General features: G+C 45.5%; 46 protein-coding genes, 1 other RNA gene and 1 pseudogene (2 of these 48 only partly in view). 28 read left to right on the top strand and 20 right to left on the bottom strand.

From position 1 onward, the window contains the following. Positions 1 to 1,715 carry the 5' portion of a CotH kinase family protein gene (locus BLW60_RS06210; RefSeq protein ID WP_074715432.1) on the bottom strand. 352 nt of this gene lie to the left of the window's left edge, so only the first 1,715 of its 2,067 coding nucleotides appear in the window; its start codon is at positions 1,713 to 1,715; the stop codon falls past the left edge of the window. Between the two features lie 101 nt (positions 1,716 to 1,816). Continuing rightward, the gene (locus tag BLW60_RS06205) at positions 1,817 to 3,610 is read right to left on the bottom strand and encodes an ABC-F family ATP-binding cassette domain-containing protein (RefSeq protein WP_074715429.1); all 1,794 of its coding nucleotides are present in this window, start codon (positions 3,608 to 3,610) and stop codon (positions 1,817 to 1,819) included. 345 nt (positions 3,611 to 3,955) lie between these two features. On the opposite strand from BLW60_RS06205, the gene BLW60_RS06200 reads away from it, so the two are divergent. The 7 genes from BLW60_RS06200 to BLW60_RS06170 all read left to right on the top strand — a co-directional run bounded on the left by BLW60_RS06200 (position 3,956) and on the right by BLW60_RS06170 (position 12,493). Further along, on the top strand, positions 3,956 to 5,101 hold the full coding sequence (locus tag BLW60_RS06200) for a substrate-binding domain-containing protein (RefSeq protein ID WP_074715426.1): 1,146 nt from the start codon (positions 3,956 to 3,958) through the stop codon (positions 5,099 to 5,101). 286 nt (positions 5,102 to 5,387) lie between these two features. Then, positions 5,388 to 5,972, top strand: a complete 585-nt coding sequence (locus BLW60_RS06195) for an accessory gene regulator ArgB-like protein (RefSeq protein WP_074715424.1) — start codon at positions 5,388 to 5,390, stop codon at positions 5,970 to 5,972. Further along, the gene (locus BLW60_RS06190; protein WP_074715421.1) at positions 5,969 to 6,694 is read left to right on the top strand and encodes a LytR/AlgR family response regulator transcription factor; all 726 of its coding nucleotides are present in this window, start codon (positions 5,969 to 5,971) and stop codon (positions 6,692 to 6,694) included. Before BLW60_RS06195 ends, BLW60_RS06190 begins: the two co-directional genes overlap by 4 nt. A gap of 123 nt (positions 6,695 to 6,817) precedes the next feature. Then, a complete protein-coding gene (locus BLW60_RS06185; protein WP_207645914.1) occupies positions 6,818 to 8,029 on the top strand; it encodes a sensor histidine kinase in 1,212 nt (403 codons plus the stop codon). A gap of 155 nt (positions 8,030 to 8,184) precedes the next feature. Then, the gene (locus BLW60_RS06180) at positions 8,185 to 8,340 is read left to right on the top strand and encodes a cyclic lactone autoinducer peptide (protein WP_081348136.1); all 156 of its coding nucleotides are present in this window, start codon (positions 8,185 to 8,187) and stop codon (positions 8,338 to 8,340) included. An 846-nt stretch (positions 8,341 to 9,186) separates the two neighbouring features. After that, positions 9,187 to 11,826, top strand: coding sequence for a cation-translocating P-type ATPase (locus BLW60_RS06175; RefSeq protein WP_074715415.1), 2,640 nt, complete (start codon positions 9,187 to 9,189; stop codon positions 11,824 to 11,826). Between the two features lie 169 nt (positions 11,827 to 11,995). Further along, positions 11,996 to 12,493 (top strand): GNAT family N-acetyltransferase, encoded by a 498-nt coding sequence (locus BLW60_RS06170; protein ID WP_074715412.1) that lies wholly within the window; start codon positions 11,996 to 11,998, stop codon positions 12,491 to 12,493. Between the two features lie 395 nt (positions 12,494 to 12,888). Here the strand turns inward: BLW60_RS06170 and BLW60_RS06165 are convergent, their stop codons facing one another. Both BLW60_RS06165 and BLW60_RS06160 read right to left on the bottom strand, forming a co-directional pair. Beyond that, complete coding sequence (locus BLW60_RS06165) at positions 12,889 to 15,609, bottom strand: YhgE/Pip domain-containing protein (protein WP_074715409.1); 2,721 nt, start codon at positions 15,607 to 15,609, stop codon at positions 12,889 to 12,891. 35 nt (positions 15,610 to 15,644) lie between these two features. Continuing rightward, entirely contained in the window at positions 15,645 to 17,744 is a 2,100-nt protein-coding gene (locus tag BLW60_RS06160; protein WP_074715406.1) for an efflux RND transporter permease subunit, read from the bottom strand. A 370-nt stretch (positions 17,745 to 18,114) separates the two neighbouring features. Between BLW60_RS06160 and BLW60_RS06155 the strand changes: the two genes are divergently transcribed. Next, positions 18,115 to 18,723, top strand: coding sequence for a TetR/AcrR family transcriptional regulator (locus tag BLW60_RS06155; protein WP_074715403.1), 609 nt, complete (start codon positions 18,115 to 18,117; stop codon positions 18,721 to 18,723). A 57-nt stretch (positions 18,724 to 18,780) separates the two neighbouring features. Here BLW60_RS06155 and BLW60_RS06150 read toward each other — a convergent pair whose 3' ends face one another. The 4 genes from BLW60_RS06150 to BLW60_RS06135 form a co-directional block, all read right to left on the bottom strand. Next, positions 18,781 to 20,121: an MATE family efflux transporter gene (locus BLW60_RS06150; protein WP_074715400.1), complete on the bottom strand. Its 1,341-nt coding sequence runs from the start codon at positions 20,119 to 20,121 to the stop codon at positions 18,781 to 18,783. 207 nt (positions 20,122 to 20,328) lie between these two features. After that, positions 20,329 to 21,633 carry a UDP-N-acetylglucosamine 1-carboxyvinyltransferase gene (locus BLW60_RS06145; RefSeq protein WP_074715397.1) on the bottom strand — a complete coding sequence of 435 codons (1,305 nt, stop codon included), beginning with the start codon at positions 21,631 to 21,633 and terminating at the stop codon, positions 20,329 to 20,331. Between the two features lie 111 nt (positions 21,634 to 21,744). Beyond that, entirely contained in the window at positions 21,745 to 23,256 is a 1,512-nt protein-coding gene (locus BLW60_RS06140) for a peptidylprolyl isomerase (RefSeq protein ID WP_074715394.1), read from the bottom strand. A gap of 183 nt (positions 23,257 to 23,439) precedes the next feature. Next, complete coding sequence (locus BLW60_RS06135; RefSeq protein ID WP_242872837.1) at positions 23,440 to 24,303, bottom strand: peptidylprolyl isomerase; 864 nt, start codon at positions 24,301 to 24,303, stop codon at positions 23,440 to 23,442. Between the two features lie 541 nt (positions 24,304 to 24,844). On the opposite strand from BLW60_RS06135, the gene BLW60_RS06130 reads away from it, so the two are divergent. The 7 genes from BLW60_RS06130 to BLW60_RS06100 all read left to right on the top strand — a co-directional run bounded on the left by BLW60_RS06130 (position 24,845) and on the right by BLW60_RS06100 (position 30,400). Further along, positions 24,845 to 25,645 carry a hypothetical protein gene (locus tag BLW60_RS06130; protein WP_074715391.1) on the top strand — a complete coding sequence of 267 codons (801 nt, stop codon included), beginning with the start codon at positions 24,845 to 24,847 and terminating at the stop codon, positions 25,643 to 25,645. A gap of 193 nt (positions 25,646 to 25,838) precedes the next feature. Further along, positions 25,839 to 25,937, top strand: an RNA gene (ffs, locus tag BLW60_RS06125) — signal recognition particle sRNA small type. 37 nt (positions 25,938 to 25,974) lie between these two features. Further along, entirely contained in the window at positions 25,975 to 26,865 is an 891-nt protein-coding gene (locus BLW60_RS06120; RefSeq protein WP_074715388.1) for a tetratricopeptide repeat protein, read from the top strand. A gap of 17 nt (positions 26,866 to 26,882) precedes the next feature. Continuing rightward, positions 26,883 to 28,496, top strand: coding sequence for a DNA polymerase III subunit gamma/tau (dnaX, locus tag BLW60_RS06115; RefSeq protein ID WP_074715385.1), 1,614 nt, complete (start codon positions 26,883 to 26,885; stop codon positions 28,494 to 28,496). Between the two features lie 178 nt (positions 28,497 to 28,674). After that, positions 28,675 to 29,025 (top strand): YbaB/EbfC family nucleoid-associated protein, encoded by a 351-nt coding sequence (locus BLW60_RS06110; RefSeq protein ID WP_074715381.1) that lies wholly within the window; start codon positions 28,675 to 28,677, stop codon positions 29,023 to 29,025. Positions 29,026 to 29,031: 6 nt separating this feature from the next. Further along, positions 29,032 to 29,634 (top strand): recombination mediator RecR, encoded by a 603-nt coding sequence (recR, locus tag BLW60_RS06105; protein ID WP_074715378.1) that lies wholly within the window; start codon positions 29,032 to 29,034, stop codon positions 29,632 to 29,634. Positions 29,635 to 29,914: 280 nt separating this feature from the next. Further along, complete coding sequence (locus BLW60_RS06100; protein ID WP_074715375.1) at positions 29,915 to 30,400, top strand: hypothetical protein; 486 nt, start codon at positions 29,915 to 29,917, stop codon at positions 30,398 to 30,400. A gap of 173 nt (positions 30,401 to 30,573) precedes the next feature. Here BLW60_RS06100 and BLW60_RS17140 read toward each other — a convergent pair whose 3' ends face one another. The 3 genes and pseudogenes from BLW60_RS17140 to BLW60_RS06090 all read right to left on the bottom strand — a co-directional run bounded on the left by BLW60_RS17140 (position 30,574) and on the right by BLW60_RS06090 (position 31,680). Then, a complete protein-coding gene (locus BLW60_RS17140) occupies positions 30,574 to 30,699 on the bottom strand; it encodes a DUF2179 domain-containing protein (RefSeq protein WP_242872842.1) in 126 nt (41 codons plus the stop codon). A 96-nt stretch (positions 30,700 to 30,795) separates the two neighbouring features. Next, a pseudogene (locus BLW60_RS06095) lies at positions 30,796 to 31,370 on the bottom strand (YitT family protein); the annotation flags it as partial. 115 nt (positions 31,371 to 31,485) lie between these two features. Then, entirely contained in the window at positions 31,486 to 31,680 is a 195-nt protein-coding gene (locus BLW60_RS06090; RefSeq protein WP_074715372.1) for a hypothetical protein, read from the bottom strand. Positions 31,681 to 31,937: 257 nt separating this feature from the next. Here BLW60_RS06090 and BLW60_RS06085 point away from each other — a divergent pair, with 257 nt between their 5' ends. Continuing rightward, a complete protein-coding gene (locus BLW60_RS06085) occupies positions 31,938 to 32,933 on the top strand; it encodes a helix-turn-helix domain-containing protein (protein ID WP_081348135.1) in 996 nt (331 codons plus the stop codon). Between the two features lie 136 nt (positions 32,934 to 33,069). Then, positions 33,070 to 33,876: a DUF3592 domain-containing protein gene (locus tag BLW60_RS06080; RefSeq protein ID WP_074715369.1), complete on the top strand. Its 807-nt coding sequence runs from the start codon at positions 33,070 to 33,072 to the stop codon at positions 33,874 to 33,876. 60 nt (positions 33,877 to 33,936) lie between these two features. Here the strand turns inward: BLW60_RS06080 and BLW60_RS06075 are convergent, their stop codons facing one another. Next, positions 33,937 to 35,151, bottom strand: coding sequence for a hypothetical protein (locus tag BLW60_RS06075; protein WP_074715366.1), 1,215 nt, complete (start codon positions 35,149 to 35,151; stop codon positions 33,937 to 33,939). Positions 35,152 to 35,623: 472 nt separating this feature from the next. Between BLW60_RS06075 and BLW60_RS06070 the strand changes: the two genes are divergently transcribed. The 4 genes from BLW60_RS06070 (at position 35,624) to BLW60_RS06055 (ending at position 43,611) form a co-directional block, all read left to right on the top strand. Next, entirely contained in the window at positions 35,624 to 38,032 is a 2,409-nt protein-coding gene (locus tag BLW60_RS06070; protein WP_074715364.1) for a glycogen/starch/alpha-glucan phosphorylase, read from the top strand. A 95-nt stretch (positions 38,033 to 38,127) separates the two neighbouring features. Next, the gene (locus BLW60_RS06065; RefSeq protein WP_074715363.1) at positions 38,128 to 40,014 is read left to right on the top strand and encodes a glycoside hydrolase family 13 protein; all 1,887 of its coding nucleotides are present in this window, start codon (positions 38,128 to 38,130) and stop codon (positions 40,012 to 40,014) included. Positions 40,015 to 40,347: 333 nt separating this feature from the next. Continuing rightward, positions 40,348 to 41,625: an MFS transporter gene (locus BLW60_RS06060; RefSeq protein ID WP_074715360.1), complete on the top strand. Its 1,278-nt coding sequence runs from the start codon at positions 40,348 to 40,350 to the stop codon at positions 41,623 to 41,625. 648 nt (positions 41,626 to 42,273) lie between these two features. After that, on the top strand, positions 42,274 to 43,611 hold the full coding sequence (locus tag BLW60_RS06055) for an aspartate kinase (protein WP_074715357.1): 1,338 nt from the start codon (positions 42,274 to 42,276) through the stop codon (positions 43,609 to 43,611). Positions 43,612 to 43,928: 317 nt separating this feature from the next. Here BLW60_RS06055 and BLW60_RS06050 read toward each other — a convergent pair whose 3' ends face one another. From BLW60_RS06050 to BLW60_RS16985, 3 genes are all read right to left on the bottom strand, one after another. Then, on the bottom strand, positions 43,929 to 44,111 hold the full coding sequence (locus tag BLW60_RS06050; RefSeq protein ID WP_074715354.1) for a hypothetical protein: 183 nt from the start codon (positions 44,109 to 44,111) through the stop codon (positions 43,929 to 43,931). A 65-nt stretch (positions 44,112 to 44,176) separates the two neighbouring features. Next, positions 44,177 to 45,151: a glycosyltransferase family 2 protein gene (locus BLW60_RS06045; protein WP_074715351.1), complete on the bottom strand. Its 975-nt coding sequence runs from the start codon at positions 45,149 to 45,151 to the stop codon at positions 44,177 to 44,179. Positions 45,152 to 45,424: 273 nt separating this feature from the next. Next, positions 45,425 to 45,595, bottom strand: coding sequence for a hypothetical protein (locus BLW60_RS16985; RefSeq protein WP_207645913.1), 171 nt, complete (start codon positions 45,593 to 45,595; stop codon positions 45,425 to 45,427). A 313-nt stretch (positions 45,596 to 45,908) separates the two neighbouring features. Here BLW60_RS16985 and BLW60_RS06040 point away from each other — a divergent pair, with 313 nt between their 5' ends. Further along, complete coding sequence (locus BLW60_RS06040) at positions 45,909 to 47,315, top strand: glycine--tRNA ligase (protein WP_074715348.1); 1,407 nt, start codon at positions 45,909 to 45,911, stop codon at positions 47,313 to 47,315. 110 nt (positions 47,316 to 47,425) lie between these two features. On the opposite strand, the gene BLW60_RS06035 is transcribed toward BLW60_RS06040, so the two are convergent. The 5 genes from BLW60_RS06035 to BLW60_RS06015 all read right to left on the bottom strand — a co-directional run bounded on the left by BLW60_RS06035 (position 47,426) and on the right by BLW60_RS06015 (position 51,369). Continuing rightward, on the bottom strand, positions 47,426 to 47,950 hold the full coding sequence (locus tag BLW60_RS06035; protein WP_074715345.1) for a hypothetical protein: 525 nt from the start codon (positions 47,948 to 47,950) through the stop codon (positions 47,426 to 47,428). A 163-nt stretch (positions 47,951 to 48,113) separates the two neighbouring features. Further along, positions 48,114 to 50,054 (bottom strand): threonine--tRNA ligase, encoded by a 1,941-nt coding sequence (gene thrS, locus BLW60_RS06030; RefSeq protein WP_074715341.1) that lies wholly within the window; start codon positions 50,052 to 50,054, stop codon positions 48,114 to 48,116. Between the two features lie 73 nt (positions 50,055 to 50,127). Then, positions 50,128 to 50,640, bottom strand: coding sequence for a transposase (locus BLW60_RS06025; protein ID WP_074715338.1), 513 nt, complete (start codon positions 50,638 to 50,640; stop codon positions 50,128 to 50,130). Position 50,641: 1 nt separating this feature from the next. Continuing rightward, positions 50,642 to 51,022 (bottom strand): hypothetical protein, encoded by a 381-nt coding sequence (locus BLW60_RS06020; protein WP_074715334.1) that lies wholly within the window; start codon positions 51,020 to 51,022, stop codon positions 50,642 to 50,644. Between the two features lie 35 nt (positions 51,023 to 51,057). Continuing rightward, entirely contained in the window at positions 51,058 to 51,369 is a 312-nt protein-coding gene (locus tag BLW60_RS06015; RefSeq protein WP_074715331.1) for a hypothetical protein, read from the bottom strand. Between the two features lie 554 nt (positions 51,370 to 51,923). On the opposite strand from BLW60_RS06015, the gene BLW60_RS06010 reads away from it, so the two are divergent. The 6 genes from BLW60_RS06010 to BLW60_RS05985 form a co-directional block, all read left to right on the top strand. Next, positions 51,924 to 52,844 (top strand): uridine kinase family protein, encoded by a 921-nt coding sequence (locus BLW60_RS06010; RefSeq protein ID WP_074715329.1) that lies wholly within the window; start codon positions 51,924 to 51,926, stop codon positions 52,842 to 52,844. A 71-nt stretch (positions 52,845 to 52,915) separates the two neighbouring features. Beyond that, complete coding sequence (ppk1, locus tag BLW60_RS06005; protein WP_074715326.1) at positions 52,916 to 55,105, top strand: polyphosphate kinase 1; 2,190 nt, start codon at positions 52,916 to 52,918, stop codon at positions 55,103 to 55,105. Between the two features lie 279 nt (positions 55,106 to 55,384). Then, the gene (locus tag BLW60_RS06000; protein WP_074715323.1) at positions 55,385 to 56,029 is read left to right on the top strand and encodes a CDP-alcohol phosphatidyltransferase family protein; all 645 of its coding nucleotides are present in this window, start codon (positions 55,385 to 55,387) and stop codon (positions 56,027 to 56,029) included. A gap of 216 nt (positions 56,030 to 56,245) precedes the next feature. Next, positions 56,246 to 56,701: a hypothetical protein gene (locus BLW60_RS05995; protein WP_074715320.1), complete on the top strand. Its 456-nt coding sequence runs from the start codon at positions 56,246 to 56,248 to the stop codon at positions 56,699 to 56,701. Positions 56,702 to 56,714: 13 nt separating this feature from the next. Further along, a complete protein-coding gene (locus BLW60_RS05990) occupies positions 56,715 to 57,197 on the top strand; it encodes a hypothetical protein (RefSeq protein WP_074715317.1) in 483 nt (160 codons plus the stop codon). 12 nt (positions 57,198 to 57,209) lie between these two features. Continuing rightward, a protein-coding gene (locus tag BLW60_RS05985; protein WP_074715314.1) for a hypothetical protein crosses the window boundary here: on the top strand, positions 57,210 to 57,671 show its 5' portion. 450 nt of this gene lie beyond the right edge of the window; only the first 462 of its 912 coding nucleotides appear in the window; it begins with the start codon at positions 57,210 to 57,212; the stop codon falls past the right edge of the window.

The following is a 57,671-nucleotide window of genomic DNA, read 5'->3' as shown; positions in this document are numbered from 1 at the left end:
GACTTGCTCAGCTCCTCAGCCATTTCCGTAAGGTAGGGGGAGTTGCCGCCCGTAAGCTTTTTCAGGAACGGCTCGAAGTCCTTGAAATATATATCTGCAACTCTGTAATGGAAATCTTTGTTTTTGAAGAGCCTGCCCAACCAGCTCATGCCCTCGGCAGGCCTGCCGCTGTCGGGAGTTGTAAGCGGAGAGCCGTGTATAGGGAAGTAAGCGGCAAAGAGGTTATTGAATGACGAGGACCAGCCTGTATTTCCGTCGGAATTAGTTCTCGATGTGATGAAATTGCCATAGCTCAGGTCGAAATCCCATGCAGGCGAAAAATGGAGCTTTCCGTCACCTTTAAGGTCGGAGTCCTTCCAGAAGTAGAAGCTGTTGTAAGTAGCGTCGATATTCTCGGATATCTCCTGCACAAGATAAGCCCTTACAAGTGAGTCAAGGTCCACATAATCGGTGTAGTGCTTACCCTTGCTGTTGTAGCCCATATCGGAGTATATAGCGTCCTCCATGTCCTGAACGAAGCCGCGGATATACTCCACCTGTGCCTTTGAAGCGTACTCAGGGCCTTCCACGGACACAGCCTGTCCCCGTGAGGTAACGAAGCCGCTGTCCGCCTTGCCGCCGTATCTGTTCCACTGAATGAGCTGCAAAAGATAGCCGCCTGTGATATCCTCGGGCACATTGGGGATATCGTAGTATTTATAGCTGTTTTCCATGTATTCGAGAGTATCTGCCGCACCCACTGTCATACGCGGATACTCTTTCAGCTTTTTCTCGTTGAGTTTTTCCGTTTCTTCTTCAAGATCGGTGATATTCACGCGCTTTTTCTGTATCTGCACCTTTTCGCACAGCTGATATGTTCCTGCATACTGATTATCCGTATACAGGTCAACGAATACGGAATCCATAGTGTATTCCATGCCCACAGCTTTGCACATCTCCTCGGTGAGCTTGTTGCGCAGCATGGAGTGGTCAAGATAATTGGAAAGAAGCACCCATTTCTTAGCCTTGCCCATTCCGAAAAGGTCGGCTTTCTCGGGGAGCTTTATATTGTAGGGCTTTTTCTTGCTGTAATCCCATGAGGAATTGCCGTGAGCGGACACTTTTTCTATTTCGCCGTCATATACCACATTTCCCTCTGCGTCCAGCATAAGGCTGTGCGCCGTGAGGCTGAGCCAGCGGTTGTTGTAAAGGTCATTGAAGCTGTTTCCTTCACTCTGTATGAATATGCTTCCGTGGTCTGACTGCAATATTTTAAGTATTCCGCAGTCTGTGTCCTTTGCCGTTGTTACCTTGAATTCATCTTTTTTGGAAAGTATATCCGTATCTTCTCCCGACACTATTTTCTCGCCGTCAAGAAAAACTTCACCCTCATCGCAAACATAGTCTATATGCAGCTTTTTCCTGTCAGCAGTTGCAGGCAGGAATATATAATGACAGTCCTCCCACTGACTGAACGACCAGTTTACACGTTCGAGTTCGGAATCGGTCTGTGCAGCAAAATTTGAAAAAGCAAATGAGCTTACAGGTATATCCTTAAATTTAAACTCCTTTTCCTCTTCGTCAGCAGCTGTTACACCTTCGTTTATACCTATTGCATCAAGATCACGGGAAAAGGACAGGTCTCCCGCTGCAAAAGCGGACATAGCTCCCGTACCGAGACAAACTGCGGCTGTGATAACAGATGCGAAAGCTCTCGTTATAGTCTTGAAATACATAAAAACTTCACCCCCTGAATATTGTTTCTATATATTAGTCGTCTGAAAGCGGAAAAAATCTCACCCTTTTTTATAAATTTTCAGAAATACATGAACTTCGCTTATACCATTTCCCCTTTTTCTATTCTTTCTGCAAGGTCGTTAAGGTACACCCAGCGGTCCATTTTCTCGGAAAGCTCTGCTTCGAGCCTGTCCTTTTCGTCCGAAAGCTCCTGCAATCGGACATAATCCGAGGAATTTTTGGCTATCTCCTTTTCCGCATCTGCAATAGCCTGTTCCAGCTTTGCTATATCGTCGTCGATAGTCTCGTACTCACGCTGCTCCTTGAATGAAAAGCGGAGCTTTGTCTTGCCGATAAAGGTACGCTCTTTCTTCTCGCCCTTTTTCTTAGGCTTTGACTCGGCGACTGTATCGTTTTGCAGAGCCTTTTCGGCGTAATCGCTGTAATTGCCGTTATACCGCGTACACTGACCGTCCTTGAATTCAAGTATCTCGCTTGCCATTTTGTCGAGGAAGTACCTGTCATGGGATACCGCTATAACAGCACCGCTGAAGCTTTCAAGGTAATCCTCGAGTATGGTGAGGGTAGTTATGTCAAGGTCGTTGGTAGGCTCGTCGAGGAGCAGTATATTCGGCGCAGTCATAAGTATTTTCAGCAGATACAGCCTTTTTCTCTCGCCGCCCGAGAGCTTTTCTATCCTGTTCCATTGAAGCTCTGGCGTAAAGAGGAAGCGTTCCAGCATCTGCGCTGCGGTAACAGTACCGTCGGGAGTCTGCACTCTGTCGGCAGTCTCACGTATGTATTCGATAACACGCATATTCTCGTCCATAGGCTCACATTCCTGTGAGAAATAGCCGATATTTACGGTATCTCCGATGACTATGCTTCCCTTGTCGGGAACTGTCTCACCGATGAGCATTTTCAGAAATGTACTCTTTCCTGCTCCGTTGTGACCGACTATGCCTATTCTTGCGTCACGGGAGATGATATAGGAAAAGTCCGTGATAAGGGGCTTGCCGTCTATGGATTTGCTGATATTCTCTATTTCGATAGTCTTTTTGCCCAGTCGCGAGGACACGGACTGCAATTTCAGCTTTTCCGCCTCAACGGGTATCTCCCTGTTTTTCAGAGCCTCAAAGCGTTCGATACGGTCCTTTGACTTTGTACCTCTTGCCCTTGCACCGCGGCTTATCCATTCAAGCTCGCGCCTGTACAGGGACTTGTTCTTGCGCTCGGCAGCCTCCGCATCGGCTTCGCGCTGTGCCTTTACAAGAAGATACTCACTGTAGTTGCCGTTGCAGGTATAGAGCTTTCCGCGGTCTATTTCAGCTATACTGCGGCATATCTTGTTAAGGAAGTATCTGTCATGCGTTACCATTACGATAGCACCGCGGTATTTCATCAGCAGATCTTCGAGCATCTGTGCTGTCTCGTTGTCTATGTGGTTGGTAGGCTCGTCAAGGAGCAGCACATCGCTGGGCTGTATAAGTGCGGCAGCAATGCCTGCACGGCGTTTTTCGCCGCCCGAAAGAGTGCTTATATCCCTTTCGCAGTCCGAAAGCCCCAGCTTGTCCAGTATCGACTTTGCTTCGTATTCCTTTGAGGAGCGCAGATCATCGGGAAGATGCGAAAGCACCTGCTGCAATATGCTCCCGTGGTCATCGAACTGCGGTATCTGCGGAAGATATGAAAGTCTTATGCCGTTTGTCCTGATAACTTCACCGCTGTCAGCTTCCTCCGCACCTGCAAGTATCCTCAGCAAAGTGGATTTTCCCGTACCGTTTATGCCGATAATGCCAACTTTATCGCCTTCATTAAGGAAGAATGAGATGTCATCGAGGACTTTTCTTTCCATGTATGTTTTTGATATGTTCTGAGCTGTTAATAATATCACAGTTCTCGCTCCTTAGTTTTTCATTAGTATTTTTATAACGGAACTCCGCTGCCCTGAACTTCGGTCAGGGCAGCACATTAACTAAATTATAACATAACAAAACAGCGAAATCAACACACATTCTTTTACTCATAAAATATCAATAAACTGTTGATTTTTAAATAAACAAAGTTAGTATAACAAATTGCTATATTTTGCAAATTTATATTATATATTCCGACAAATAATCTGCAAAGATATTGACATTGGTGGATAATTTGAGTACAATAAAAGAACAAAGATATGAAAGGCTTCTTATATTAAAGAAGCATAAAAAGGATATTAAAATACCAAGGGGGTAATATTATGAAAAAAGCATTAGCAACTATGCTCTCTGCCGCAATGTTAGGTACTCTCGTTTCATGCGGAAATACAAAAGGAGAAAAAAAGGACACACCCCAAAGTTCCAATAACAGCGCAGGTAAAACAATAGGTATCGCTATGCCTGCTCAGGAACTTGAACGCTGGAACAGCGATGGTCAATACCTTAAAGAAAAGTTTGAATCAGCAGGCTATAAGGTAGAGCTCAAATTCTCAAACAATGATGCTACAAAGCAGAATAACGACATTATCGGCATGATAGATGACGGCGTTGATCTTCTTCTTGTTGCAGCTGTTGACGGAACAAGACTCGCAAAGACTCTTGAGTCAGCTCAGGAAAAGGATATCCCTGTTATCGCTTATGACCGTCTTATCGAAGGTTCAAGTGCTATCACCTATTACATAACATTCGATAACTATGAGGTTGGTAAGCTTCAGGCTGATTTCATCAAGGACGCACTCAAAGTAGGCAGTGGTGCAGGTCCGTTCAATATCGAACTGGTAGCAGGTGACGCAGCCGACAGTAATGCACGTTATTTCTTTGAAGGCGCTTACAAAGAGCTTGAAGACTATATCAATGACGGAACTCTTGTTGTCCCTTCGGGCAAGAAAACTTTTGAAAGAGTCGCAACGCTCGCCTGGTCAACAGAAAATGCCAAGAAGGATATGTTAGACAATCTCAAAAAGAATTATTCAGACGGCACAACTCTCGATGCTGTTCTCTGCGCTAATGACTCAACAGCAAACGGTGTAGTTCAGGCTATCGAATCAGATTACAGCGGCACAAATATCCCTGTTATAACAGGTCAGGACGGCGATATCCCCAACCTTAAAAATATTGTTGACGGAAAACAGGCAATGACTGTATACAAGAACGTAAGAGATGAAGCAAGCGTTGCTTTCGAGGTCTGCAAGACACTGCTCAACGGCGATATCCCTGCCGCAGCATTTGCAAAACAGCTCTCTGTAGATGTAAAGTATGATTCCGAGTCTTACAACAACGGCGTCAAGTATGTTCAGGCATACGTACTCGCTCCGTATGTTATCACAGCAGATAATCTCCAGCTTCTTGTAAATACAGGTATGTATAAATGGGACAGCAGCAATAAATACCTCGAAGCTGTAAAATAAAGCCGCATAGATCAGCAAACAATATCAGGCATCTCCGTGTAAAAGCTCGGAGATGCTTGATTTTTTCATTTTTCAGACAATGCATAAACAGAAGATATCTGACGGGCTATATACACCACACTTTCGCTTTTTCTTAATATCGACATTTTTCCTCCGCAAGCATCTTGACTTTTTATTGCATTTTGATATATAATTAATCTGATAACAGAAAGAACATAATTTAGTAATTTTATCGCAACAAGATACGCAAGCATCATAATGTAAAGGAGTATAAGGGATATTAAGAATGGATAAAATACTCGATGCGATAATGAAAAAGCTTATTAACAGTGGTTACGTAAAGGAAGATGATACTGAAATAGTTAGGTACGGTCTTGAAATTATCATAATGAAAACTATTATCACATCATTAGCACTGTTGATAGCCGCAATAATGAAAAGCTTCATTGCAATAATAATATTTCTGACGTTTTTTATATTATTGCGAAGCAATTGTGGAGGATATCACTCAAACTCAAGGATATGCTGCTTTATTCTATCTATTGCAATGCTAATTGCAGTTATTGTAATTTCAAAGCTGCTTCATTCCACTTCGAGGCTCTATGTCTCGGCACTATTTTCAGGCACAGGAGCAATTATAATCACTATTTTTGCTCCGACAGAGACACCAACCAAACCATTTGATGACATTGAACGCAAAGTGTTCAGACGCCGTTCGCTGATAGCCACAGCCTTTGCAATAGCTATCGCTGCGGTAACAGCCGTATTCAGGCTGTATACGCCTTTGCTCTCGGTATCATCAGCGATATTCATTACTGCCGTCCTGCTCATCGCAGGCCGTATCAGTAATAGGAAAGGAGCGAAAATATGATAAACATTGGTATCTGTGACGATGACAATGATATGATCCAGGCTTTGAAAAATGCCATTTCAAGCTACAGCAAATCTCACGCCATAGAATTCGATGTCCACAGCTTCCAGAGCGGCGAAAAGCTGCTCGACAGCAAGCTCGATTTTGATCTGTTATTCCTTGATATCGAAATGGGCGGCATGGACGGTCTGAAAACAGCCAAGCTGTACAGACAGATCGACAGACGCGCAAGGATAGTCTATGTCACCAATCACTCTGAACTGGCTCTCCAAAGCTATGCCGTACACCCATTCGACTTCGTTGTAAAGCCCTTTGAAAAAAGCCGTATCTTCAACGTTCTCGAAGAGCTTACAAAGTATCTCTCGGAAAATGCGGATAAGGATACCGTCATACAGCTGAAGGGCGAGGACGGTCCTCTGCTGCTCAATCTGAAGAATATATACGTATTCGAGTATACAGGCAACCGCAGGATAACCGTATATACAAAATCCGAACAATATCAGATAAAGGGCAGCCTTTCAGACGTTTTCAGCATAATCAACTCAGAAAGCTTTGTGTCGCCACACAAAAGCTTTATAGTGAATATGGAGCATATTGATAAGCTCAACAACTATACACTTTATACCACCAACGGCATAGAAGTTCCTATAGCACAGAAAAAGCTAAAGGAATTCCACAATGAATTCAGCCGTTTCATAAAAAACTATATAAGGCAAGGTTAATGTATTATGATGTTCTTACTTCAAGCAGCGACAATGCTCGCCTATTTCATTTATTCTTTTGTGTTGTATGATAAGATCTATGTATCAAAGAAAACGCCTTTTCTGCTAAAAATATTATGTGCTGTGGGGCTTTCGCTGATAGCTGCATACATAAAGAGATATGAATTGCCTATAGTAAATCTTGCAGTAACATTCTTATCAATGATACTGCTCACACTGCTATTCTATAAACCCGCCGGAAAAAGTTTCCTTATTTATGATACTTTTATCCTTGTGATAATGCTTATAGTCGAAATGATAACAGCTTTTATTATTTCCTTGATTACAGGCGTATCATTATCAGTACTTTCTCATCAGGTACCAGGTTACGCAGCAACCGCTATAATGGACTGGATAATCATGCTTGCATTAGCTAAAAGTTTCGTGTCCATCGACCCTGAAAAAGGCATAAATAATGTAAGAACACAAGAAGTTATCATGTTTTTCGGACTTATAATCGGCGAAATGTTGCTTCTGAATTTTCTTGTTGAAATCATCGACCTGACAAAAACAGGCTATGAGATAGTTATTATCCTTCTTCTGTTTCTGCTGTTAGACCTCTATCTTACATATCTCATCAACCGCATCTCAAAGGCATATAAGACAGAAAAGGAGCTTGAGCTTCTGACTCAGCAGTCAACGCTCCAGCTCAACGCTTATAACAAGCTCAACGAAAAGTATATCGCTTCAAGAAAAGTCATACACGATGTAAGAAAGCATATCGCCTCCCTCGAAGGTCTTATAAACACAAATAAGGCTGACGAAGCAGGTAAGTACAGAGATATGCTCAATATCGAGCTGAATAAGCTCATGCCGCGCTTTGAATGTGAAAACGCTATCCTTACCGTTGTTATAAACAATAAGCTTGAAACAGCAGACAATATGAAGGTGGATTTCAAGGTGAATGCAGAATACACTGAGGTCAATTTCATCTCAAACCTTGATATAACAGCTATCTTCTCAAACCTGCTGGATAACGCATTTGAAGCCTGTGCAGAGCTTCCCGAAGAAAAACGTCATGTGACACTTTCGATCGCAAGACGTAATTATTTCGTTTTCATTTACGTTGAGAATACTTTCGCAAAAGTAAATCAGGACGTAAAGAAAAGATACAGGAGCACCAAAAAGGGACATCAGGGAATTGGTATGTCAAATATCAAAAGTGCCTGTGAAAAGTATAACGGAAACTTCAATGCGCATACCGAAAACGATATGTTTATAACCGAAATACTTATCCCAATTCCCGAAACTAAGCCAAGTAACAATATGAAACAAAAAGAGCACATAAATATATAATTAATATATAAATTTTCTATAATTTCATACTAAAAATGCAAATAAACGGCGTTTAGTGCAAAAGCCTTGACTTTTTCGGTTTCATAAATATAATAATACTTAGGCGTCACCCCGAAGGTGCCCACACAACATTTTAACAGGAGGTATTTCTTAAAATGAAGTTTTCTTGTGACTCTGTCAAAGCAAAAATAATGAAAACTATCGTTGCAAAATCTGTAAAGGCTGCTGAACAGAATGTGAACTCAGCTTGTGTTTACATCTTCAACCAGCCTACTCCCCCAAAAGATCTCAAAAAGTTCAGAAAATTCTAACCGATAACAAAAAACATAACAGCTAATCGATTCTCTATTACATTATTCACTGCAACAATCTTACACGATCACACTAATCGAAGCGTATTTTATTCTCTGATGCGCTGAGCAGCATGAAACGAACCACAACTAATATATAGTAATTATCATCAAATGTTCCATTAAAGGTTTCAGTATTTACACAGCAATCAATCATAAACAATGATCAATCGACAGGGTCAGATGATTGTGTAGTCACTCTTCGGGAGGCGAACCTAAAATGGGCATACAATCAAATTACTCATCGTGGCTGCATCATTTTGATGCCTGCACCATTGATCACGCCAACAGCTTTTATAATACATCATATCCCCTAACGGAATAGAGATCTGCCGAGCAATCGGCAGATACACTCTTCCGCCCTCGCAGGTTGATGATCATTCGTATGTCATCTCACTCGGAACAAACAGTGAACCCCCCATTACGCTTTCAGATCTCTCTAAAAAACCATCTCTATAAATAAAAAACCGTTGAAAGTACAATAGCAAATCAGAATTTCCATTCATTTGCTTGTTTCGAAGTAAATCATACAGTGATTTTTCATACAGGAAGCTCCGCTTCAGCTTCCAAAAAAGAGTCTGTTTCTGCTCTGAGGAACGGACTCTTTTCCTGTTTTAAGCACATTTATATACTATTCACGTTTCTATCACCATATTTTCACTTATTGAACACCTTTATATCTTGACAATTTTATCCGTAAATGATAAAATTTTATCTGTTTAGTACTGCATTTAAGGCTATATCTAAACTGTATATGCCTTGAGAGCAGTTTTTATTTTATACTAATGATATTTAGGGGAGGAAAAAATGAAACATTATCTCGAATCCACCGACTCCGTATTAAAGGAAGTAAACAGCTCGGTATCAGGTCTTACCAAGGAAGAGGCTGCTAAACGTCTCGAGACCAACGGTAAGAACAAACTCGACGAACCGCCTAAGCCTACTCTTATGGCGCGTTTCATCGAACAGTTCAAAAATCCAATGATACTTGTCCTTATCGCAGCTGCTGTTATATCAGCTATCACAGGTATAATATCCGAAGGAAAGCTTGATGCGGACGTTTTCATAATCCTGTTCGTCGTTATCGCAAATGCGGTACTCGGTGTATATCAGGAAAATAAAGCAGAATCTGCTATCGAGGCATTACAGGCAATGAGTGCCGCACAGAGCAAGGTATTCCGTTCGGGCGAACTTGTTGTTATACCAAGCTCAGATCTTGTTCCCGGTGATGTCATCGCCCTCGAAGCAGGCGACAACGTACCTGCGGACTGCCGTATACTTGAAGCCGCTGCACTTAAAGCCGAGGAATCAGCTCTGACAGGTGAGAGCGTCCCCTCCGATAAGGACAGCGAAGTCCTCACAGGCGAGGAAGTACCTCTCGGCGACAGAAAGAATATGCTCTACATGGGCAGCAGTATCGCTTACGGCCGTGCCGAAGCAGTTGTAGTCGCTACAGGTATGAAAACAGAAATGGGTAAGATAGCGGGTGCTATCGCTAATGCTGACGATGATGAGACACCTCTCCAGAAGAGCCTCGACCAGCTCAGCAAGATACTCTCTATCGCTGTACTCGTTATATGCGTTATCATTCTCGGACTCAATATAGTTCGTATGCTCATCGCAGACGGTACTATCACACTTCCTAAGTTCCTTGAATCCTTTATGATAGCAGTCAGCCTTGCTGTTGCAGCTATCCCTGAGGGACTTGCAGCAGTTGTTACTGTCGTGCTTTCTATCGGCGTTACCAATATGTCAAAGCGCGGAGCTATCATACGCAGACTTACTGCCGTTGAAGCCCTCGGCTGCGCACAGGTAATATGCTCGGATAAGACAGGTACTCTTACACAGAACAAGATGACTGTCGTTCACGAAAATACAGAGGACAAGAACCTCCTTGCAAAGGCTATGGCTCTTTGCTGTGACGCTCAGCTCAACTCCGATGATACCGTTGCAGGCGAGCCTACAGAAGCTGCTCTCGTAGCTTACGCACACAAATGCGGATTTAAGAAGTACGAGCTTGAAGCTGCAACTCCTCGTGTTGCAGAAGCTCCTTTCGATTCGCTCAGAAAGATGATGTCCACAGTCCACAAGACTGACAAGGGCTATATCCAGTACACAAAGGGCGCACCTGACGAAGTGCTGAAAAACTGTACACATATGTTCAAAGAGGGCGGAGTCCGCATAATGACCGAGTCCGACAGACTTGAGATACTCCGCAGAAACAAGGAAATGGCAGATCAGGCTCTCAGAGTCCTGCTTGCAGCTTACCGCGAATACGATGAGCTCCCTTCTGATACATCTCCCGAAGCTCTTGAACACGACCTTATATACATAGGCATGACAGGTATGATCGACCCTGTACGTCCCGAAGTTAAGGACGCTATAGGTCTCTGCCGCACAGCAGGCATACGTCCTGTTATGATAACAGGCGACCACAGAGACACCGCTGTTGCTATCGCTAAGGAGCTCGGTATCCTCGGCAACGGTCAGCAGGCTCTCACAGGCGCAGAGCTCTCAAAGATACCCGATGAGGAATTCAACGAGCACGTTGGCGACTACAGCGTTTATGCGCGTGTACAGCCCGAGCACAAGGTACGTATAGTAAACGCATGGCGCAAAAAGGGCATGACCACTGCTATGACAGGCGACGGCGTTAATGATGCACCTTCTATCAAGAGTGCTGACATCGGCGTTGGTATGGGTATCACAGGTACAGACGTTACAAAGAACGTTGCCGATATGGTACTCACAGACGATAACTTCGCAACTATCGTAGGAGCTGTTGAAGAGGGCAGACGTATCTACGACAATATCCGCAAGGCTATACAGTTCCTGCTTTCAAGCAACCTCAGTGAGGTGCTCTGCATACTTATCGCTACAATAGGTCTGGGCAGCCTTACAGGCGGTTCATTCGTACTCTTCAGCCCTGTACACCTGCTCTGGATAAACCTTATCTCCGACTGTTTCCCTGCTATCGCACTGGGCATGGAGCCTGCCGAAAACGGCATCATGTCACGTAAACCGCGAAGCAGCAATTCTCACATCTTCTCGGACGGTCTTGGTATCAATCTTCTCTGGCAGGGTGCTGTTATCGCAATACTCACACTTGTTTCATACGTTATCGGCTATAACAGCGAAGGTCACGAGGCAGGTATGACAATGGCATTCATTACTCTCTGCGTATGTGAGATGCTCCACGCATGGAACATGAGAAGCCTTAAAGAGTCTATCTTCTCCATGAAGAAGCACAATATCGTTCTTATCGGAGCTATCGCACTTTCAGCTGTACTTACAATACCGATACTCTTTATACCTTCACTCAGAGAAATGTTCTCACTTGTTGAGCTTCTGTCTGAAAACTACCTTTGCGCATTCATCTGCGGTGTGTTCATCGTACCGATAGTTGAGTTAGTAAAGTATTTCCAGAGAAACGCTGATAAAAAGTAATTGTAGGGAACGCCGCCCTCGGCGTTCCGTGTATGGGCGCACATTGTGCGCCATCAGGAAAAAAATATCTAAAACGGGCTGCCAAAGGCAGCCCCTGCATTTTTATCAGCGAACACATATAATTCCTAATTCCGCATTCCGAATTCCTAATTAACATAGAGGTGTTACCATGAGACTGAGACCATACATACCAAGCCATGATTTCGACAGCATAAAGGACTGGGTAACAGATGAACGCACTCACGCTATGTGGAGCGCGAAACACGCTCCCTATCCCCTCGAAAAGGAAGCCTTTGACAAATTCCTTGCGGATATGTACACAAAACACGGAGACTGCCCTTTCGTTGCGATCACCGATGACGGAACAGTGGTTGGATTTCTGTGCTGCGGCATAAACACCGAAAGCAACGAAGCTATGCTGGCTTTCGTTATCATAGACCCTGCACAGCGCGGCAAGGGCTACGGCAGGGAAATGATACAGCTTGCCGCTAAGTACTGCCTTGATATACTGAAAGCGGACGCTGTACAGCTCAACGTGTTTACGGTAAACGAGAAAGCGCGGAAATGCTACGAGAGCGCAGGATTTACGGAGAGGCATACAACTCCCGATGCATTCCCTTACGGCGATGAATTATGGGACAGATGCAACATGGTGTTCAAGAAATAGAATAACGACAAGAAAAGCCATAGTACTCCTGTATTTCAGAAGTACTATGGCTTTTATATTGCTCGCTGACCGCCAAAGGCAGCCCCTACAGCGCAGAGCCTGCGCCCCCTTGCTCGTCCGCATATCATCAAAAGGGCAGCTGCTTCTCGACACGGGGAGTAACATCGGGGTTACACGGGCGAGCACTGTTCGCTCCTACAGTGTGTCATTTATAGTTTATACGTAATTGACGGGAGCCCGAGGGCGGACTCCCCTACAGTGTGCTCATGTTATTTATTGCGTAAGGGATATACGGGCGCGCGGAACGCGCCCCTACAATTCCTGATTCCGAATTAAATCTGCGGCTAAGGGCGGATAATATCCGCCCCTACTGCTATCTACTCACTACTCTCTACTCACTTATTAGTTCCGTCAACGAGATAGATGAACTTAACGCTGCCGTCCATTTTATCGGATATGCCCGAGAAGCTGTTATACTCACGCGATGCGTCTCTCAGAGCCTTGAAGTTCTCGATGATATCAGGGAGATTTTCATTTACAGCACCTGTAAGCACTGATATGCCCTCATTATTGAACTTTATCATGCCGTCGTTCAACGCCTTAGCTCCGCTTTCAAGCTGACCTACTCCGTCTGTGAGAGTCTTGCTGCCTGTTTTCAGCTTATCTATGCCGCTGTAAAGCTCTCCCGAGCCGCCGCTGAGCTTAGTTGCACCTGTGCTGAGAAGCTTGATCGAGTCGTAAAGTGTCTTTGCGCCGCTGCTGAACTGCTTGCTGCCGCCGAAGAGCTGTGCAAGTCCGTCATCAAGAGTTACCGCACCTGTACTTAACTGACCAATACCGCCGTTAAGTGTAAGTGTGCCCTGTGAGAGCTGTGCAAGTCCGCCGTCAAGAGCTTCTGCACCGTTATAAAGCTGACCGATACCGCCGCTGAGATCAACTGCGCCTGTACTGAGCTTGCCAAGTCCTGCATTGAGTGAAGCATTTCCTGTGCTGAGCTGCTCGATACCGTTCACAAGTGAATCAAGACCGCCTATAAGCTGACTGCTGCCGCCTGCAAGAGTACCTATACCGCTGTCAAGAGAAGCCGCACCTGTACTAAGGTCTGATGCGCCCTTTGAGAGCTGTGCTGTCGAACCCGAAAGGGTAGAAGCTCCTGCTGCCAGAGCCTTGCCGCCCTCGTCCAGTGTTGCAAGACCGCCCTTTAATGTCTCAGAGCCGCTCTTTGCAGCTTCAAGACCTGTACTGAGCTGACCGATACCGCCGTTAAGCTGTGCTGCACCGTTCTTTACGGAAGCTGCGCCTGCTCCGAGAGCACCGCTCTCAGCCATAGATGCTGATATCTGCTTCTGTCCTTCGATAGTCTGCTGAAGAGTTCCTATTGCTACAGCAAGTTCCTGTGAAGGAGACTGCTGATATAATGCCTGTAATGCTGCGAGAGCCTGCTCGTTTGCAGCGATAGTAGTATCAAGCGATGTGCCTGCTGCTGCAATGCCGTCACTGAGCTTTGCTGCGCCCTCACTTAGAGCTGCTGCGCCGCCTGAGAGCTGGTCTGCACCTGTTTTTGCATTTAATATACCCTCTGCAAGAGCTTCTGCACCGCTCTTTGCGCTTGTGATGCCTGCCGACATCTGTCCTGCGGACTCGCTGAGCTTTGCAGCTCCGTCATTGAGCGCAGCTGCACCTGCTGCAAGCTGTGCAGAACCGTCCTTTACCTGTGCGCTGCCGTCCTTGACAGCACCCACGCCGCTTGTAAGAGTACCTGCGCCGCTCTTGAGAGCTGCTGCGCCCTCATTTACCTTTGTAAAGCCTGCTGTGAGAGCGTCAGAGCCGTCCTTTGCGTCCTTTAATCCGCTGCTGAGAGCGTCTGCGCCTGCGCTTACCTTGCCGAAGCCGTCAACCAGTGCAGAAGAGCCTGCCTTTGCACTGTCCATACCCTCGCCGAGCTGTGATGCTCCGCCGCTAAGCTGGTCTATACCTGCAACAAGCTTTGAAGAGCCGTCCTTTGCACTTCCCAGACCTGCCTCGAATGTACCTGTAGAGTCCGAGAGAGTCTTTGCGCCGTCTGCTAACTTCTTAGCACCGCTATCAAGCTCCGAAGCACCGTTTTTCAGCTCCAAAGAGCCACTGAGAAGCTTATCTATGCCGCTTGTAAGCTCGCCTGTACCGCCGCCCAGCTTCTTGATACCGTCATAAAGTGAAGCAGTACCGTCTGTGAGCTTTTCTGCGCCGTCGCTGAGTTCTTTCAGCTTATCCTTTAAATCGCCGAAGTCGGCAGCATTGTCTATATCAAGCTGTGAGAATATCTCATTGGATACTACCGTAACAGAGGTATTCATCTCGAAATTGGTAACGTCTGCGGATATCTCAAAGCTGTCGGGAATTTCTATATTCATTCCCTCTATCTTGTTAAGGTCAAGGCTTTCGCCAAGTCCCGGAAATGCCATACCCACAACGATAAGTCTGTCGCCGTCTGAGATGACCTTGCCGTTTGTTACTTCAACGTTAAGGTAATTGTCCGTGCTGAGTACAGCTGCACTTGCTGCCATGAAAGGCACGTAAAGTTCCTTTACTGTACCGTTTACGTTCTTCTTTACCTTCTGATTGTTCTTATATGTCCAGCGGATAACGAGGTGTCCGCTCTTGCCCTTGATGCTTTCGGGAGTTACCTTCTTGCCGTCGAGAGTATATTCAATATCCACATCAACGGGAAGATCCTTGTTTGTATTGCCCTTGTAGTAGATATCGCTGCCGTCAGCCTGCCAGCTGATGTTCTCGCCGTTTACCGTGAACTCCTCATCGCCCTTGACATTGACGATATCGCTCAGCTCTGAGATATCGGAGATATTTCCCAGTGCGGGAGCATTTTTCAGCCAGTCGCTTACTACTACGTTCTTTATGCTTGAATCGCTGTTGCAGAGGACGTAAACTGTCTCGTCCTTGTATGCGTTTTCACCGTTGTCTTTTCTTTCAGCTGTCTCTGCTGTATCTGTTTCCTTTGCCTTTTCAGCGGTTTTCTGTACCTTTCCGCTGCTCTTTGCATATGCGATAGAGCCTGTTGCGCCTGCGGATACTGCGGTTGCAATCAAGGCTGCCATAACTTTACTTACCTTTTTCATATCTATCTCTCCTTTATATGAACTATAGGACTGTTTTACGCTTTTTTGTATCTGTATTCAAACTTGTTTTTCTTCGGAAGAAATCCTGCACTGGTCTTGCATATCACCTTGTCAAAGACCATGAACATTGACGGGATAACGGTAATTACTATTACCATTGAGATAAGCGCACCTCTTGCAAGAAGCATACACAGCTCTGAGATAAGTCCGATATCGGAATACAGTGCAACACCTACTGTTGCAGAGAAAAATCCGAGAGCCGATGTGATGACCGACTTTATGGAAGTGCTGAGCGCAATGCCGATAGACTCCTTTTTGTCCTTGCCGCTGCTGCGCTCTGTGCGGTATCTCGTTGTCATGAGTATCGCATAGTCAACAGTTGCACCAAGCTGGATAGTACCGATAACGATAGGAGCTATGAACGAGAGCTTTGAGCCTGTGTAGTAAGCTAAACCAAGGTTTATCATAATTGCAAGCTCTATTACCGAAACAAGTATCACAGGAAGTGATATGGAACGGAATGTAAATGCGATTATAAGGAAGATAGCAGCTATTGAAAGGAAGTTTACTATCTTGAAGTCTCTGTCGGTTATAGTGATAAGGTCCTTTGTTGCAGGAGCTTCGCCTATTAGCATTCCATTGGGATCGTATTTCTTGACGATCTTGTTTATAAAGCCTACCTGCTCGTTTACATCGTCAGAAGCGACCTCGTACTCTGAACCTATGAGTATGAGCTGCCATTCATCGCTCTTGAGTACGCTTCTCAGCTCCTCGGGAACTGCTTCCTCGGGAATAGCCGAGCCTACCAGTGAGTTGAAGCCCAGTGTGAACTGAACGCCGTCAACGCTTTCTATCTTGTTCATCATCTTGTTGGCGTCTTTAGCGCTCATATCCGACTTCACCATGAGGATATGTGTGCTGTTCATGTTGTATTCCTCAGCAAGCTTTGTGTTTGCGATAACGCTGTCGAGAGTCTTTGGAAGAGTGCTGTCCAGCTTGTAGTAAACACCGTAGTTGTTGTTGCCGAATACGGCAGGTATCAGAAGAACTATCGCTCCTGTAAGGAATACCCATGAATGTTTTACGATGAATGAAGATGTACGCTTGAAGCCGGGTAAGAAGTCCTTATGTGAGGTCTTTGCTATAGCCTTGTCGAATATGAGTATCATTGACGGGAGCACTGTTACGCAGGCGATAACGCCGCATACAACGCCCTTTGCCATTACGATACCTAAATCAAGACCAAGTGTGAATGTCATGAAGCACATTGCAAGGAAGCCTGCAACTGTTGTGAAGGAGCTTCCTACTACTGAGGTTATAGTAGCTGCAATAGCGTGTGCCATTGCTTCCTGTCTGCTGTCGGGATAGAATTTCTGCTGTTCCTTGTAGCTGTGCCATAGGAAAATGGAGTAGTCCATTGTAACACCCAGCTGCAATACCATTGCAAGTGCCTGTGTGATAAATGATATCTCCCCGAGGAAGATATTGGAGCCTAAGTTCCAGACTACTGCAAATCCTATGCTCAGCATAAAGAATACAGGGATAAGGAAAGAATCCATTGTTATCATAAGTACGATACTTGTGAGGATAACTGCGATAAGCGCGTATATAAGCGTTTCACTCTGAGTGATGTTCTTCATATCAAGAGTCATTGCCGACATACCGCTGATGAAGCACTGCTTTGAAGTGATGTTCCTCATTGTCTCTACAGCATTGAGAGTAGCGTCTGCGGAGGTCGTATCATCAAAGAATACAGCCATCATGGTAGTGTCGCCCTTGTTGAAGAAATCGTAGATATTCTCAGGAAGTATCTCCATTGGTATATTACAGTCTGTAAGTGACTGATAGCACACAACGTTTGAAACATGGTCAACAGCCGCTATCTTGTCGGCAGTCGCCGCGACATCTTTGTCGCTCATGCCCTCCACCATTACAAGAGAGAAGCCGCCTTGTCCGAACTGCTCCTTCAGGATATCCTGTCCTACCATTGTATTGATATTCTTCGGCAGATAAGAGAGTATATCGTAATTTACGCGAGTATTTACATATCCTATTGCCGCAGGGATAAGCAATACCACCGCGAACACAAGTATGAGTGCTCTGTGCTTTGCTATCCATTCACCGAGTTTTAGCATATTATCATATCCTTTCTGTTATATTCAGGCGCATATTGAACGTCCGTGAGTATATACCCTTAGGAGAAAAGCTTTAATATGGGAAATTGTAAAAGCTGAACCGACCTCACGGACATTCAGTGTGCGCCTGTGCCTTTGTTATTTCATAGTATATTACAAAAATGACCGTTAGTCAACTGCTTTTGGTAACAAAAATGACTCTCGGTCATTAATTTTGTATGAGTGCACAATTTTGCTTCTCATATAAGCTGACTGTTGGTCAATTTTATACCCTTGACATTGCCTGTTTTTCGGGATATAATAATTATGACAACAGATAATGATGAGGACGGTATTTAATACAAAGGATAAAATGAAAGGAGAGGTCATAATGGGTAAGGTAGATTTGAATAAAAAACTGAAAGAAAACTCGCTGCTGAAAACTGCCTTTGAATTTTTTACCACTAAAGGGTTCAGCAAGACCTCTATCACGGATATCGTAAGCAAGGCAGGTGTTGCAAAGGGCACATTCTACCTGTATTTCAAGGACAAATATGATATCAGGAACAAGCTGGTGTCTCATAAGTCCAGTCAGCTTTTCCTGACCGCTCTGGACGAGCTTGGCGACGAGCTGAACGATCTTTCCTTTGAGGACAAGCTCATAAGAATTATCGACAATATCATCAATCAGCTCAATAACGACCAGTCACTTCTCACATTCATATCCAAGAACCTGAGCTGGGGCATATTCAAAAACGCCATAACCTCTCCTGCGTCGGATAAGGATGTGGACTTTTCAACAGTATATTACACTATGTTGAATGAAGCTCCCTATGATTTCCGCGATCCCGAGATAATGCTATTTATGATAATCGAGCTTGTAAGCTCTACCTGCTATTCGGCTATACTCTATAAAGAGCCGTGTACAATTGCGGAGTTGAAGCCTTATCTCTACAATTCCATAAGACTTATAATCTCTCAGCACGAAATAAAAACATAAAAAAACTCCCCATTACCGAATAAACAGTAATGGGGATTTCTATTACTATAGGGATATTTAACGTGTGATATTCTTTACCCACTTATACTTCATGTAATGTTTATATACAGCAGGTATTTTTACAAACTCGTCAAGGGTAAGTATGAACGCCACCGCAAGCACAGGGAGCTTCAGCACAAAGGCTCCTATCATGCCCATTGGCACTACCACACACCACAGTGTTACGATATCGCATATCATACCGAACCGCGTATCACCTCCTGCGGGAAACATTCCGCCTATAATAGTGGAGTTAAGGGAATTTCCGATGATATAGTAAGCCGCCATGAACATCATATATTTCAGATAATACTGCGCCTGATCGTTGAGGGTTATGACTTTAAGAATAACAGGCGTTAACGCAAGTATGACTACTCCCGAGCCTACACCTATGAGAATGGACAGCCGCACGAATTTACCGCCTGCCTTTTTAGCTTCTTCGATCTCGTTTCTGCCCAGCATACCGCCAAGTACGATACCTACTCCTGCTGCGATTCCCCAGCACAGACTTGCTATTATACATCGCACGATACTTGCTATGGAGTTTGCGGCTACAGCATCTGTGCCAAGCCTGCCCATAATGACCGAGTACATAGTTACTCCGCCGCCCCAGCCCAGCTGATTGAGCAGCAGCGGCAGTGTATACTTTATGTAGTCCTTATGGAGAACAGAGTTGTTCAGCCTTAACAGCTTTCCCACACGCAAAGGCAGACACTTTCCGCGGAGTATTACCACAAGGATAAATATACACTCAAAAGCTCTCGCAAGAACAGTCGCCAGAGCCGCACCGCTTATACCCATTTTGGGGAAAGGTCCGAGTCCGAAGATAAAACAGCCGTTTGCTATTATATTAAAGACCACGGAAAGGCTTCCTATAAGTGAGCTGAGCCTTGCGCAGTCGCAGACCTTCATTATGCCGAAATAAGCCTGTGAGAAGCCTGCAAGGACGTATGACAGCGACACTGTGCGCAGATACACTCCGCCGAGCCGAACAAGCTCGGGATCGTTGGTGAAAAAACGCATTATATATTCGGGGAAAATAAGTGCTCCCAGAGTAAAAACAGCTCCCACCAAGAGAGAGTACCTCATAGTAAGAGCAAGGACATCTTCCACGGTCTCAAGGTCCTTTTTGCCCCAGTACTGAGCAGCAAGGACATTACAGCCCGATATGAACGCCATAAAGAAAAGGCTGAACACAAAGGCTACCTGTCCTGCAAGGGAGGAAGCCGAAAGTGAATCCTGATTTAGAAATCCCAGCATAAAAGCGTCCGAAGCCGATACCAGCGACGACATAAAGTACTGGAACGCTATAGGTAAAACTATAGTAAACAGATTTTTGTATAATCCTTTATCCTTCATACAACACCTTTTATAAAATTAAAACGATAATCGAATGTTAGTTGAGAGTTTAGAGTTGAAAGTTATGGTATCGCCTGCGGCGATAATTTAAAATAATGTGAGCGAAGCGAACTCATTAACTCTCAACTCACAACTCTCAATTCTCAGCTTTAACCTAACTTGCCAAAAAAAGCTGCCGCACTAATGTGCAGCAGCCATTATATTCTATCAAACCGCAGCTTTTGCGCCGTCGGTCTTTGTTCCCTCAGCCTTATCGGGAACGCTTACCTTTTCGATATCTGCGCCGAGAGCTCTGAGCTTGCCTTCCATGCAGTCATAACCTCTTTCGATATGGTAGATATCCTCAATCTCGGTAACGCCGCTTGCAGCAAGTCCTGCAATGATAAGTGCTGCGCCTGCTCTCAGGTCACAAGCCTTTACGGGAGCTCCCATAAGCTTGCCTGTACCCTCTATAAGAGCTACCTTGCCGTTTACTGTGATATCTGCGCCCATTCTTCTGAGCTCGTCCACATAGCGGAAACGCTGCTCCCAGATATTCTCGGTGATAATGCTCGTACCCTCTGCAAGACACAGAAGAGTAGCTATCTGAGACTGCATATCTGTAGGGAAGCCGGGGTGAGGAGCTGTCTTGATGTTTGTCTTTACCAGCGGACCGTCTACCCATACTCTTATACTGTCGTCGAACTGTTCGATATTAACGCCGATCTTCTCAAGCTTCTTTGTAATGGATTCAAGATGCTTGGGGATAACGTTCTTGATAAGAACATCGCCCTTTGTTGCAGCAACTGCCACCATAAATGTACCTGCTTCTATCTGATCGGGGATAACTGCATAAGTAGTGCCGTGGAGATGCTCAACACCTCTGATCTTGATAACATCAGTACCTGCGCCCATGATGTTTGCACCCATTGAGTTGAGGAAGTTTGCAAGATCAACGATATGAGGCTCCTTAGCTGCATTTTCGATCACTGTGAGTCCCTCAGCCTTTACAGCAGCCAGCATTGCATTCATAGTAGCTCCGACTGTTACGACATCAAAGAAGATCTGATTGCCGCTGAGCTTGTCAGCAGTAAGATCTATCATGCCCTGACTGAGAGTATGCTTTGCACCGAGGGCTGTGAAAGCCTTTAAGTGCTGATCTATAGGTCTGTCTCCAAGTGGACATCCGCCCGGCATGGAAACTCTTGCTTTTTTGAATTTGCCCAGAAGAGCACCGAGGAAGTAATATGAAGCACGCATTTTTCTTGCATACTCATAAGGAACACAGAATTTGCTGATAGTCGTAGGATCTATCCTGTAGGTATCCTTTGCGATATTAGTAACTTCTGCACCCATTTCCTCAAGAATATGGATACATATCCTTACATCACTGATATAAGGAACATTTTCTATAACACATGGTTCATCCGAAAGAATGACTGCCGGAAGAATTGCTACAGCTGCATTTTTAGCACCGCTGATAGTGACTTCACCCTCAAGGCGTCTTCCGCCTTTTACAACAAACTTATCCAAATATTTTCTCTCCTTAGTGTTTCGGGGTATTTTTATCTGCTCCCGAATTTCTTTCTTTTGTTCATCGGCATCAAGCCGGGATATATTCAATAAGCCCAAGGCTTAAAGAGATCATTTATAATCGGAAATACTCCAGCGAACGTCGCCGCCTTTATATTCCGAAACAGTCATAGACTCGATAACAACGTCCTTTTTAGGCTTGCTTGTCGATTCATCGACCTCTGCGTTCTGTACATCGAAAACGATATCAAGTCCGTCGAATACCTGACCAAATATTGTATAATTTCCGTCAAGCCACGGTGTTCCGCCGTATGTGGAGTATATCTTTTCTTCGTTTTCCGTGAACGAATATCCTTTTGATTTGAGATCGTCTATTTCTTCCTTACCGTAAACTTCACCCGTTACGATATAGAACTGACTGCCGTTGCTTGCTGTAGAGCCGCTGTTTGCGTAAGCAACAGCACCCGCAGCGTGGATAAGATGCGGATCAGTACCGCCGTCAAATCCCTTTTCGTATATGGATTCGCCGCCTGTACCGTCACCGTTGGGATCGCCGCCCTGTATCATAAAGTCCTTTATGACTCTGTGGAAGGTGAGACCGTCGTAATAGCCCTGCTTAGCAAGAGTAATGAAGTTTTCAACGCCCTGTTCCGCATATTCCGGAAAGAGCTTTATCTTTACTTCTCCGTCATAGCCCTTGAGCTTCATGCTGACGATAGTTTCGCCCTCTTTCGGAGCAGTAAAGTTTGCAATGTCCATATTTTCCTTGCCTGTAGAGTTTGCTATCTCGTCTGCATCGAATTCTTCGTAATCACTGATATACCAATGTATATCCTCGCCGTTGTATTCGCCTACGGTAACGGATTCCATTACAACGTCCTTGAACGGCTTTGAAGAATTCTGATCTACGGACACGTTCTGTATCTTGAATATCACATCAAGACCGTCGATGACCTGTCCGAACACGGTATAACCGCCGTCAAGCCACGGTGCGCCGCCGACCTTCTTGTACTGTGCTAGTGCATTGTCTGATAAAGCCAGACCGTTCTGCTTGTAATATTCAAGCTCATCGTCGCTCGGAACTGTTCCCGTTACTACATAGAACTGGCTTCCGTCCGTATCGGTGCCGCCGCTGTTAGCGTAAGCAAGAGCACCTGCAACGTGGATAAGGTGGGGATCAGTGCCGCCGTCGAATTTTTCGCCCCATATAGACTCGCCGCCCATACCTGTGCCCAGCGGATCGCCGCCCTGTATCATAAAGTCCTTGATGACTCTGTGGAACTTCAGACCGTCGTAATAGCCCTTCTTTGCAAGCTCTACGAAGTTCTCAACGCCCTTGTCCGCATATTCGGGGAAGAGCCTGAACTTTACGGTGCCGTAGTCCTTGATCTTCATTACTATTATTGTATCGCCCTTTTCGGGTGCAGTAAAGTTTGCTATGTCAACATTTTCGACTGTTGCAGCTTCTGAAGTTTCAGCAGCAGTCGTATCCTCTGATGTACTTGCCTGAGTTGTATCGTTTGTGGCAGTTCCCGAAGTTCCGTTCTGCTCCTTGCCGCATGAGGTAAGAGTACCCGCAGCCATGAGCATACACATAATACCTGCCAGAACCTTTTTTAACATAAAATTCCACTCCTCAGATATGTGAGATCATGTTTTATTATTAGTAATTATACTTCAACTTATATATTATACATCATAAAAACCGATTTGTAAATAGTTTCCGTAATTTTTTAGTGTTTTAGGACAAAGCTTTAAGTTAAAAAAGCGAGATTTACCTTAAAAATAACGACTTATCATACCACTTTATTTTGTAGCAGTCTCAGCAGCAGTCGTAGTAACAGTTGTAGTAACAGCTGTTGAAGTTTTTGCAGTAGTCACAGCCTTTTCATCGGCTTCCGAGTAGGTGCTTATAGTGACAGAATTTATCATTATATCATCAACAGGGAATTTATAGCTGCCCTGATCCTGAGTCTCAAGGCTTGCAAGCTTTTCCACAACGTCAAGACCGCTGTAGACCTGACCGATAACTGTCATCTGCTGCGAGAAATTAGGAACTCCGCCCATTTTTATAAAAGCGTCCGCAAGCTGCTGGCTTTCGGATACTTCTTTAAGTTCCTTTTTAAATTCATCGTTGAACTCAACAGTATTGAGTACCATAAAACGGCTTCCATTATAATAAGTACCGCCGCCCAGCAGCTTCTCCTTGAAGGTCTTGTCAAGAGTAGTATTCATAGCCATTACAGCTCCCTTGAAGGGCCATAGGTCCTGATGAAGCTCTCTCTTTACAAGCTCATGGGAATTATCGTTTGCCGAGCCGTCCTTGTTCGGAGCACCTGCCGCAGAGTACACGCCGTCCTCGGAATGGAATACATAAGTATTATTATAATAGCCCGATCTTGCAAGACTTGTGAAGTTCTCAACAGCATTTGGAGACTGCTCTGGATAAAGCACAAATCTGTATTCGCCGAGAGTCGTATCAACGATAGCGATAGGATCGCCGTCTTTAGGACTGTCAAGCTGTATGAGCTTTATAGTGTTGGGATCGACGGTTATATAATAAGTCTGACGTGCTGCAAGGGTATTGCTAAGCATTATAACAAGAGAAGTTACACCCATTATAAGAGTGAATATCAGCACAAGTCTGACAGCATGGTTCTTTTTTATCATGTAAATATCCTTTCTTTCGCATACTAACCTTATTATACATAGTTTGTCCATATTTGTCAAGCCGCGCACGGTAAACCCTTAGCCGTTAGTTTGTAGGGGAGCCAGCCCTCGGGCTCCCGTCAATTACGCTGCAAACAACATCAGCGCACTGTAGGGGCGCATTCCGTGCGCCCGTGTATCCGTAATCATTATATATGCCGAAGCTATGTGTAGGGGCTGCCAGCTCTGCATATAGCATTGCCAGCCAAATCACAGATTTGGGGCACTGCTTATGTGGCAGTCCGTGTAATTCCGATGATGCTGCCCGCGTCGGGAAGCAACTGCCCTTTCGATGATATTTGTCCGAGTAGGGGGCGCAGGCTCTGCGCTGTAGGGGAAGCCGTCCTCGGCGTCCCGAGAATCAATAATGCCGACTCAACTCGCAGCGTCGCGCTGCCTGTGCTGCAAATTTTTTTGCTGTAAGTATTGATTTGTTAACAATTTAGTGCTATAATGATATCGCTGTATTATCACAGCAATGCGATTATATGGAGGAAAAAAAATGAAAAAGACAACTTTAAAGCTCACAATGGCTTTTATTCTTGCTTTATGCACACTTACAGGCTGCGGCAATTCTTCCGACTCTGACAAAAAATCAGACTCTAAGAGCAAGGCAGAGACTACAACTGTTGCAGAAGATACAACTGTTGCAGAAGATACAACTGAAGAAAAGGCAGCCGGAAGCGAAGAGGAAACAACTGCCGAAACAACCGAAGCAGCCAAGGACTCAACTCCTGCTGCCGCTGAAGGTACTGACTTCAAGAGAGGCGTTGTAGACGGCAATGTTTACACAAACGAGTTCGCAGGCTTCAAATTCACAGCTCCTGACGGCTGGAAATTTGCAGATGACGAAGTAATTCTCCAGATGATGAATCTTGGTGCTGAAACTGCATACAGCAGCAACTCTGACGCAATAAAAAAGATCGTTGAGCAGGCTACTATCACCGACGCTCTCTGCATGAACTCAGCTTCAACTCAGAATATCACTATCACTTACGAAAACCTCAGCAAAAACGTTGCTCTCAGTACTGATACTACTGTTGACGACTACTACAGCATACTCGAAAGACAGCTTGCTGCTGTTCCTACTATCAAATACACAAAGGAAGCAGGTCCTGAAACTATCCAGATGGCAGGCAAGGACTTCTTAAAGGCTGTTTACAAGGCAGAGATGAACAATCTCGAGCTCGAGCAGGCATATTATTTAAGACGTGAGGGCGATTTCATACTTCTTATCTCATGCACAGCTTACAATATGGACGAGGATATCTCAACATTTGAAAACTACTTCTCTGCTCTTTAATCACAAAGCATCGACCTGTGAGGGTATGCCGCAAGACATACCCTCTTTTTATTATTGTACCGCAAAAACGAAGATATACGGTATATTTTAGTTCGCAGAAAAAAATTCTTGACAAAACGCGCGGTTTGTGATATCATAGTAAAAGAGCAATGTCTGCTCATATTATCCGTGATTGAAATTCCGAAATATAGATGTGTGGGCCCTGTGCAACAAGACCCCGTGAACCATGTCAGGCGGGAGACCGAGCAGCATTAAGCGGTGCGTGTTGTGTGCCGCAGCAAGCCTGCACATCTATGTTCCGGAATTTTTCTTTGATAGGGGGGATAAAAATGTTCCGTTCCATTCTTGCAGCACGTACAAGACGTGTCCTGCTTTGTTTCTGGCGCAGTATCCCAAATGCTTTTGCAGCTTCCTTTGTTTCCTCAATAGCTGTTTTTGCATTACGTATGGCAACAGGTGAGGAAGATACCACCCTTTCAAATAATATCGTCGCTATGCTCATGCTCTTTTTCATATACTGGATAGGCATATCATTTTATAAGATATCCCGTTTAAAAAAGAGCATATTCCACCGGTTCGACGGTGATCTCATTGGCAGCGCCTTTACGGGTATAAATCACAAGTCAAGGTGCTTCGAGAAAGGTCTGGAGCTCTTCCACAAGGGCGATTTCAGAAGTGCACTTGAAGTCTTTACCGATCTGGGCAATGAAGAGCAGAATATGACCACGGAAGAAAAAGGCGTGAACGAGTTTTACCGCGGACGCTGCTATCATATCCTCGAAGCCTGCCCCAACGCTGTAATATGCTACGAAAATGCCCTTGAAAAAGGATTTTATATCCCCGAGCTGCCTATATTCATCGCTCGCTGTCACGCTCAGAACGGCTATACCGAAAAGGCAAAGCAGCTCTATGAGGAGCTCCTTACCCGTGAGGACTACCAGTACAGCGACAGGATACGCTGTGAGATAGGCGATATGTACCTCAAGCTCAACGAGGGACAGACTGCGCTGAAATGGTTCGAGGAAGCTATCCAACGCCACGAAAGCTACGCAAGCGCACTGGGCGGTGCTGCCATAGCGCAGATCATGCTCCACAACCTAAAGGAGGGCGAGGCTCTTTACAGACAGGCTCTCCTCAATAATATCGAAGATTCAATAGGCTTTACACGTTATTATAAAGAAATACAGGCAGCTGTGATGCTGGAACACCACAGCGACTGACGAAAGGAGGAAAGGCTGTGTATAAGGCTCTTTACCGCAAATGGCGTCCGATGACCTTTGACGACGTTATCTCTCAGGAATATACCACAGAAGCTCTGAAAAACCAGATAATCAGCGGTAAGACCGCCCATGCATACCTTTTCACAGGCTCACGCGGTACAGGTAAGACTACCTGCGCCCGTATCCTCGCCAAAGCAGTCAACTGCCGCAATATGAAAAACGGCAATCCATGCCTTGAATGTGACATCTGCCGCGATGCGGACAGCGGCGCACTTACCGATATAGTCGAGATAGACGCTGCTTCAAACAACGGCGTTGACAATATCCGTGACCTGCGCGATGCCGCAGTATATACTCCCGAGCGCGGAGCTTACAAAATATACATCATCGACGAGGTGCATATGCTCTCGGCAGGAGCCTTCAACGCTCTGCTGAAGATCATGGAAGAGCCTCCCCCGTATGTTAAATTCATTCTTGCAACTACCGAGATACACAAAGTCCCTGCAACTATCGTCTCACGCTGTCAGCGTTACGATTTCCGCAGGATAAAGGCTGAGGACATCGCCAAGCGCATAAGCTATATCGCTCAGCAGGAGGAGCTTGACCTCACCGATGACGGTGCAGCCATGATAGCAAAGCTTGCCGACGGCGGTATGCGTGACGCAGTATCTCTCCTTGACCAGTGCTCGGTATGCGCAGAGACCATAAACGCCGAAGCCGTATCAAATGCCGCAGGTATCGCAGGCAGGGACTATCTCTACGATATCCTTGACGCTATTTCAGACGCTGATACGCCGAAAACACTGTCTCTTACCGCAGCGCTCTACGATATGTCAAAGGACCTTACAAGACTTTGCGAGGAGCTTATCACTCAGCTGAGAAATGTCATGCTCATAAAGGCTTCTCCCGAAACTGCGGAAAAGCTCATAGTGTGTATGCCCGACGAGCTGGAAAGACTGCGAGCTATCGCCGAAAAGTCCGACCTTGCCACAGTTATGGACAGACTTTCCGCTTTGCAGGAGTGCCGCGAGCATATGCAGAGAGCCATGAACAAGCGCGTTGAATTCGAGATGTCGCTTATAAAACTTTGCGGAAATGTAAAGAATACCTCTGAAAGTATTGACAATTCTGAAATATATGATAAAATAAAACAGTTAGAGAATAAAATCAACTCCGTTCCTAGAGGCATACCTAATGCAGCTCAGACTCCTCAGCAGCCCGAAGTCCTTACGGCTCGCGGCGATGCAGAGACAGACCCGACTCCGAATGTCAAGATAGACGAGAAGAAGATCAACGAGGAAGAGCTTACAGACTGCGAAAAATGGGGCGAGATACTGGAAGAGTACCAGAAGCTCAATCCCGCAGCCGCAGGAAGTCTCGACGGCTCATTCGCCAAGACCAAGGGCAATGTACTTGTTATATTCTCACAAAACCGCTTTTTCATCAATCTGCTGAAAAGCAACCGAGATACGGCTGTATCCCTCAGCAGAGCCATTTTCAACGTTATGGGGCAGAAATACGCCCTCCGCGCAAGGTGTACCACTACTGTTGAGGAACAGAAGAACCTTGCGGAACAGCTCATCAAAAAGGCTATGGAAAACAAGATAGAAACTGCTGTTGATAATCAGTGAATATGTAGGGACGCGCATTGCGCGTCCGCAACGGGGAATTAATAGTTGAACCTTGCGGACGACCAATGGTCGTCCCTACAGGCTGACAGCTCAATTTATATTTTCAAGTTCATAAGCAAAAATGATTTTGCTTGATTTATAAAACTAAGAAACTTTATTTTCAAAGGAGAATTTTAAAATGAAAGCAAGAATACCAAAGAACGTAAACAGCGGCGGTGCTCAGAATATGAACCAGATGATAAAGCAGGCTCAGAAGATGCAGGATCAGATCACAGAGCTCCAGGAAGATATCGAAGCAAGAGAGTTCTCTGCAACTGCTGGCGGCGGTGCTGTTGAAGTTACTATCACAGGCAAAAAGACTATCAAGTCTCTCACTCTCAAGCCCGAGGTAGTTGATCCCGAGGATATAGATATGCTCCAGGACCTCATCATCAGTGCTGTAAACGAAGCTATCAACAACGTTGAGGCTACAACAGAGACTGAAATGAGCAAGATCACAGGCGGCGTTTCACTTCCCGGTCTTTTCTGATAAATAATGGCTGACCACAATGCGCTTCCGCTGGTGGTACTGGCGGAAAAATTCGCATCTCTCCCCGGTATAGGCATGAAATCCGCCCAGCGTCTGGCATACCACGTTATGTCAATGGACGAGGGAGCTGTTGAGGATTTCGCAAAGGCACTCATTGACGCAAAGAAAAACGTTCATTGCTGCAAGTGCTGCCAGAACCTTACAGAAAGGGAGATATGCCCTATATGTGACGATACCGAGCGTGACAAGAGCGTTATATGCGTAGTTGAAACGCCCAAGGACGTTACAGCTTTCGAGCGCACAAGGGAATATAACGGCGTTTACCATGTGCTTCACGGACTTCTTTCGCCTATGGACGGCATTACTCCCGACAAGCTCCGCGTTAAGGAGCTACTTGCGAGAATAGCCGAGGGCGGAGTAAATGAAGTCATAATGGCGACAAATCCCACTGTTGAGGGCGATGCTACGGCAATGTACGTGGCAGGACTGCTGAAACCGATGGGCATAAAGGTCACAAGGCTTGCCTTTGGTCTGCCTGTTGGCGGTATACTGGAATACGCAGACGAAGTTACTCTTTTCAAGGCACTCGAAAACAGAAATGATATGTAAAAACGGGCTTTATGCCCGTTTTTTAATTCATAATTCATAATTAATTGTGTCGGCTCACGCCGATGAATTATGACTGACAATTCATTGCTGCTTGCATCGCAAGACGCGGGCTGCCACAGGCAGCCCCTACATTCTCGATTCACGAACGACCAATGGTCGTCCCTGCAAGCTAACAGCTAAAGGCTAAGGTCTCACGGGCGGCAAAACGCCGCCCCGCTGTTGACAAACAGCGGTATATCGGGTATAATAATACCAATGCACTTTGGAAAGGAGCTTGTTCATGCTGAAAAAGATACTGAGCGGCGAAGCCTGCGCAAAATGTCGGCTCTGCTGCATTTTCGACCGCTATGACGTATGGGAGACTCCCGTATTTACCGCAGAGCTGTGTGAAAAAATAAAAGCCGCCCGTTCCGATACTCAGTTTGTGACAAAGGACGGCGGCTATATATTCAGAGTGGGCGAGCTTCGCGGCGATGAGCTGTTCTCATGTCCTGCCCTCACCGAAAACGGCTGTATGCTGGGCGACGAGAAGCCTTTCGACTGCCGTATCTGGCCCTACCGCATCATGGAAGTGGGCGGCAGACGAGCTATAACCTTCGCTTCTATATGCGACGAGCTGTACCACAGACCGCTGTCACAGCTCGTGGACTTCCTCAAGGAAGGGCTTGCAGACAAAATATTTGCCTATGCTGACGAGCACCCCGAGATAGTGAAGCCCTACTACGAGGGCTATCCCGTGCTCATGTTCGAGAGAAAACCTCTGTAAAGCTTTTCGCACAGGCGAAAAGCTAAGTTGAGAGTTTAGAGTACAGAGTTGAGAGTTAATGAGTTCGCTTCGCTCACATTATCTAAATCCGTCGCCGCAGGCGACACCATAACTCTCAATTCTCAACTCTCAACTTTTTCAAGTTCTGTCCTGATTTACCGAGAATATATCCGCTACCTCAGTGAGAGTGATATAGGCAATGGGATCAATTTCTGGACTATGCCTTTCATCTTCATCACCTGAAAGCGGTTCACGACAAAATACAGCACTGTGCGTTCTTCTCCCGAATATCCGCCCATAGCCTTTATGAGAGTCATTCCGCAGCCGAATTCTTCCATTAGCTGCTTTTTGATATCATCGGGACGGGCTGTTATTATCATTGCAGCCTTTTCGCGCTGTAAGCCGTCAACTATGTAATCCACGGTCTTTAGCGCAGCTCCGTATGTGACTATGGAATAAAGGGGCAGTATCCAGCTGTGTATAACAGCTCCGCATATTATGTAGAGCAGAACGTTGTACACCATAACAAATGAGCCTACGGACAGCCCCAGCCGCTTTGCAAATATTACAGCCATTACCTCTATGCCGTCCATAGCACCGCCGAAGCGTATGGCAAGACCGCTTCCTATTCCAGATATCACGCCGCCGAACAGTGCGCAAAGCAGCAGGTCAGTGCCTGCAAGTGGCGATGCTATGCTGACATCTATGGGAAGTACATCGGTTATGAGCCATGACATTACGGAATACACGGCTACGGTGTATATAGCACTAAGAGTAAAGCTTCCGCCCTGCTTTTTCATTCCGTAGAGAAAAAGCGGTATATTGAGCAATATCAGAAAATCGACAGCGATGCAGGCGTTACTTGTGCAAGCAGCATGGAAGTGCCCGAAATACCGCTGTCATACAGCTTAACAGGCGTAAGGAAAAGAGTTATACCGAAAGCATTGACCGTTCCCGCAACAGTCAGCATTATAAAACGGAAAGCTCCTATATTTCTGATAATATCGGTTATTTTCTTCATATTCACCTCTTATCGGATATAAAAACAGGGCATTTTCTTCCCGAAAACGCCCCGTTGCGTACGATCACTTCTTGATCTTATCTACGATATCGCCGACCTTGTCCTTCACCTTTTCAAGGTTCTCCTTGGTAGCCACCTTGCTGATCATATCTTTAGCCTTGTCAATATTTTCTTTAGTTGCGAGCTTCTCGATCTTTTCATCGGGGAGATCAATGCCTGTTTTTTTCTCTACTGTTTCAATTGCTTTTTTTATCTCCATAGGGGGATACCTTCTTTCATATTGATTTATGATCGTCCCATACGCACACCTGCGCGGACTTTAAAATAATTATAGCACATCAATTCGTTAAAATCAAGAGCTTTTTAACATTGTTGGCATTTCTCGCAGAATTGCACGAAATATCGGCAATTGCAACCGCCAATTGACAAATTGTAAAGCAGGGTTGCTTGTATGTAACTGCCCGAAATGATAAAATAAGACCATAGACCACGGGACATTTCCCGAGGAAAAAACATATGGAGGTAACATATATGATACTTGCAGACAAGATAATAGAACTCAGAAAAAAGTCAGGAATGTCACAGGAAGAGCTTGCCGAAAAGCTCGGCGTGAGCAGACAGTCCATTTCAAAATGGGAGGGCGCACAGTCCACTCCCGACCTTAATCGTATATTACAGCTCTCTGAAATTTTCGGAGTCACCACAGACTCATTATTAAAGGATACAGTCGAGCTCACCCCTGATAATTCTCTCACACAAGAGGAAAAGACAGATACCGAACCGCCTCTCCGCAGAGTCTCAATGGAGGAGGCAAACAAATTCCTTGCAGAGAATGAAAAGCGTTCAAAGCTTATCCCTACAGGCGTTATCCTCTGCACACTCTCTTTCCTGCCCATTATCATGCTCGATTACTTTGAGCCATTCCCCGAAGCAGGTCCTATCATAGGCGTACCTGTTATGCTCATATTAATAGCTGTAGCTGTTTCGCTGTTCATAATATCGGGAAATAAGTACAAGCCATTTGAGTACCTTGACAAAGAGGGTATCGACACAGAGTACGGCGTATCGGGCATGGTCACGGAAAAGAAGTCAAAGTACGAGCCTAAGCACAATTTCTCCATAATAGCAGGCGTAATGCTGTTTATACTCTCGTTCATACCGATAATAGTTTTCAGTCAGTTATTCATTGACAATAACGCAATTGAAGGCTTATCAATAGCCGCAATGTTTATTTCCATAGCTGTGGGACTTTACCTGATAATACACAGCTGCACAAAAATGGACGGCTACAGAAAGCTCCTTGAAGAGAACGAATTCTCACGCAAGAAGAAGGAAAGACGCAATTCCAAGGTAATGACTGTTTACTGGTGCGCAGTTACGGCTGTATACCTCGGCTGGAGCTTTATCTCCCACAACTGGGGCATTACATGGATAGTATGGGTGATAGCAGGCGTACTTACACCTGTGGTAAGCATTATAGAATCAAGCATCAGAAAAAACAAAATTGATTGACAAAATCCCCCTTTTTCGCGCTCAAGCTTATGAAAACGGCAATTTTTCGCCGCGCTCCTTGCTTTTACACAACTTATATGCTATAATGAATGCAAAGCATTCATTATAGCTTTTCTTTTGAAAAGGGGGTTCTTACATGAAAAACTACGACGACAAAATGAATTACGACGAAAACGGTCTTTATCCCGACGAAAAGCCCATATCCGAAACACACCCGACGGCTTCAAAGATATTATCGACTCTGATAATACTGATCTTTATTGCGGGAATAGGCTGCTTGTTCTTTTTTGGCAACGCAGGTAACGGATATGCCGCTATGTATTCATTTTTCGGCATATTTCTCGGAATAGGCATAATCGCTTTATTATCAGATGTCATCGTTGAAGAAAGGTCACCTCAGGTTGGAATATATATCGCGCTTGGAATAGGAATTCTCGGTATCGCAGGTACAGCGTTAGTACAGCACGGCAGCTATAACACAAGAATGACGATGCTGAAGCTGTTTTTTGTATCAATAACAGGCATTCTTGCCGCACTTGGCTTGATACACAGCATCAGAAACGCTAAATACGTGCTCCGCTCAAAGGATAACTGCACACAGTCTGTAATGGCGGAATGTGTAGATCGCGCAATAGTCACCTATACCTCAGGTGGCACAGTCAAAAAAGGAGGTACCATCACAAAAGTTACCTTCCGCCCGACCTACAAATTCACCTTTGAGGATAAAGAATACAAGGTCACTTCGGGAACTACCACCTCCGAACGTGATAAGGGTATGCAATATGAGATATTCGTTGATCCCGAAAATCCCAATGTTTTCTATGACCCCGAGGCTGAAAAGAAAGGCTTGTTCAGCGTTATCCTTACATTTATTCTTTTTGTGGGCATACCTGTCTTGATCTGTGCTATCTTTATTTTTGCTTTTAAGGCAGCAGGAATATAATCCCGTAAAACATACAATAATAAAAAGGCAGACCTTTTCGGGTCTGCCTTTGATGCTTTATCAGAGCTTTTTCTTTTCTTCCTCGATGAGCTTGAGAAGGTCGTCAACGGACATATCCGCAGCCTTCTTCTTGCGCTCGTTGTGGTCGGTCTTGCTGATTATATCTGAGATATCAGGTGTATTGCTCTTCTTTACAGGCTTTGGAGCTGCTATTGAAGGAGCAGACTGGCTTCTCAGCGGAGTTGTCTTAGGAACGTCGTTTCTTGACATCTCAGCAAGCTGGCTCTTTGAAAGGATACCTGTATTATCGGTTATAGGCTCAGCAGGAGCTATGGGCTGCTGAGGAGTGCTTGTAGCCTTGATATTGAATGTGCCTGTGCGCTCAGCCTCAGCTGTCTTGCGGAGCATTTCTTCTCTGAGAGCGTCTGCTGTAGGAGCTGTTGAAGAAGAACCGCCTACGTTTCTTGCAGCAAATGTGCTTTCAGCACTGCGCTGTGTCTTGAACTGCATCGTGCGCTCTTTTTCCTTCTGATAAGGAGAATCGGGATTTACCTTCTTCTGGCTGAAGTTTTCGGCAATTGACATCTTCTTGCGCTCAAGCTCGCTGCTTGGCTGTATTTCCTGTGAAGGTTCAAAGAGAGGATTTCCTGCCTTGTCGTGAGAATTTCTTCTTGACTCTGAAAGGTCTCTCTGCTTTTCCATCTCGTCATACTCATAGAAGCCGAAATCATCGTCCTCATCGCCCTTACCCAGTGCGATCTTAGCGATGAGCATTATAACAAGGATAACGCATGGGAGAACGAGTATCAGAAGTATGCCCTTGATGCTTGAAGCAAATCTTATGAACCAGCCAAGTTCCTTGCTTTCTGTATGACCTGTGCAAAGAGCGGCAATACTCTCCTTAGGGATAGACTCTGAACTGCCAACATTTGCAGCATCAGCCGTGGTATACCTCTCTGAGCCGTCCTCGGCAGTTACGATATCGTAGATACTGAGAACGTGGAGCTTTTCGGGATCAGCAGCAGGATAAGCAAGTACGATATCGCCCTTGGCTATGGAAAGATCCTTTGCATCGGGAGCGATAAGAGCTGCGCCCTCTGTGACGTTTCCGCCCATATTATCTGACGCTTTGACTACGTAGATGTAGTTTCCGAATACCTTAGGCGTTTTTCCGCCCGAGAACATGATATTTACAATGATCGAAACAACGATCAGAAGAACGCATATGACTATAATTACACATTTAAGTATTGAAAAACGTTTTTTAGTTTCCATGACACATCACCTTTTCATTTTCTTTTGTTGTCTATTGATCTACACTTTTATTTCACACGGCTCTATTTTTTGCGAACCGCTTTTACTATTATAACACATAATAATACAAATTTCAAACATTTTCTAAGTTTTATCTTTTAAAAATATAGAAATTTTTAAGAGATCAAATTTTTTCGTTTTTATGCACAAATATGAAAACATTTTTCTTACCTTTCAGTCGTTATGCACAACTGCAAAATGGCGTTCTGCGGCTGTTTTTTCTATGATTTTGGCGAAATTCCGTAATACGTATATTTCGTGGACAAATATTTGTTGAAATAATCACTTGAAAAATAATTTAAATCATAGTATAATTGATGTGTATACCGCTTGTAAATCAATTTCTCCGCATCGGCGAAAGCAGGTGGTAAAACACAGGGGAGATTATACAAAAGGTAATAAAGCCGCCTTAGCGGCAGAATGGAGATCAGATATGGCTACAAAAAAGGCAAACCCTCTTATGGACAGGATCAAGGAAGAATTCCCGAGAAAACTTCAGCTTCTGTACAGCGTTTCGCCCGAGGAAGCTTCAGACAAACAGGTTTATCATGTACTTTCTTCGATAATCGTAGAAATACTTGGTGCGAAGAGGCAGAGCTTCATCAATCATACCCACTCGGTGGGCGGTAAGCAGATCTACTACCTTTCAATGGAGTTTCTTATGGGACGCTCCCTTAAAACAAGCATCTATAATCTCGAACTGGCTGACGGCATAAAGGAAATGCTCAAGCCTTACGATATCAACCTCGAAAAGATATACGAGCACGAGCCCGATGCAGGTCTCGGCAACGGCGGTCTCGGCAGACTTGCTGCCTGCTATCTTGACGGTCTTGCTACCACAGGTTTCCCTGCTATGGGTTATTCAATATGCTATGAATACGGTATCTTCCAGCAGAAGCTTGAGGACGGCTGGCAGACAGAGCTCCCCGACAACTGGCTCCCCGGCGGTTCGGTATGGCTCGTACCAAAGCCCGAGCTTTCAATAGATATCCACTTTGAAGGCGACCTCCAGGAATACTGGGACGACCGCTATCACTATATATCTCACGTAAACTACAATACCGTTGTTGCTACTCCTTACGATATGTACGTATCAGGCTACGGCTCAGACGGCGTTTCCGTACTCCGTCTGTGGACTGCAAAAGCTCCGAGCTTTGATATGGAAATGTTCAACAAGGGTAATTACGACAGAGCTCTCGCTCAGAACTCTATCGCAAACGCTATCTCAAAGGTACTTTATCCTAACGATAACCACCACGAGGGCAAGAGCCTCCGTCTGCGTCAGCAGTACTTCCTCTGCGCAGCTTCAGTGGGCGATATCGTAAATACTCATATGAACGTTTACGGTACTCTCGAAAACCTTGCAGACAAGGTAGCTATCCACATAAACGATACTCACCCAACTCTCGCTATCCCCGAGCTCATGAGAATACTCCTTGACGACTGCGGATATGGCTGGGACAAGGCTTGGGACATCGTTACAAGAACTTTTGCTTACACAAACCACACAGTTATGGCAGAAGCTCTCGAAAAATGGGACGTTAACCTCGTAAAGACAGTTATACCGAGAATATTCTCTATCATAGTTGAGATAAACAACCGCTACTGTCAGTCTCTCATGGAGAGAAACGGCGGCGACAGCGCAAAAACTACACGTATGTCCATTATCAAGGACAATCAGATACACATGGCTACTCTCTGCGTGGCAGCTTCACACAGCGTAAACGGCGTATCAAAGCTCCATTCGGAGATAATCAAGCAGTCTGTATTCCACGATGAGTATGAGAATACACCCGAAAAGTTCAAGAACGTTACCAACGGTATCGCTTACAGAAGATGGCTCTTACAGTCAAATCCGGGACTTACACAGCTCCTCAGCGATACTATCGGCAAGAAGTTCATCAAAGACGGCGCAGAGCTCGAAAACTTCAGAGAATATCAGGACGATAAGGAAGTTCTCACAAAGCTCATGGACGTAAAGAAGGAAAACAAGGAAGCCTTCGCAAAGTATGTCAAGAACCAGTCGGGAATTATCCTCAATACAGACAGTATCTTCGATGTACAGGTAAAGCGTCTCCACGAATACAAGAGACAGCACCTCAATGTAATGAATATCCTTTCGGATTACGCATATCTCCTCAATGATCCTGACGCTCCTTTCACTCCAAAGACCTATATCTTTGCTGCAAAGGCTGCTCCGGGATACTATCTTGCTAAGCAGATAATCAAGATGATATGGGCTATATCCGAAGAAATAAGAAAGAATCCTAAGATAAGCCAGAAGCTCTCGGTAGTATTCCTCGAGAACTACTGCGTAACTCTTTCCGAGCACCTCATGCCTGCTTCCGACGTTTCAGAGCAGATATCCCTTGCAGGTACAGAGGCATCGGGTACAGGTAATATGAAGCTCATGCTCAACGGCGCGATCACTCTCGGTACACTTGACGGTGCTAATATCGAGATAAAGGAAGCCTGCGGCGATGACAATATCGTTATCTTCGGCATGACCACACCCGAGGTGAACGAGCTTCGTGCAAGAGGCTACAATCCATGCGAATACTACAACAATGACAACCGTATCCGCGAGGCTATCGACCGTATGTACCGCGGTATAAACGGCTGCACATTCAATGACGTTGCAAATTCTCTCAAGGACAGAGATCCTTATATGGTACTTGCCGACTTTGACAGCTACAGAAAGGCACAGCAGTACATCACTGAGTGCTATGAGGATAAGTTCAAGTGGGCTAAGATGTCTCTCAATAACATTGCAGGCGCAGGTATCTTCTCAGCAGACCGCGCTGTTACGGAATACGCTGAAAACATCTGGCATTTAAGATGATAATACACTGATGTCAAGAAGGGGACGCTGCTTTCTTCGTCCCCTTTTTCAATAATACATACGATCAGTATAAGAAAACGGAGTGTTTTTCTATTATGAAAGCTTTCTATGATACATGGAACCTGGGATATAAATCAATTTTCGGAGCATTAAGACAGTTTGAGACCTGTCGTTTCACTATACGTCTGCCCAAGGACATAAGCCCCGATTATTCACCTGTTCTTGTACTTTTCAGAACAGGCTTCAAAGAGCGTTTTATCACCATGAACGAAGTCGTTGAAGAGGACGACTGCTTCGCATATACAGCTGAATACAATGCAAGATACACCGATGTACACTATTACTACTTCTCATATACAGAGGGCGGCATACGTCATTATATCAAGAGGATAAACCTCCACGAGGGCGGTCTTGACCACGGCGAGATGTTCCAGCTCACGGTATACAAGAGCCGTTATGAGACTCCCGACTTCCTCAAGGGCGGTATCATGTACCAGATATTCCCCGACCGCTTCTGCAACAGCGGCAAGCCAAAGGAGAATATCCCCGAGGGACGTATCCTCCGCGACGACTGGGGCGGCACTCCATACTACAAGCCCGATGAGAACGGACACGTATGGAACAACGACTATTTCGGCGGAGACTTCGCAGGCATACAGTCAAAGCTCCCTTATCTTCATAATCTTGGAGTCACCTGTATTTACCTCACTCCTATATTTGAATCTCACGAAAACCACAGATACAATACCGCTGACTACATGAAGGCTGACCCTCTCCTCGGTACTAACGAGGAGTTCGAGGAGCTTTGCAAAGAGGCTGAAAAGTACGATATATCCATAATTCTCGACGGTGTATTCTCGCATACAGGCGCAGACAGCGTTTACTTCAACAAGTACGGACGCTATCCCGAGCTGGGTGCTTTTCAGTCAAAGAAGAGCAAATACTATGACTGGTACACATTCATCGACTACCCCAACGTATACGAAGCATGGTGGGGCATAGATACTCTCCCCAATGTGTGGGAAAACAACGAGGACTACACCGAGTTCATCTGCGGCGAGGACGGCGTTCTCCGCTACTGGATGGACAGAGGTGCGGCAGGCTATCGTCTTGACGTTGCCGACGAGCTTCCCGATGAATTCCTCAATAACCTGAGAAAATGCGTAAAGGGCTATGACAAGGACAAGATCATCATCGGCGAGGTATGGGAGGACGCTACCAACAAGGAGAGCTACGGCATAAAACGCCGCTATCTCTTGGGCGATCAGGTAGACTCTGTAATGAACTACCCATTCCGTGAGGCTATCATCGCGTTCATGAAGGGCGGAAAGCCTATCGACTTCATAAATACCGTTATGTCTATAGTCGAGAACTATCCTAAGCCGACTATAGATGTACTTATGAACTTTGTTTCTACTCACGATATCGAACGTGCAATAAACCGTCTCGGCGGTGAAGACTGCGACGACAAGAGCAAGGACTGGATGGCTGAACGCTATCTCTCCGAGGAGCAGTACGCTCACGGCAAGGAAATGCTCAAGGCTGCAATGGCTATACAGTTCTTCCTGCCGGGTGTTCCAAGCATATACTACGGCGACGAAGCTGGACTTCAGGGCTATAAAGACCCCTTCAACCGCCGCTGCTATCCGTGGGGACATGAGGATAAGGAGCTCATCAACTACGTTGCAGAGCTCGGAAGAGTAAGAAAGTCTATCCCGAATATGAAGGACGGACGAATATACTTCGTCATCAACGAGAAAGAGACTCACGACAGCCGACTTATCGGCTTTACCCGTCAGGGACAGAAAATGGACTATATCTTCTTCATCAACAGAAGCGGCGATACAGTCCAGCTGGAAAATATAAGCCAGATACTCTCACGCTTTAATGACTTCCAGCCATTCTACGGCGGATTTATGAACGATGCCATTACAGTTAAGCCCTACGGCTACACTATCATCAAAGCTAAATTCATAAAGTAACGAGCTGAGCCAGCTCGACCGCTTGCCGCGTTGTCACTCGTAAACTCGTTCACTCTTATCAACACTGATACTCGTACATCGCTTACGGTGCTTTTATTAAAAATACGGGCGGCGGAACGCCGCCCCTACAATTCTACTCACTACTCACTACTTACTACTCACTAATAACTAAGGAGAAAATCATGAGACGATGCGTTGTAAACGCTCCATGCAAGGTTTGAGGGGACTGCATGGAGAAAAAGCTAACGGCTAAAGCCTAAAGGCTAAGGGCTAAAATCCCTCGGACTTTGCATTACTGATGATATTTTAAATTGTCAAAAGGAGCAAAGTCAAATGAAAAATTCAATAAAAAAACTCAGGACATACCTTTTATTGTGGAGCACTCAGTCACTTTCCGACCTCGGAAGTGCCATGACAAGCTACGCGCTGATACTGTGGCTGTACGAATACAGCGGTTCTGCACTGCAAACAGCTCTGCTGACCGTATGCTCCTATGCGCCATATGTGCTGATGAGCATATTCGCAGGGGCACTCAGCGATAAATGGAACAAAAAGCGCGTCATGCTCTTGTGCGACTTGTTTGCAGCAATGACAACGGTTGCGGCGTTCATACTCATAAAAACAGACGCTCTCGAACCGTGGCACCTGTACCTCATAAACGCCCTCAACGGACTTATGAACACGGTGCAGCAGCCTGCAAGCGAAGTTGCTTCCACACAGCTCATACCAAAGGAATACTACCAGAAAACAAGCGGACTGCGGTCGTTTTCCCAGTCGCTCAATACACTGCTGAAGCCCGTCATAGCAACGATATTGTTCACATTCGGCGGTGTATCAGCAGTTATTATCATTGACCTCATAACCTTTGCAGCGGCATTTCTTGTACTGCTGCTGTTCATACATATCCCCGAGCCCGAAAATTCGGACAAAAAGAAAGAACCTCTGCTCACATCGGCAAAGGCAGGACTTAAATGGCTGAAAGGCTGCCCTGTAGTGCTGATACTCATATTCTTTCTTGCAGGCATAAACCTTATCGCATCGGCTTACAATGCCGCACTGCCTGCAATGGTGCTCGAAAAGGCATCAGACGGCGAAAAAATGCTCGGTACGGTGAATTTCTTCGCAGGTGCGGCTGCACTGGCAGGAAGCCTTATAGCTTCATTGTCGCCTGCTCCGAAAAACCGCGTAAAAGCTATATGCCTTGCGCTGTTTTTCTCCATGAGTACGGAAAATTTCATGCTCGCATTCAGTAATTCGCCTGTTGTATGGTGTTTCGGAGCTGTCTGCGGCTGGCTTTTCATACCGTATATGGGCGCAAATTTAGACGTTATCCTCAGAAGCACAATTCCTGCCGATATGCAGGGAAGAGTGTATTCATGCCGAAACACCCTGCAATTCTTCACTATACCCGTTGGATACCTTTTGGGCGGAATACTTATCGACAAGGTGTTTGAGCCTTATATGTCGGGAAAAGCCGCCGATAGTGTGATGGTATCGCTTTTCGGAAGCGGAAAAGGCTCGGGAGCTGCATTGCTTTTCGCAGTCCTCGGTGTTGCAGGAGTTGCGGTATGTGCGGTATTCAGCCTGCTTCTGCACAGAAAAACAAAATAATAAAAATCTATCCCCGAAAGCACTTGTTTTCGGGGATACTTTGTTATTAGTGATTAGTTGTTAGTGCTTAGTTATTAGTGAGTAGTGAGTAGAAAGTAGAGAGTAGTATGGGCGGATATTATCCGCCCGTGTACACCTTACGATACAAACGACATTAAACTCATGTGTAGGGACGCGCATTGCGCGTCCGTATTACACACCACCTTTATGTATACCGTAACTATTTGTAGGGGCTGCCTTTGGCGGCCCGCAAGTGAGAAGTGAGTAGAAAGCAGAAAGTAGTGTAGGGGACGGCGTCCTCGACGTCCCATGCCTTACGACGCAAATAGCATGAACTCATGTAGGCGCGAGTGACCCTCGCCCGTGTATATATTACAACACAAACGAAATGAAACCATGTGTATGGGCTGGCGTCCTCGACAGCCCGAGGCTATTCCCCCTGTCGATAAGCAACAGCCCTTTCGATGATACTCGGACGAGCAAGGCGGCGCGGGTTCCGTGCTGTCCGCCAGTGGCGTACAAGCGTATTCACCAAAAACACAACTTTTATTGTGTCTAATTTTGGCTTTCTGTCAATTGATTTCAAACGCAAAATAGCATATAATAAGTATTGCTATAAAATTATCAAAGTTACGAAGGATGATATATATGAGTAATAAGGTCGTTAAATTCGGCGGAAGCTCCCTTGCTGACGCAAACCAGTTCAAAAAGGTAGCTGCCATAATCAAGAGCGACGAAAAGCGCAGATACGTTGTTCCGTCAGCTCCCGGAAAGAGATTTTCCGATGATATAAAGATAACAGATATGCTTTACAAGTGCTGTGAGCTTGCAGGCAGCGGCATGGACTTCTCAAAGGATTTCCAGATAATCAAGGATCGCTATAACGGCATCATCTCAGAGCTCGGCATTGATATGTCACTTGACGAGGAATTCGATGCTATCGTTAAGGAGCTCAAGGCTCGCCCTGCCAAGGATTTCGCAGCAAGCCGCGGCGAATACCTCAACGGCAAGGTGCTTGCAAACTACCTCGGCTTCAATTTCGTTGACGCTGCTGACGTTATCGTATTCGATACAAACGGCGTACTTCTCCTTGATGACACAGTAAAGGCTGTACGCGAAAAGCTCAGCGGACTTGACAACGCAGTTATCCCGGGATTTTACGGAAGAACTACAGAGGGCTATATCAAGACCTTCTCACGCGGCGGCTCTGACGTTACAGGTTCTATTATCGCAAATGCTGTAAAGGCTGATATCTACGAGAACTGGACAGACGTTTCGGGCTTCCTCGTTGCTGACCCGAGAATAGTTGACAGCCCCGACGTAATCGAAGTTATAACATACCGCGAGCTTCGTGAGCTTGCTTACATGGGAGCTTCCGTACTCCACGAGGACGCTATCTTCCCTGTACGTTCAGCAGATATCCCGATAAATATCAGAAATACCAATGCTCCACAGGACGCAGGTACTATGATCGTCGGCAATGACTACGATTTCAGCAAGGAAAGCCTTAACCATACTATCACAGGTATCGCAGGCAAGAAGGGCTTCAGCACTATCAATATCGAAAAAGCCATGATGAACAACGAGACAGGCTTCGGTATGAAGGTATTGACTGTACTCTACAACAACGGACTTTCATTCGAGCATATGCCTTCGGGTATCGACACTATGAGCATCACAGTCAGCACAGACAAGCTCAATCCTGTACGTGACAAGGTGCTTGCAGAGCTTCGCAAGGCAGTTGCTCCCGATCATCTCGAGATCGAGGACGGTATCGCACTTCTTGCAGTCGTAGGACGCAGAATGAAGAACACAAGAGGTACTGTTGCACGTATCTTCGCTTCTATGGCTCATGCACGTATCAATGTAAAGATGATAGATCAGGGTTCAAGCGAGCTCAATGTTATCATCGGTGTGAGCGAGAATGACCTCCCCGAGGCTATCCGCCGTATCTATGATATGTTTATCAATTCCGAGAAACAGTAATTACAAAGCCCGTGAAAGATTTTTCGTTCACGGGCTTCTTAGTCTTTAGCAAGTGATTAATTGTTAGTGATTAGTGCATAGTATTTTTAGGGGCTGCCTATGGCAGCCCCTGATGGTCTCATTATAACTTGCTGACTCCGTTCCCACTCCTCAACTAACAGGCGAACACTGTTCGCCCCTACAATTTACTTTCTACTTTTTGATTACTACTTTCTAATCACTATGCACTAATAACTAATCACTCACGGACGCACTGCTTAAATGGGCGTCCCTACACACTAAAGGTTAAGGGCGGATAGATCCGCCCTTTTACGTTTTCAATTGAAATTAAAGAACGTAACTCCCGAAGCGAACAGAGCTGCTCCGATAAGAATTGCAAAGAATACAGTCTTTTTTATCTTGTGCTTTGCTTTTATCAGTAATATCAGTACAACTACAAACAAAATAATTGCCCAGTACTGTGCAAGAAAGTCCTTGATGCTGTTTAATATATCGTCCATGTTGTGATCTCCTTAGTTAAAATAATGTGAGCGTTAGCGAACTCTTTCGGCTAATGCCTAATGGCTCACGGCTCTTTTTTATCGGTCTCGTTGAGGAATTCCGCTATTATATACCTCGGACGCTGCTTGACCTCGGCGTATATCTTGCCTATGTACTCGCCTATGATACCGAGACAGAAGAGCTGCAAACCGCCTATGAGCCATATGGAGCACATGGTACTTGACCAGCCGTGCTCGGTAAAGCCTGCTATTTTCGTGATAAATGCCCATATAAAGGCAACAACGCTGACTGCTGACATTATAAGTCCCAAAGCTGTAATGAGCTTCAGCGGCTTTGTGCTGAACGAGGTTATACCGTTTACAGCAAACGCCAGCATTCTTTTCAGCGGATACTTGCTTTCGCCTGCGGCTCTCTCATGGCGTTCGTAGTATACCTTGCAGTTCTGAAAGCCGATAAGCGGCACCATTCCGCGGAGAAACAGGTTCACTTCCTTGAAGTTGGCAAGCTCCTGCAATACTCTTTTGCTCATAAGTCGAAAGTCCGCGTGATTGTACACAACGTCTGCGCCCATGACTTTCATGAACTTATAAAAGCCCTCGGCTGTGGACTTCTTGAAAAATGTATCAGTATCTCTTGCACTTCTCACGCCGTAGACTACCTGATTGCCCTCATAGTACTTCTTCACCATTTCGTCGATAGTATTTATGTCGTCCTGTAGGTCTGCGTCCATAGTGATGCACATATCGCAGATATCCTTTACGGTCATAAGTCCTGCGAGGACCGCATTCTGATGACCGCTGTTGTGGGCAAGGTCTATGCCCGAGAAAAGTGTGGGTTCTTTGCTGTGAAGCTCGCGTATTATGCCCCATGTCTGGTCAGAAGAACCGTCATTTACAAACACTATGCGGCTTTCGGAGGATATAAGACCTGACGAGATAAGGGCAGTATATTTTGTTTTCAGCTGTTCCGCAGTCTCTCTGAGCACTTCCTGCTCATTATAGCACGGAACGACCATGTATAGTATTTCTGGCGACTGCATAGCGTGTCCTTTCGTGAAGGTATTTTTTATTAGTATATCACAGAGGGCGAAATATGTCAATAAAGCGCGGAGCCCGCGCTGGCTAACCACGTTGTCGCTCGTAAACTCGCTCACTCTTATCAACACCCATACCCGTACATCGCTTACAGTACTTACCGCAAGTGAGTAGTAAGTAGTGGTTAGTTGTTAGTGCTTAGTGGTTAGAATTTAGAATGGAGAATTGAAAATGTAGGGGCTGCCTTCGGCGGCCCGAGCCTGACAATGCAAACGACATTAAGACCATGTGTAGGGACGACCAATGGTCGTCCCTACAGCGCAGAACCTGCGCCCCTCACTCGGACAAATATCATCGAAAGGGCAGTTGCTTCCCGACACGGGCAGCATCATCGGAATTACACGGGCTGCCACATAAGCAGTGCCCCAAATCTGTGATTTGGCTGGCAATGCTATATGCAGAGCTGGCAGCCCCTACACATAGCTGCGGCATATATAATGGTTACGGATACACGGGCGCGCGGAACGCGTCCCTACACTAATCACTATGCACTAATAACTGATCACTCACGGACGCCCAATGGGCGTCCCTACAGGCTAACGGCTAAAAAAGCTTGACATTTTCGGGACAATGCGGTAAATACCCCTGTTTTCCCGCCGCAAGGCGGGAAAACTTTAAAAAGCTCCATAAGTCTTGACTTTTTTTCATGTTTGCGGTAAAATATAAGTTGACTATATAAATATAAAAGCGAGGTTGCTTATTATGCTTAAAAACAATGAAAAAGTAATGGACAAGATAGTTGACCTTTGTAAGTCAAAGGGCTTCGTTTACCCCGGCTCTGAGATCTATGGCGGTCTTGCAAATACATGGGACTACGGTCCGCTGGGCGTTGAGCTCAAGAACAACATCAAGAGAGCTTGGATGAAGAAATTCGTTCAGGAGAACAAGTACAACGTAGGTCTTGACTCCGCTATCCTTATGAACCCACAGACTTGGGTAGCTTCGGGACATATCGGCGGCTTCTCAGATCCTCTCATGGACTGTAAGGAGTGTAAGACTCGTCACCGTGCCGACAACCTCATCGAGGACTTCGACGGCACTAATGTTGCAGGCTGGTCAAACGAGCAGATGATGGATTACATCAAGGAAAAAGGCATCGTATGCCCTAACTGCGGCAAGCAGAACTTCACAGATATCCGTCAGTTCAACCTTATGTTCAAGACATTCCAGGGCGTTACAGAGGACAGCAAGTCCGAGCTTTATCTCCGTCCCGAGACTGCACAGGGTATTTTCGTAAACTTCGCTAATATACAGAGAACCACACGTAAAAAAGTGCCTTTCGGCGTTGCACAGGTAGGTAAGTCTTTCCGTAACGAGATAACTCCGGGTAACTTCATCTTCCGTGTACGTGAGTTCGAGCAGATGGAGCTTGAATTCTTCTGCAAGCCCGGCACTGACCTTGAGTGGTTCGACTACTGGAGAAGCTACTGCAAGAACTTCCTTCTCTCACTGGGTCTCAAGGAGGAGAATATCCGTCTCCGTGACCACGATCAGGAGGAGCTCTGCTTCTATTCAAAGGCTACAACAGACTTCGAGTACCTCTTCCCATTCGGCTGGGGCGAGCTCTGGGGCGTTGCAGACAGAACTGACTACGACCTCACACAGCATATCAACACCAGCGGCAAGTCACTTGAATACTTCGATCCTGAGACAAACGAGAAGTATATCCCATACGTTATCGAGCCTTCTCTCGGCGTAGAGAGACTCTTCCTCTCAGTTGTAACTGAGGCTTACGATGAGGAAGAACTTGTTTCAACTGACAAGGACGGCAAGGAGAAGAAGGAAACAAGAACAGTTATGCACTTCCACCCTGCACTTGCTCCTTTCAAGGCTGCTGTACTTCCGCTCGTTAAGAAGCTCTCACCAAAGGCTGAGGAAGTATACGATATGCTTTCCAAGAAGTTCATGGTGGACTTCGATGAGGCAGGTACTATCGGTAAGAGATACCGTCGTCAGGACGAGATCGGTACACCTTTCTGCATCACGTACGACTTCGATACACTTGAAAAGGATAACTGTGTAACAGTACGTGACCGTGACACAATGCAGCAGGAGAGAGTAAACATCAACGACCTCGTTGCATATCTCGAAGCTAAAATGCAGTTCTGATCGTAGGGGCTGCCTTTGGCAGCCCGTGCTAATTTCATAGAAACTCGCGGACGCCCAAAGGTCGTCCCTAAAATTATGAATTAAAAAGGACACCCGAAGGTGTCCTTTTATTATTTCGTAACCTGTCCCTTGCGGTATCTGCCGAAGAATATGCCGTCATCCACATATTTATCAGCCTGTGATACCCACATGGGGAATTTTCCCGTAGCAAGAGCCGTCTGACCGTTGAGCATTCCCGTATGGAACGAGATATGCCTGAACTGCCTCAGCACCAGCTCCATGCGCGTATGCTCACAGTTTTCGGGACGTTCATAGAGCATTTCGTCCGTGAGACTGTCTATATAATCAAGAGTTTTCTTCTCAACTGCGTCCAGATATTCAAGGAGCTGTTCATCTGAAAGAACGACAGTTGCAGGTTTATCGGGATTATCCAGTCCTTCCTCATGGAAAGGCGGTTCATCGTAAACGCAGGGATTTATGAACCACTTGTCCGCCGAGTGTATAGCATGATAAGCCCAGCGCCAGCAGGGAGATCCGCAGCACAGAGCGTCACGGTCGTAAGTTCGCAGTGAAGTCCTTATGTTCATAAAGTTGGGTACTACCATATCTTTGATTATCTTGCAAAGCTCGTTCATAATTATCCCTCCGTTCATTTTGGTAGGGGCGGATATTATCCGCCCGCAAATAAACATACAATTAACATAAAAACGTATGTAGGGGTTGCCTTTGGCAGTCCGTGATAATTGTACTGTGACCTGTGGGCGCCCAAAGGGCGCCCACACAATTCCGAATTAGTTTTTACAGTGTGTCGATGATATCGAGTGAATGCTCCTCGTTCATTGTGCGGCACATCTCGATGAACTTGTCCAGAGGAACGTTTTTCAGCTGCTTGTTGCCGCGGATATTGATAGAAACCTGCTCGTTCTCAGCTTCGCTGTCGCCGATGATAACAACATATGGATCCTTGAAGTCCTTGAACTTTCTGATCTTGTTCTTCATATTGTCGTCAGTGTAATCCACCTCAACTCTGATGCGGTTCTTCTTGAGAAGGTCAGCCACCTTCTTAGCGTAGTCGTTGTGGTCTGTTCTGATAGGAACGATACCTACCTGCATAGGTGAGAGCCAGAACGGGAATGCGCCTGCGAAGTTCTCGGTGATTATACCGATGAATCTTTCAAATGAACCGAATATAGCACGGTGTATCATTACAGGCTGCTTCTCTGAACCGTCTGAAGCGATGTACTTCATCTTGAAGTTGAGCGGAAGCTGGAAGTCAAGCTGGATAGTACCCATCTGCCACTCACGTCCGATAGCGTCCTTCATCTTCAGGTCGATCTTAGGACCGTAGAATGCGCCGTCACCCTCGTTGAGCTCGTATCCGTCAGGACCGTACTTGTCCTCGAGGATAGCCTTGAGGTCAGCCTCAGCCTTGTTCCATACGTTGATGTCGCCCATGTAGTCGTCAGGACGAGTTGAAAGCTCAGCCTTGTATTCAAGACCGAATGTCTTGTATATCTCTGTAGCGATATCCATGATATCGTTGATCTCTGAAGCTATCTGCTCCTCAGTTACGAGGATATGAGCATCGTCCTGTCTGAACTGCTGAACGCGGAAGAGACCGTTGAGCTCGCCTGACTTCTCCTTACGGTGGATAACGTCTACCTGATTGAATTTAAGGGGGAGCTCCTTGTATGAACGCTGCTTGTTCATGTATACCTTGATAGCGTTAGGACAGTTCATTGGCTTAGCGCAGTAAACCTCTGTATCTTCCTCGGAAGGGATAACGAACATACCGTCCTGATAGTGATCCCAGTGACCTGATGTTACCCAGAGTTCTTTCTTTGAGAGAACAGGACCTGAAATTTCAGTATAACCGTGATCCTCGTGAACGCCTCTCCAGTATTCAAGAAGTGCATTGAAGAGCTTCCAGCCTCTTGGGAGCCAGTAAGGCATACCGGGAGCTGTGTGGTCGAACATGAAGAGTGCCTGCTCCTTGCCAAGCTTCTTGTGGTCGCGAAGCTTTGCTTCCTCGATCATCTTTACATACTCGTCAAGCTGTGAAGCCTTCGGGAATGCGATAGCGTATACACGGCTGAGCATCTTGTTATTCTCGTTGCCGCGCCAGTAAGCACCTGTACATGAAAGGAGCTTGAATGCCTTTACAGGAGCTGTGTCCATAAGGTGAGGACCTGCGCAGAGATCGATAAATTCGCCCTGCTTGTAGAATGATATAGGCTCGCCCTTGTCAACGTGTTCCTCGCAGAGCTCAACCTTGTAAGGCTCGTCCATTTCCTTGAGCTTAGCGATAGCGTCAGCAGGTGAGAGCTCGAACTTTTCAAGCTCGATGCCTTCCTTGACTATCTTCTTCATCTCAGCCTCGATCTTTTCAAGCTCCTCGGGAGTGAAAGGCTTTTCGAGGTCGAAATCGTAGTAGAAGCCGTTATCGATAGCAGGACCGATAGCCAGCTTTGCAGCAGGATAAAGTCTCTTTACAGCCTGTGCAAGGATATGTGAAGCTGTGTGCCAGAATGTCTTTTTACCGTCAAGGCTGTCAAATGTGCAAACCTCGAACTGACAGTCGCTGTCGATAACTGTGCGTAGGTCGCATACCTCGCCGTTGACCTTTACACAGCAGGCAGCCTTGTAAAGTCCCATACCGATGCCCTTGATGATTTCTGCGGCTGACTGTGCAGACTCGATCTCGCGAACGCTGCCGTCAGGTAATGATAATTTGATCATGATGATCTCTCCTTTTTATTGATTCATAATTCATAATGCTTGATGCATAATTATTCGTTTGTGCGATGATCTGTTATTCCTTGCAGAATAATTCATCGTTTTCCCAATTTTCGGGATTATTTTCGATGTATTGCCACGCATTGCGGTATTCCCATTCATTCCGCAACACACGGTCAAAAAAATTTTTTTGCCAAACCTTAAAACCTGCTTTTTTAGATACCGCCCCTTTAAATTTATTGATGATGCTTCCGATTGTAGGGGCCGCCTTTGGCGGTCCGTTTTCCGAAAACGCATTCAATACAATAATCAAATGTATATGGTTTGGCATGATTACGAATTTTGGAACAAAAACAATATCGGGATATATCGAAGGGATTTTCTTCAATTCTTCTCTAACAATCCTCCCATATTCCGTTAATGTTATCTTACCGTGCGGACCGCCAAAGGCGGCCCCTACATTGCGGATATCATGATCATTCCAAAATAAATACCGCCTGTTACGTGTGCATATCGTCACAAAATACGCGCCGTTACGGGAATAATCGTAATTATTGAGGCGTATATCCTTCCGCTGCGGAGTATCCATTTCATGTGACCCAGCCTGTTATCTCGAACAGCTCGCCGAAGAGCTCCACATGGACGAAGCCTTTCATAAATCCGTCGTCAGTACCCGTATCGAAGCAAACGACGATATCCTCGTCGTCGATATCGACGTAAACGTCCTCGATCTTCAGTATTTTTGCAAGAGCGTCCGCCGCACTGCCCTCATAGTAGCCTTCATCGATAAGCATACCTGCTACAGTACCCTTACCGCTGTCAAGCTGAGCCAGCTTTTTTGCGATATCCTTGAGGTTGCTGATTATAGTCTCCTCGCTTTCGGTATAAAAGCGAACGGTCATCATCTCGCCCCATATCTTATACGGCAGCTCGTATGCTTCCTCGTGCTCGTTGTACTTGATATTGCTCACTTTCTCACCTTCTTTACAGCGGCATTACTATTTTATCAATAGAATTCTTCCTCGTCTCCCTGAATAACAGCTCCGAGAGCTTCTGCTAAAGGACGCATGACATCAGGAACATCTTCGTTTCGGCAGGCAACGGTTATCATACCGTCTTCAAGCATGAATACAGCTTTACCATATGAATACATATTATCCATTCCCATACTCATTGAAAGACCTGTTCTTGGATTTGTTATTGGCGGCTGGCTGAATTTCTCAACGCCGTCAATGCTGAGAAGCTCATCTGCTGTGATCGGGTCATCAGCACCGTCTGTCCAGTCTGTTCCTCTAAAAATATGCAGATTATAAGCCATGATTTACCTCCTTAGAACAAAAAAGCCCCTTACGCCTATAATTAGGCACAAGGGACGATAGTAACCGTGGTTCCACCCTGATTCACACGGAGCCTTCTCCGTATCTCAAGTGCTCTGTAACGGGAGCTCCCGACGCTTATTGGGCGCACTCAGAGGCGGTGTGCTGTAATATCCTGCCCGTACAGCCTCGCACCAAACGGCTGCTCTCTGAAACGGTCCCGGAAAAGCCTTCCTCATCTACGTTTTACGGAATATTGTAAATTTATATTATCACAGTTTTCACGGTTTGTCAAGGGGGTAAACTTACAAAAAGTTATGTATCACAAGTAAAAATAAACAGTCCGTTGAATATAACGTTAAAAATACCAAAATGACGGGTTGAAATAATACAAAAAATGTGATATAATATTATAAATGTACTGATGTCAGTACCAATACGAACAATAATTTTGACCTTGAGGCAGATATTATGCCGAAATTCGCGGCTGCGCACTGTATGAAAAACACACAGGAGCAGAAGCACTTTTAAATAAAAATAATAAAGGAGATCCTTCATGAATATTGAAGTTGCAAGAATAAATCAGGGAATAGAAAAAGACCCTAAAGAATATGTAAGGGCAATAAACGAGGATTACCTCTACAAATTAAAGAAAATAGCGGACGATATCGCCGAAAACCACAACGAAAAGCCTGTAATACTTCTTTCGGGCCCCTCAGGCTCGGGCAAGACAACTACTGCTATGATGATAGAAAAGCTCCTTGACGATATGGGACACGAAACACATACACTTTCTATGGACAACTGGTTCTGTCCGCTGACCGAAGCTGAAAAAACACTTGCTGCCGAGGGAAAAATGGACCTTGAGTCACCTCTCCGCGTAGACAGTCAGCTCCTCAATCAGCAGATAGAGGCAATAAGTGCCTGCAAGGAGATAGAGCTGCCCAAGTACAATTTCAAGACCTCAACACGCTGCGGCTCGGGAAAGATGTTCAAGCGAAACAAGGGCGAGATAGTTATTTTCGAGGGCATACACGCTCTCAACCCCTCTGTAATCACTGTTCCCGACAGCATGATAAGCAAGATATATGTCAGCGTCCGCACACGTATATCCGATGACGGCATACTTCTTCACCCGTCAAGGATACGTCTTATGCGCCGAATGATACGCGACAGGAACTTCCGCAAACGCTCTCTCCGTGAAACAATGAATATGTTCCACAACGTGGAGGCAGGCGAGAACAAGTACATAATGCCGTATAAATACCGCTCTGACTATGATGTGGATACATTCATGGCTTATGAGCTTTCAGCTTACCGCAACGACCTTCTCGGTCAGCTCGAGGAGCTCATGGACGTTCCCGAAGTAAGGGAGTCAGTGAAAGTCCTCGAAGCTCTTACGCCTATCGACAAAAAGGACATTACTCCCGATTCGCTCATCTGCGAATTCATAGGCAACGGACAGTTCAAGTACTGAGCCGTCAGCCATTGACTTATAGGGCACAAACCGTAATTTAATGCAAACCTCGAAAAAGATTGGAGATAAATATGGAATATCTTGAAAACAGGGAGCTTTCATGGCTCAAGTTCAATAAAAGAGTCCTTGAAGAAGCTGTCGACCCCGACACGCCTCTGCTTGAAAGGATATCTTTTTCAGCGATATATCAGAGCAACCTTGACGAATTCTTCATGGTAAGAGTGGGTTCTCTGACAGAAAAGGCAAAGGATAAAAAAGCAAAGCCCGACAAATTCTCGGGAATGACTCCTGCTCAGCAGCTTGACTCTGTATTCACGGCTGTACGCAGATTACAGCCTTCAGTTGAGGGAGCTCTGCTCACGACCATGAGTGAGCTTGCGGAGTACGGCTACGAGCACGTTTCCTTTGACAAGATGACAAAGGAAGAATTGTCTTTCCTCGAGCTTTACTTCAAGCGCGAGCTGAAGCCTTTCATATCGGGCATCGTTATCAATGATGCTCTCCCGTTCCCGTTTTTGCAGAACAAGGAGATATACGCCGTAGTGCAGCTGGGCACGAAAAAGGGCATATCCATAGGTCTTATACCTGCAACTATCAACCGCTCGGAGCGTATAATAAACCTCGGAAGAGACGGCAAGCGTTTCATACTCGCCGAGGAAGTCATACTCAAATTCGCTCACCTCATGTTCAAGAATTACAAGGTCATCGACCGCGCACTCATAAGAGTCACCCGAAGCGCAGCTATAACCGCCTCGGGAAGAGGTCCCGAGTTCCGCAGACGCATGGAAGAGCTTGTAGACAAGCGCAAAAAGCTTGCTCCTATGCGCCTTGAGCTTTCGGGAGTTTTCAGCCGCGATGCACTTGATTATCTCTGCAAGAAGCTGAAACTGAAAAACGCCCGTGTATTCACATCGCGCATACCTCTCGATCTTTCCTACCTGTTCACATTGCAGGAATACGACAACGATCCGAGACTGCACTATACAGTCCGCACCCCACGCAAGCCTGCGGCTATTTCCGATACAAGACCCGTATTTGCACAGGTAAAGGCAAAGGACATACTTCTCAGCTATCCATTCGAGTCCATGAATTTGTCCTTTATACGCCTTTTGCAGGAAAGTGCAAACGATCCGAAGGTAACTTCCATAAAGATAACCCTTTACCGCCTTGCACGAAGCAGCAAGGTCATAGACGCACTCTGCACAGCTGCTGAAAACGGCAAGGAAGTCCTTGTAATGATAGAGCTCCGCGCCCGTTTTGACGAGGAAAACAACATCGAATGGTCAAAACAGCTGCAAGAAGCAGGCGTAAACGTAATATACGGTCCTAAGGAATACAAGGCACATTCAAAGCTGCTGCTCATTACAAGAAAGGCTCAGGGCGGCAATTTCGACTATGTTACACAGATAGGCACAGGCAACTACAACGAAAAGACTGCCGCACTTTATACAGACCTGATGCTGCTCACAGCTGACAGGGACATCGCAGCAGACGCAGAAGCTGTATTTGCAGGGCTTATCAACGGTACTTTCGTGGAAAATACCAAAAAGCTCCTTGTGTCTCCTCTTGCACTCAGACCTCAGATAATCGAAATGATAGACGAGCAGATCGCTATTGCCAAAAGCGGCGGAAACGGCTATATTGCTGCAAAGGTGAACTCCCTCAACGACTCTGTCATAATAAACAAGCTTGTTGAAGCTTCACAGGCAGGCGTAAAGATAGAGCTTGTAGTCCGCGGACTCTGCTGCCTTATCGCAGGTGTACAGGGATATACCGAGAATATCACCGTCCGCAGCATTGTGGGAAGATTTCTCGAACACAGCCGTATATTCATATTCGGCACAGACTCTCCTAAACAGAAGATATATATCGGTTCTGCTGACTATATGAGCAGGAACACTGTCCGCCGTGTGGAAGTTGCCGCACCTGTTGAAGATGAACGCCTGAGAAGGCGTATCCGCGAGATGTTCCGCATATTTATGAAGGACAACGCAAAGGCTCGCATAATGCTCAGCGACGGTACTTATATCCACGAGCGCAGAAATCCCGATACTCCTTTCAACTCTCAGGAATATCTTTACGAGGAAGCATACAAGCGTCTTGAAGATAAGTCTGCCCGTCAGGAGCAGATGAAAGTGAACCGTGAAAACGGTGCAAAAAAGAAAGCGACCGCGCAGAAAACAGCCTCAAAAAAACCGACACAGAAAAAGACTGAGACAAAAATTCCTGCTAAAAGAGGGAGAAAGAAAAACACTCCATAAAATACCTGTATGAGAAAATAAGAAAATATACTTGAAACTTTGTATTTTTTATGTTATAATGTTCGTATTGCGAACATTATAATTTATCTTAATGTCCTTGCAGATACGCAAATCAAAGATTTGCTCCCTGCAATCGGACAATTATATCATAACGCTTTGCTTTTATGATATAATGCTCGTATTGCGAATATTATTATTTGTATTTTACATTGTTTAGTAAGTATAATACACTCTTACAGAGTTACTTTAATTGCAATTTTCATTTCTGAGGTTTGGATAATGATTGGATATTATAACTATACGGTTATTCTTACATATTTGAGTCTTATATCGTCCGTAGTAGGTATGTTCTTCGCAGCAGGCTACAGCGGTATGAGACCTCACCCCGAATACGCTATAATCTGCCTTATGGTGTCGGGACTTTGTGATATGTTTGACGGTAAGGTCGCCCGTACAAAAAAAGACCGTACCGAAAGCGAGAAAAAGTTCGGTATACAGATAGATTCACTGTGTGACGCTATCTGCTTCGGAGTACTTCCCGCAGTTATCGGCTATTCCATAGGCATGAGAGACTGGTGCGACCTGCCCATTCTCGTAATGTTCCCCCTTTGTGCAGTCATCAGACTTGCATACTTCAACGTAGCCGAGGAGGAAAGGCAGAAAAAAACCACTGAAAACCGCAAGGTCTACGAAGGACTTCCCGTTACAAGCGTAGCACTTATACTTCCCCTGCTTTACAGCTTCCACAGGGATATCGGCAAAGACTGGTTCCCCGAGGTATACGGCGGTGCGCTCTTCGTTATCGCACTTGCGTTCATAACCCGATTTAAAGTCAAGAAGCCAAGTATGAAAACTATGCTGTGCTTCATCGGTATAGGCGTTCTGGAGCTTATCTGGATGCTTTATAAGACAAAAACAAGATGATCAAAAGGCTTCTATGTAGGTACGATGCTTATATAGAAGCTTTTTTAAGTTTAGAGTTGTGGAGTCGCCTGCGGCGACAATATCTAAATAATGTGAGCGCAGCGAACACATTAACTCTCAACTCTAAACTCTAAACTAAGAAGCCTTTTTTGCAAAAAGACTTTACATTTTCATCATTGTGCGGTATAATACCATTATACCGAAGGGAGAAATGATATGAAGAAGATTTTCTGCGGTATCTCTGCCGCAGCCCTGATATTATGCTGTTTTGCTTCATGCGGAAGCCATACAGTGCCAAACGACGGAGTAAAAGTCTCCGCTGTGTCCGTAAACAACAGATCCGCTGTTGATATCGCAAAGGAAATAACAGGAAGGTGGGAGACTACCTTAGAGCTTCTCGATGAGGAAGAGGTCAAGCCCACTTACAAACGCTATGAATTCCTTGAGGACGGCAGCGGTACTTATTACGAACCTGACGGAAACGCACAGCAGATAAGCTGGTCGGTGACCGCAGACGGCGGAATGAAGCTCATATACGATGATAACGGTGAGATCTCAGAATTATACGACTTTATCGGCTGTGACATGGTGACCTCAAAGGATACTCCCGAGGGCAAACGCGAGATACATATCGCAAAAGTCCCCGTATTCACTGTAGATGAAAAGAATTAAAGGAGGATCAGCAATGAAAAAGATCATATTCTTTACCCTGTCGGCATTGATGCTGCTCATATGCGCAGTAAGCTGCGGAGAAAAGTACGATCCGAAATACTGCGGCAAATGGGAAGCCGATTATATGTATTTAGACGGCGAGAAAACGACCACTATGCTGGGTATGCCTATTTCAGCACTGTTCAGATATGAGATAAAGGACGGCGGCAAGGCAAACTGGGTATCGGCTGTAGACTCTAATGTAATACAGTACGGTGCTAATACCGATATAACATGGCGTGAAAAAGAGCCTGACATTATCGAACTCAGAGTTGCAGACCTTGACGGAAAAGAAGAAACACAGACCACAGACCTGCATTACCGTGACGGTATGCTGGCTATTGAAGATGACGGCTTTGCTATTTACCTGAAAAAAGTTGACGAATTCACACCAATCGACACAGACGCGCTCAACGCTGCCGCAGGTGTTATACAGAACTTCGGCGTAAATGAGTAATAAGGAGCAGATATGAAAAAGATCATTTGTTTTTGTCTTGCAGCCGCTATGTTTTCAGGCTGTATATGCGGCTGTAGCAATAAAAAGAAGAATAATTCTTCAAACAACGGAACTACAGAAAGCACCACCACACCCGAAGCTACTACCATTCCGGATAATTCGGGAAAGCCTTTCATCGGCAAATGGGAGTCTTACAAAGCAACAGTATTCGGCGAGACTTATGAGACCGAATATGCAGGCTATCCCCTCAGTGCCGTAGCTCAGCTCACTGTATACGACGATCTTACGGCTGATATGGATATATCCCTTAATCCACGCGGCAAAGCAAGAACTTATAAATACAACTGGGAAGTTACCGAGGACAGCGAGCTCTGGCTGAAAAGTCCCGATGACGGTTACTACTGCCGCATAGAACAGGGACAGATGATAATGAGATACGCCGATGACGACGGTACTGAAATATTCCTCATGCCT

Origin of the sequence: Ruminococcus flavefaciens, from assembly GCF_900108555.1 — a bacterium.
In the GTDB taxonomy this organism is placed as follows: Bacteria; Bacillota; Clostridia; order Oscillospirales; family Ruminococcaceae; genus Ruminococcus; species Ruminococcus flavefaciens_P.
Note: the sequence above shows the minus strand (reverse complement) of the source record. Positions and strands in the feature narration are given on the sequence as shown.

Excerpts from the sequence above, each read along its gene's own strand:
- BLW60_RS06200 (WP_074715426.1), top strand. The coding sequence starts at position 3,956 with ATGAAAAAAGCATTAGCAACTATGCTCTCTGCCGCAATGTTAGGTACT.
- BLW60_RS06195 (WP_074715424.1), top strand. The coding sequence starts at position 5,388 with ATGGATAAAATACTCGATGCGATAATGAAAAAGCTTATTAACAGTGGT.
- BLW60_RS06190 (WP_074715421.1), top strand. The coding sequence starts at position 5,969 with ATGATAAACATTGGTATCTGTGACGATGACAATGATATGATCCAGGCT.
- BLW60_RS06180 (WP_081348136.1), top strand. The coding sequence starts at position 8,185 with ATGAAGTTTTCTTGTGACTCTGTCAAAGCAAAAATAATGAAAACTATC.
- BLW60_RS06175 (WP_074715415.1), top strand. The coding sequence starts at position 9,187 with ATGAAACATTATCTCGAATCCACCGACTCCGTATTAAAGGAAGTAAAC.
- BLW60_RS06170 (WP_074715412.1), top strand. The coding sequence starts at position 11,996 with ATGAGACTGAGACCATACATACCAAGCCATGATTTCGACAGCATAAAG.
- BLW60_RS06165 (WP_074715409.1), bottom strand. The coding sequence starts at position 15,609 with ATGAAAAAGGTAAGTAAAGTTATGGCAGCCTTGATTGCAACCGCAGTA.
- BLW60_RS06160 (WP_074715406.1), bottom strand. The coding sequence starts at position 17,744 with ATGCTAAAACTCGGTGAATGGATAGCAAAGCACAGAGCACTCATACTT.
- BLW60_RS06155 (WP_074715403.1), top strand. The coding sequence starts at position 18,115 with ATGGGTAAGGTAGATTTGAATAAAAAACTGAAAGAAAACTCGCTGCTG.
- BLW60_RS06150 (WP_074715400.1), bottom strand. The coding sequence starts at position 20,121 with ATGAAGGATAAAGGATTATACAAAAATCTGTTTACTATAGTTTTACCT.
- BLW60_RS06140 (WP_074715394.1), bottom strand. The coding sequence starts at position 23,256 with ATGTTAAAAAAGGTTCTGGCAGGTATTATGTGTATGCTCATGGCTGCG.
- BLW60_RS06135 (WP_242872837.1), bottom strand. The coding sequence starts at position 24,303 with ATGATAAAAAAGAACCATGCTGTCAGACTTGTGCTGATATTCACTCTT.
- BLW60_RS06130 (WP_074715391.1), top strand. The coding sequence starts at position 24,845 with ATGAAAAAGACAACTTTAAAGCTCACAATGGCTTTTATTCTTGCTTTA.
- BLW60_RS06120 (WP_074715388.1), top strand. The coding sequence starts at position 25,975 with ATGTTCCGTTCCATTCTTGCAGCACGTACAAGACGTGTCCTGCTTTGT.
- BLW60_RS06110 (WP_074715381.1), top strand. The coding sequence starts at position 28,675 with ATGAAAGCAAGAATACCAAAGAACGTAAACAGCGGCGGTGCTCAGAAT.
- recR (WP_074715378.1), top strand. The coding sequence starts at position 29,032 with ATGGCTGACCACAATGCGCTTCCGCTGGTGGTACTGGCGGAAAAATTC.
- BLW60_RS06100 (WP_074715375.1), top strand. The coding sequence starts at position 29,915 with ATGCTGAAAAAGATACTGAGCGGCGAAGCCTGCGCAAAATGTCGGCTC.
- BLW60_RS17140 (WP_242872842.1), bottom strand. The coding sequence starts at position 30,699 with ATGGGCGGATATTCGGGAGAAGAACGCACAGTGCTGTATTTTGTCGTG.
- BLW60_RS06090 (WP_074715372.1), bottom strand. The coding sequence starts at position 31,680 with ATGGAGATAAAAAAAGCAATTGAAACAGTAGAGAAAAAAACAGGCATT.
- BLW60_RS06085 (WP_081348135.1), top strand. The coding sequence starts at position 31,938 with ATGGAGGTAACATATATGATACTTGCAGACAAGATAATAGAACTCAGA.
- BLW60_RS06080 (WP_074715369.1), top strand. The coding sequence starts at position 33,070 with ATGAAAAACTACGACGACAAAATGAATTACGACGAAAACGGTCTTTAT.
- BLW60_RS06075 (WP_074715366.1), bottom strand. The coding sequence starts at position 35,151 with ATGGAAACTAAAAAACGTTTTTCAATACTTAAATGTGTAATTATAGTC.
- BLW60_RS06070 (WP_074715364.1), top strand. The coding sequence starts at position 35,624 with ATGGCTACAAAAAAGGCAAACCCTCTTATGGACAGGATCAAGGAAGAA.
- BLW60_RS06065 (WP_074715363.1), top strand. The coding sequence starts at position 38,128 with ATGAAAGCTTTCTATGATACATGGAACCTGGGATATAAATCAATTTTC.
- BLW60_RS06060 (WP_074715360.1), top strand. The coding sequence starts at position 40,348 with ATGAAAAATTCAATAAAAAAACTCAGGACATACCTTTTATTGTGGAGC.
- BLW60_RS06055 (WP_074715357.1), top strand. The coding sequence starts at position 42,274 with ATGAGTAATAAGGTCGTTAAATTCGGCGGAAGCTCCCTTGCTGACGCA.
- BLW60_RS06050 (WP_074715354.1), bottom strand. The coding sequence starts at position 44,111 with ATGGACGATATATTAAACAGCATCAAGGACTTTCTTGCACAGTACTGG.
- BLW60_RS06045 (WP_074715351.1), bottom strand. The coding sequence starts at position 45,151 with ATGCAGTCGCCAGAAATACTATACATGGTCGTTCCGTGCTATAATGAG.
- BLW60_RS06040 (WP_074715348.1), top strand. The coding sequence starts at position 45,909 with ATGCTTAAAAACAATGAAAAAGTAATGGACAAGATAGTTGACCTTTGT.
- BLW60_RS06035 (WP_074715345.1), bottom strand. The coding sequence starts at position 47,950 with ATGAACGAGCTTTGCAAGATAATCAAAGATATGGTAGTACCCAACTTT.
- thrS (WP_074715341.1), bottom strand. The coding sequence starts at position 50,054 with ATGATCAAATTATCATTACCTGACGGCAGCGTTCGCGAGATCGAGTCT.
- BLW60_RS06025 (WP_074715338.1), bottom strand. The coding sequence starts at position 50,640 with ATGGATACTCCGCAGCGGAAGGATATACGCCTCAATAATTACGATTAT.
- BLW60_RS06015 (WP_074715331.1), bottom strand. The coding sequence starts at position 51,369 with ATGGCTTATAATCTGCATATTTTTAGAGGAACAGACTGGACAGACGGT.
- BLW60_RS06010 (WP_074715329.1), top strand. The coding sequence starts at position 51,924 with ATGAATATTGAAGTTGCAAGAATAAATCAGGGAATAGAAAAAGACCCT.
- ppk1 (WP_074715326.1), top strand. The coding sequence starts at position 52,916 with ATGGAATATCTTGAAAACAGGGAGCTTTCATGGCTCAAGTTCAATAAA.
- BLW60_RS06000 (WP_074715323.1), top strand. The coding sequence starts at position 55,385 with ATGATTGGATATTATAACTATACGGTTATTCTTACATATTTGAGTCTT.
- BLW60_RS05995 (WP_074715320.1), top strand. The coding sequence starts at position 56,246 with ATGAAGAAGATTTTCTGCGGTATCTCTGCCGCAGCCCTGATATTATGC.
- BLW60_RS05990 (WP_074715317.1), top strand. The coding sequence starts at position 56,715 with ATGAAAAAGATCATATTCTTTACCCTGTCGGCATTGATGCTGCTCATA.